The organism is Oryzicola mucosus (assembly GCF_014534685.1).
Taxonomy (GTDB): Bacteria; Pseudomonadota; Alphaproteobacteria; order Rhizobiales; family Rhizobiaceae; genus Oryzicola; species Oryzicola mucosus.
Genome location: NZ_JACVVX010000004.1, coordinates 451912 through 506794 on the forward strand (window position 1 = coordinate 451912; position 54883 = coordinate 506794).

A 54883-nucleotide genomic window follows, 5' to 3' on the forward strand; every position below is an offset into this window, starting at 1 on the left:
GCTCGGCTTCCTCGCCTTCGGAGACATGCGCCAGGTCGATCGCATAGGCGCAGGAATAGGCGATGGCGCGCGCAGCCTGGGTCAAGGCCTTCATGGTCAGGAGGTTGCGCTGCACGTCGGGGTGCAGGACGATGGGCGCCATGCCGTCGCCGGTCCAGGCGGAAGCCTTGCCCTGGCGGCGGTCCCTGGCATAGCCGAGCGCCTTCTGATAGGCGGCTTCCGCGACGGCGACACCCTGCATGCCGACGGCCAAGCGTGCATTGTTCATCATGGTGAACATGCAGGCGAGGCCCTTGTTCTCCTCGCCGATGAGATAGCCCACCGCACCCGGCTCGCGGCCCCCGGCAAAACCATCGCCGAAGATCATGGTGCAGGTTGGCGAGGCATGAATGCCCAGCTTGTGCTCCATCGACGCGCAGAACACATCGTTGCGCTCGCCTGGCGCGCCATCCGCATCGAGCAGGAATTTCGGCACCAGGAACAGCGAGATGCCACGCGTCCCGGCGGGTGCATCAGGCAGGCGGGCAAGTACCAGATGGATGATGTTGTCCGTCAGGTCGTGTTCGCCATAGGTGATGAATATCTTCTGGCCGAAGATGCGGTAGGAGCCGTCCGGCGCACGCTCGGCTCGGGCGCGCAGCGCGGCAAGGTCTGAACCCGCCTGTGGCTCCGTCAGGTTCATGGTGCCCATCCACTCGCCGGAGACGAGCTTTTCGAGATAGGCGTCCTTCAGGTCCTGGGAGGCGTGCTTGTCGAGCGCCTCGACCGCGCCCATGGTCAGCGTCGGCCCGAGGCCGAACGCCATGGCCGCACCGTTCCACATGTCGAGCGCAGCGACATTCAGCATGGTCGGCAATCCCTGCCCGCCATATTCGGCAGGTCCCGACAGGCCGTTCCAACCCCCTTCTGTCCATCGCTTGTAGAGGTCCTTCCAGCCGGCTGGCATGGTCACGGCGGCATCCTTGAGTTGCGCACCGACCTCGTCGCCGATCTTCTGCAACGGCGCCACCTGGTCACTCGCAAACTTGCCGGCCTCTTCCAGAATGGCGTCGACCAGGTCTTCGCCGAGATCCCCGAAGACGCCCGCCTCCATCGCCTGGCTGAGCCCCGCCACATGCTTGAGGGCGAAAGCAATCTCTTCGACGGGGGCGCGATACATGATGGTCTCCTCCAAACGGTCGGCGGCCTGCGGAAGACTCCGCACTTAAAAGATGCAACCTTTTACGTTTACGTCAAACTCCCGGCAAGCCTTTGCAGGTCGCCGTTTTGGGTTTACATCCATGAAAAAGGAGAGTGCGATGCTGGCGAGACCCGATCCCTATGCCTGCGTGGAATGCGGCACGCCGTTTCGTTCGGACGGTTTTCACTATCATGAAGGCATCGTCGAGAACGGTCCGGCTTATTGGTCCGACCGTGGCATTCTGTGCTCGCCGCAGTGCTCGCTGGCTCACCACCAGAAACGCAAGGCCGAGGGAACCCTGCGCCAGACGCCTGCACCCGATCCGTTCGACCTGTCTTCGATGACGCAGGATTTCTGGAAGCGTTAGACGACGCCTAGCCTTCCCGCTCCACGGCGCGCCAGCCGATGTCGCGGCGGCAGAAACCCTCCGGCCAATCGATACGATCAAGCGCGGCATAGACCTTCGACCGCGCATCGGAAACCTTGGCCGCCATGCCCGTCACGTTCAGCACGCGGCCGCCATTGGCGACGAGGTTGCCATCCTTAAAGGCCGTTCCGGCGTGGAAAATCTGGATGTCGCCGGCGCCGGCTTCCTCCACGCCCTTGATGACGGATCCTTTTTTCGGCGCGTCCGGATAGCCCTCGGCCGCCAAAACCACCGTCAGCGCCGTATCGTCGCGCCACCGCGTTGAGACGTGGCCAAGCTGGCCGTCCACGGCGGCATTCAACAGCACCAGCAGATCGTCCTTCAGGCGCATCATCAGCACCTGGCATTCAGGGTCGCCGAAACGCACATTGTATTCGATCAGCTTGGGGCCGTTTTCGGTCAGCATCAAGCCGACGAAGAGAATGCCGGTAAACGGCGCGCCCATCTCGGCCATGCCGCGCATGGTCGGCGCGACGATTTCGTCCATCGTGCGGTCGATCATCTCCTGCGTCATCACGGGCGCGGGCGAATAGGCGCCCATGCCACCGGTGTTGGGGCCGGTATCGCCCTCGCCGACGCGCTTATGGTCCTGGGCTGTGCCGAAAGGCAGTGCGGTCGTTCCGTCACAGAGGCAGAAGAAGCTTGCTTCCTCGCCGGTCAGGAATTCCTCGACCACCACCGACGCGCCGGCGCTGCCGAACGCGCCGTCAAAGCAGGCCTCGACCGCATCGAGCGCTTCCTGCAGTTCCATGGCGACCGTCACACCCTTTCCGGCAGCCAGACCGTCGGCCTTGATCACGATCGGCGCGCCCACCTTCTCGACATAGGCGCGGGCGTCCGCAGCATTGTCGAACCGGCCGTAAGCGGCTGTGGGGATGTCATAGCGGGCGCAGAGGTCCTTGGTGAAGCCCTTCGAACCTTCGAGCTGCGCGGCATGGCCGGAAGGTCCGAAAACGCGAATGCCTGCGGCGCGCAGCGCGTCGGCGATTCCGTCGACCAGCGGCCCTTCCGGCCCGACCACGACGAGATCAACTGCCTTTTCCCTGCAGAAGGCGACGACAGCGCCATGGTTCGACACATCGAGCGCCACCAGTTCCGCCTCCCGCGCGATGCCGGGATTGCCCGGTGCGGCATAGAGCTTCGTCAGCAGCGGCGAAGCGGCAAGCTTCCAGGCCAGCGCGTGCTCACGTCCGCCGGAACCGATGAGAAGAACGTTCATGCCTGCAACTCCTTGCTAGAGTATTCCGTCGCCGCCTCCGGTATGGCGCATGACACAAGCGGTCAAGCGCGGAGGTGACGGAATCCGTGGCAAATCATCTTCTTGACGCCTGCCTGCCGCCCTGCCACTCACGAAGTATGGATACGATACAGAGCAAGGGCGCCCAGGGCCGCGTCGCCGACGCACCCAGCGGGCATTGGGTTTATCGCACGCTGCCGCGCTGGGCGTGGCCCTACGCACAGTTGGCCCGTTGGGACCGACCGATCGGCTGGGTGCTGCTGCTCTGGCCGTGCTGGTGGTCGGCAGCACTTGCCGCGAGCGCCTATGCGCGTCCCACCGACAGCCTGGTCTCGCTGTTGCCCTCGCCCTGGTATCTCTTTCTGTTTCTCGTCGGCGCCATAGCCATGCGCGGGGCGGGCTGCACCTACAACGACATCGTCGACGAAGACATCGACGCCAAGGTCGAGCGCACGCGGTCGCGGCCGCTGCCATCCGGACAGGTCAGCAGGAAGCAGGCCTGGGCCTTTCTCGTGGCACAGGCGCTGATCGGCCTGCTGGTGCTGATCCAGTTCAACAGCTTCGCCATTCTGCTCGGCATCTCGTCGCTCGCCGTGGTGGCCGCTTACCCTTTCATGAAGCGAATCACCAACTGGCCGCAACTGGTTCTCGGGCTGGCATTTTCATGGGGCGCGCTGATGGGCTGGGCCGCTGAATTCGGCGACATCGACGGTCCCGCCATCGTGCTCTATATCGGCTCGATCCTCTGGGTGATCGGCTACGATACGATCTACGCCCACCAGGACCGGGAAGACGATGCACTCGTCGGCGTCCATTCCACAGCGCGCCTGTTCGGCGACAACACCAAAAGCTGGCTGCTCGGTCTGTACGGCGGCGCTCTGATGTGTTTCGCCATTGCCTTTGCCGCGGCCGAAGCACCGATGCCGGCCCTTGCCGGCCTGATCGCAGCCGGCGCGCATATGATGCGCCAGATCGCCGTTCTCGATATCGACGATCCCGACCAGTGCCTGAAGCTGTTCAAGTCGAACGGCCAGGTCGGCTGGATGATTTTCCTCGGCCTTCTCGGCGGCGCGGTCTGGGTCGCGGTCAAGCCAATGCTTTGAATCAACGTCCCCAGAGACTGGATCAAAAGGCCGGGCTAAGCGCCCGGCCCTTAACGATTTTCTTAACGAAACGTTAACCTCGGGCAATGATTTCCTCGCCATTGACCACCAGCCGCAGGCCGAGATTGCCGGTCTTGCGGCGGGCGAGGAAACGCGGGCGACGGGTGCGAGAAACCTGCCCTTTGCGGCGTTCGCGCACCGGCGCTGTCTTGATGGCGGCCCCAAGGGACTCTTCCAGGGTCCGCGCGATACCGTCGGCCTCGATCAGCAGCATCGGCAGCCCGTAGGCTTCGGCCCAGGCGCGCCAGTCGGCGGCGATGTCGTCGAGGTCTTCGGCCACCAGCAGCGGCACAGACAGCATGGGATCGTTGTGAAGCAGTTCCAGCGTCACCGTCACCGCACCCGTCTCGTCCTCGAGCGCACGGGCGGCGACGCCACGGAATGCCTTGGCGGGAAGTGCGACCACTGCGGGCAGGCCGCTGAGGGCCAGGATGCGCCGTACGGTTGCGCCGCGCCCGTCGATGGTGAAGGTTACCTCGCCGTGGTCGTCGCGTCCCGAATAGCTGACCACCTGCGGCAAGCGGAGTGGGTCCAGGCGCATGGCGCGGCCTGCCCAGACTGGCTTCAGTCCAGTGTTCATGTTTTGCCTTCCTGTTGCTCCTGAGAGCCGGTTTCCGGTCTCTCCGGGTCGGGTTTTCCCGGCCTCGTTGAGGAAGACATTAGCGAGGGACCTTCGCCGCCCGCTTAAGAAGTTCAGTTAAATTTTCCTGATCTCGCAGATGGTTATCGAAATGCGACCGGCTTGGGCGTTCGCGCAATCTTGCCGCTCGACCGTGCTAAAAGCACATTTGCGCTATTATACCTTATATGCTATATGACTGTCATGCGATGGACTGTCGAGACTCTCGATGTCGTGGATGCGGAAATCGAGGCTTTGCCGCCATCTCTGCAGGCACGTCTGATCCGCTTGATGGAAATGGTGGAGACCGTCGGCCTCGACCAGATGCGTGAGCCGCATGTAAAACACATCGAGAATAAGCTCTGGGAGCTTCGCGCGAAGGCCTCCGAGGGAATCGCACGCGGTCTGTATGTGACGCTCACCGGACGGCGTGTCGTCGTCCTGCATGTGTTCGTTAAGAAATCGCAGAAGACGCCCCGAAGTGCTTTGAACATTGCCCGAGAGCGAATGAAACAGGTGACATCATGACGAAGATTGCCGACCTTAAAAAGCGGCTGATGAACAATCCCGATTTCCAAAAGGAATACGCGAAAGCCGACGCTGAGTTCTCCATCGTCGAGGCGCTGGTGAAAGCCAGAACCGATGCCAAACTCTCCCAAGCAGAGGTGGCACGCCGGATCGGAACGACGCAATCCGCTATTGCGCGCCTGGAGGGCGGCGGTGTCTCGCCGTCCCTTTCGACACTGCGCCGCTATGCCGAAGCCACCGGCACCAAGCTTCATGTCGAGTTGCTTGCGCGATAAGTCCGAATTCAGCGCGCCACTGCGCTCACAACACCTTGCCAGGGTTCATAATGCCGGCCGGGTCGAAGGCGGCCTTGATGCGCCGCATCAGGTCGATGCTCACCGGCGAGGTGGTTTCGACGAGCTCCTTACGCTTCATCGAACCGATGCCGTGCTCGGCCGAGAACGAGCCGTGAAGCTGCCGGACGATGGCGAAGACGGCCTTGTTCATCGCCGAGTACAAAGCGAGGTAGTCCTGTGGCGCCATGCCGACCGGCTGGGAGACATTGTAGTGCAGGTTGCCGTCGCCGAGATGGCCGAAGCAGCAGACGCGAGCGCCGGGGCAGACACGTTCCACCTCCACCGCCGCGAGTCTCAGAAACTCGGGGATCGAGGCGACCGGCACCGAGATGTCGTGCTTGATCGAGGCGCCTTCGGGCTTCTGTGCATCTGAAAAACCCTCGCGCAGCCGCCAGAATTCCTTCGCCTGGGCGATGTTGGCAGAGATTGCCGCGTCCTGGACCAGGCCGGCCTCGAATGCCTCGGTGAGGATCGCCTCAATGGTCTGCCGCGCATCGTCGTCGGAATGGCCCGACGAAATCTCGAGCAGGACATACCACGGCCAGCGTCCCTCCAGCGGATTGCGCGCATCGGGAATATGGCGAAGGCCGAACTCCAACGGCGTGTCGCCGATCAGCTCGAAGCTTGTCAGGCTGCTGCCTGCCGCCTCGCCGGCCCTGTGCAGCAGGTCGAGCGCGACATCCGGCGTCTCGATGGCGATCCAGGCCGATTCCCGGCCCTTGGGCTTGGGGTAGAGCTTCAGCACGGCGGCGGTTATAACACCCAATGTGCCTTCGGCGCCGACGAACAGGTTCTTGAGATCGTAGCCGGTGTTGTCCTTCTTCAGCTTGCGCAGATCGTCGAACACCTCACCCGTCGGCAGCACGACCTCGACGCCAAGGCACAGATCGCGCGCGCTGCCATAGACCAGCGCGCCGACGCCGCCGGCATTGGACGACAGATTGCCGCCGATCTGGCAGGAGCCTTGCGACGCCAGGGACAGCGGGAACAGCCGGTCGATACCGTCGGCGGCGGCGTGCAGGTTTTCGAGGATGACGCCGGCTTCGACGGTGACCGTATTCGACAGCGGGTCGAGCTCGCGGATGCGGTTGAGCCGCGACAGCGACAGGATCACCTGCCGGCCCGATGTGTCCGGCACCTGCCCGCCGACGAGGCCGGTGTTGCCGCTCTGCGGCACGATCGCCGTACCGGTCTCGGTGGCCAGCTTCATGATGCGGCTGACCTCTTCGACGTTGCCCGGACGCAGCACCAGCGCGGCCTTGCCCCCGAACAGGCCGCGCCGTTCAGCTTCGTATGGCGCGATATCGTCTTGATCTTGCAGCGCATAAGCATCGCCGACGATCTCGGCGAACCGGTCGATGAGGACGGGAGGCAGATGGTCTGGGAGGTCCGTCATGTCTGTCATACCTTATGCAATGCTCCTTGTTCAGCGAGGCGCGGCGGCGCGGGCGAGCCTGTCGTTGATCGCTTCGCCCAGACCGTGGAACGGCACCGGTTCGACCGCGATGGTGGCAGCTCCAACCGCATCGAGCTGCCTGAGGTGTGAAAACAGATTGGCAGCGGCCTCGCGCAGATCGCCTGTCGGCGACAGGTTGAGCACAGCACGCGCCCCGCCGCGCGCCCGGCTCGGTCCGAAGGCCAGCAGCGCCTCGCCGGGCTCGACGGCATCGACGTTGAGCCGCATGGCGGCAGCGGGCGCGTAATGCGACGTCATCATGCCGGGCGCCTCGATCCTGCCGCCGCTGCCGCGCTCGACCGGCGCCCCGGCCACGGCCTCGATATCTTCAGCCGCCACGCCGCCGGGACGCAGGAGACGAACGCGGCCGTTCTCGACCTTGACGATGGTCGACTCCACGCCGACCGGGGTCTGGCCGCCATCGACCACCAGCGGGATTTTCGCGCCGAGATCGCGGTTCACCGCGTCCGCGCTGGTGCCGCTGATTTTGCCGGAGGAATTTGCGCTGGGAGCTGCAATGGGATGGCCAAGCGCTGCGATCAGCGTCGAGGCGAAACCCTTCGGCATTCGCAGTGCGATGGTGTCGAGCCCCGCCGTCACCAGCGGATGGATGCCGGAGCCAACGCGCAGCGGCACGACGATGGTTAGCGGGCCGGGCCAGAATGCCTCGGCCAGTTTTCGCGAAAGCAGGTCGAAATCGCCGATCCGCTCGGCCATCGCCCAATCCGAGACATGGGCGATGAGTGGATTGAAACGCGGCCGGCCCTTGGCCTCAAAAATGCGCGCCACGCCGGTGCCCGAAGTGGCGTCGCCCGCCAGCCCGTAGACCGTCTCGGTGGGCAGCGCGATCACCTCGCCGCCGCGCAAAAGCTCCAGCGCGCGCTCCAGGGCGCTGTCGATAGGGATCAGTTCGGCCACTGCGAATTCCTCTCGCGCAAACGCGTATCGCGCGTTGGTGGGAACTGCAAGAGTGCGCTGCCTACGGCCCCTCATATCCGGCGCTTGACGCTGAAGCCGGCACCGCGCAGGATTGCCGACATGGAGATTTTAGGGTGGGGAAATCATGAGAACGACCTGTGCAGTCGCAGTTCTGACGCTGTTGCTCGGAGTGAATGGAGCACGCGCCGACGAATTTCTGGGCAGCTATGTCGCCCGGATCTCGGCCAAGGATCACGTCGCCAGCGACGGCTATCCGCTGGACAGCGCGGCCCAGATGGTGCGGCAGGATCGCGCCAACTGGCACCGCTTCGGACGCGGCGACCGCGAGGACCAGGACGATCCGTGGTTCGGCTCGGCCAATGCGCGGACGCGGTTCGAACGGCTGCTGCAGCAGCCCGGCGCGATGAGCGCGGCGACGAAGCGCGCGATCACGCGCGGACAGCCGGTGGTCGAGGTTCGTGTCTATCGCCAGAGCGTCGAGGTCGATGTGATCGGCAATTGAGGGCAGAGGGGGTTGGCTGAAAGAGGTGCCACTATCGGCGAACGGTCTGGCGGTGTGACGTTGCCTTTGTCACATTGATGTCTGATGCTTTGTCTGCATCGTCAGGGCCATCCTCCAAGTCACGGAATGGATTCCCGGGTTTCCGCCTTCGCTGCGCTCGGCTTCACCCGTGAATGACGAAGGCGTAGGAGCGCTATGTCAATCACCAACGTTGGAGTTTTGCGGGGACCTCCTTACCTTCGTCATTCACGGGCAAGCGAGGCGAAGCCGAGTGCGACCCGAGAATCCATTCCGCGAGTTATGAGATACGCAACGAATGCAGAACGAAGTGCGGATCATCTCGACCGGTCCTCACCCAGCAATCTTGGAGAAGTCGGCGACCTTGCCGGTGGCGGAGCGGATGCGGGCAAGCAGCGCCAACCGGTTGGCGCGGACGGCCTGATCTTCATCGTTCACGAGAACGTCCTCGAAGAATGAATCAACGGGTTCACGCAGTGCGCTAAGCGCGCGCATGGCGCCGGAAAAGTCTTCCTTTCGAATCGCTTGCACGACGTCGTTCTCGGCCCGATTCATCGCTTCATACAAGGTCTTTTCGGCTTCCGCCTTGAACAGCGCGGGATCGACGGCGTCGGAAACGACCGTGCCCTTCTTTTCCTCGGCGGCCAGGATGTTGGCAGCGCGCTTGGCGCCGGCCAGCAGATTCTTGCCCTCGTCGGTGTTGATGAAGACGATCAGCGCCTCGACCCGGCGCGCGACCAGAAGCAGGTTGTCGGCGTCAGGCGTCAGCACCGCATCGATGGCATCGTGGCGCGCACCCTCGTCGCGGAGATAGACTTTCAGGCGGTCGTGGAAGAAGGAAAGGAGACTAGAAGCTATTTGACTTAGTTCGGTCGTAGCCCGAGAATTTTCCTCATCAGTTTCATTGTTCCGATGACTCTGTAGCTCGACAGTCAGTTGTCGTGCCTGCGATTTCAAACCTGACTGTTCTAGACCGAAGATTGCTGCATCTTGTCGCTCTTCAACAACAAAGTCGTCTCGAAGCTCGAATTCTACCAAAGCGAGAAAAACTGCATCTGTTAGGGCAATCCGTACATCATTTTCCAACAACAGCCGGATCACACCCAGCGCGGCGCGGCGCAGCGCATAAGGGTCCTTGCTGCCGGTGGGCTTTTCGTCGATGGCCCAGAAGCCGACCAGCGTGTCGAGCTTGTCGGCCAGCGCAACCGCTATCGAGACCGGATCGCGCGGCACGCGGTCGGAAGGCCCCTGCGGCTTGTAGTGATTTTCGATCGCCGCCGCGACCTGTTCGTCCTCGCCCTGCAGCAGGGCGTATTTTCGGCCCATGGCGCCTTGCAGTTCGGGGAACTCGCCGACCACCTCGGTCTGCAAATCCGCCTTGGCAAGGACTGCCGCGCGGTCGGCCAGGTCGGGATCGGCGCCGACGATGGGCGCCAGTTCGCGCGCCAGCCGACGGATGCGCTCGACGCGCTCGCCCTGCGTGCCCAGCTTGGCATGGAAGGTGACGTTGAGATGATCGAGCCGGGCCATGCGCTGGTCGAGCGGCTTGGCCATGTCGAGCCCGAATTTCTCAGCCGATGCCGTCAGCGTGGCAAGGTCCGGCAGGTCGCTTTGGTCGGTCTTCCAGAAATACAGCGCGTCGGACAGCCGCGCGCGTACCACCTTGCCATTGCCATAGGCGATTTCCTTGCCGTCGTCCTTGGCCTGGATATTCGCGGTCAGGATGAAGCGGTTGGCGAGTCTTGTTACCCCCTCACCCGGCTCGGCTTTCGCCTCGCCACCCTCTCCCCGTAGGGTAGAGGGGGACGCCGCCATTGATGCCGATCCCTTCTCCCCAGCGGGGAGAAGGTGGCCCGAAGGGCCGGATAAGGGGGCAATGCCGACAGGGCGTGTGACAAAACACTTCTGGTTGGCGCGGATGGTCAGCCGAATGACCTCGGCGGGTATCTGCAGAAAGTCTTCCTCGAATTCGCCTATCAAGACGACCGGCCACTCGACCAGTCCCGATACCTCTTCAAGCAAGCCCTCGTCCTCGACCAGTTCGAGGCCGTTGGCGAAGGCGAGGTTCTTGGCGTCGTCGAGGATCATGCGCTTGCGGCGCTCGGCATCGACCACCACCTTGGCTGCCTCAAGCTTCGCGGCGTAGTCGTCGAAGCGGCGCACGGTGATCGCGTCCGGCGAATGGAAACGGTGGCCGTAGGTGGTGTTGCCCGAGCGGATGCCGTCGACCTCGAAGTCGATGACAACGGGTTCGGAGGTTTCCGGCCCGAAGGTGCAGACGATGGACTGCAGCGGCCGCACCCAGCGCAGGCTGCCCGGCTTTGCCGAAGCCTTGCCCCAGCGCATGGATTTCGGCCATGGGAAGGTGCGGATGATCTCCGGCATCAGCGTGGCGACGATCTCTTCCGCAGCGCGGCCCGGCTTGGAGATATGCGCGACGTAGAAATCGCCCTTCTTCGGATCGGAGTGGATATGGGCCTGTTCGACCGACTCCAGCCCAGCCTTGCGCAGAAAACCCTGGATGGCTTGGTCGGGCGCCTTGGTTGACGGGCCTTTGATGTCCTCGTGGGTATCTTTGGACCGCGCGGTCAGCCCGCGGATATCGAGCGCGAGCCGGCGCGGCGTCCAATACTCCTGGCAACCCTCATAGGTCAGGCCGGCTTCGACAAGGCCGTCAGTCAGCATCTTGCGCAGGTCGCCCGCGGCCTTGCGCTGCATGCGCGCGGGGATTTCCTCGGAGCGGAGTTCGAGAAGAAGATCGGGCATGGGTGGCTCCTTACGCGACCGTCAGAGGGAGGGAAGAGGGCGTGAAGCCGCCGGCTTCCGTCTGCAGGAACGCCTCGCCGCAGGCCTTGGCCAGATTGCGCACGCGCAGAATATAGCTTTGCCGTTCGGTCACCGAGATAACGCCGCGCGCATCAAGCAGGTTGAAGACGTGGGACGCCTTGATGCACTGGTCGTAGGCGGGGAACACCATGCGGTGCGGCTGGCCTTCGGGGCGGTCGGCGCCCGCCTTCAGAAGCGCCTGGCATTCTGCCTCGGCGTCGATGAAGTGCTGGTGCAGGATGGCGGTGTTGGCGTACTCGAAATTGTGCCGGGAATATTCCTGCTCGGCCTGCAGGAAAACCTCGCCATAGCTGACCTTCTCGTCGCCTTCGAGCCCGTTGAAGTTGAGGTCGTAGACATTGTCGACGCCCTGCACATACATGGCGAGCCGTTCGAGGCCATAGGTGAGTTCGCCGGCGACAGGCGCGCATTCGATGCCGCAGACCTGCTGGAAATAGGTGAACTGGGAGACTTCCATGCCGTCGCACCAGCATTCCCAGCCCAGCCCCCAGGCGCCAAGCGTGGGGCTTTCCCAATCGTCCTCGACGAATCGGATGTCGTGCAGCAGCGGGTCGATGCCAATCGCCGCCAGCGAGCCGAGATAGAGCTCCTGCAGATTGGACGGGTTCGGCTTCAAGATCACCTGATACTGGTAGTAGTGCTGCAGCCGGTTCGGGTTCTCGCCATAGCGGCCGTCCTTGGGGCGGCGCGAGGGCTGCACATAGGCGGCGTTCCAGCGGCGCGGACCGAGCGCGCGCAGCGTGGTGGCGGGGTGGAAGGTGCCGGCGCCGACCTCCATGTCGTAGGGCTGCAGGATGACACAACCGCGTTCGGCCCAGTAATTGTGCAGGGTCAGGATCAGCCCCTGGAACGAGCGGCTGGGGTGCATGTGGGCGGGCAGAGGTTCGGTCACGGGCGGGCTCAACGGTTTGCGCCCCGAGGGGGCCAAAGGAGCGCCCGTCCTAGTACCGCGAACCGTGCAGCGTCAAGCGTTCGCCTTTGAAGGCAGCGCGCCGCTTACCTATTTGCCGCCGCCGCGCCGGAGATGCTCGTCGAGCCGGGGCATGATCTCGACGAAGTTGCACGGCATATGGCGGTAATCGAGTTGCGGCTCGAGAATGCCGTCCCAGGCATCGCGGCAGGCGCCGGGCGAGCCTGGCAGCACGAAGACGAAGGTGGCGTTGACGACGCCGCCGGTGGCGCGGGACTGCACGGTGGAGGTGCCGATCTTGTCGTAGGAGATGCGGTGGAACACCTCCGAGAAGCCGTCCATGCGCTTTTCGAAGATCGGCTCCAGCGCCTCGGGCGTGACATCGCGGCCGGTAAAACCGGTGCCGCCGGTGGTGATGACGACGTCGATGTCGTCCTGCCGGCTCCAGGACAGCACGCGATCGCGGATCAGGTCCTTGTCGTCGGTGACGATGTCGCGCGCCGCCAGCACATGGCCAGCCTCGGCGATGCGGTCAGCAAGCGTCTGGCCGGACTTGTCGTCGGCAAGCGTCCGGGTATCGGACACGGTGAGCACCGCGATGCGAACGGGGATGAAGGAGCGGTCGGTGCCGGCCATGTCAGTCGCGGTCCTTGTGAAGGGTTTGGGTCGCGGCGACGAACCAGTAAGGCCAGGCTTCGGCAATGCCGGCGGCGGCGGCCTCGGCTGCGGCAGCGTCGGTAAAAAGACCGAAACAGGTGGCGCCGGAGCCGGACATACGAGCGAAACCCGCGCCATGGTCCTTCAGCGCGTCGAGCGTTTCGCCGATCTCGGCGGCGACGGAACGCGCGGGCTGTTCGAGGTCGTTGCGGGTCCGGTGCAGCCAGTCCTGCAACGCATCGGCAGTGTCGAATGGCGGCAGCGGCGGGTTGTCCCGCTGCGTCAAGGCGCGGAACACGTCGGGCGTACCGACGGCGACGCCGGGATTGACCAGCACGATATGAAGCGGGGGAAATGCATCGAGCATCTGCGTATGCTCGCCGATGCCGGCGGCGATGAGCGGGCGGGCGGCGACGCACATCGGAAGGTCGGCACCCAATGGCAGGCCGAGCGCCTGCAGCCGCGCTTCGCCGGCACCGAGATTCCAGAAACGGTCGAGTGCGCGCAAAGTGGCAGCGGCGTCGCTGGAGCCGCCGCCGATGCCGGAGGCGGCTGGCAAATGCTTCTCCAGTTCGATGGCGACGGGGCCGGCGGATTGCTCGGGGAAAGCCGCGCGCAGGGCATCGCGAGCGCGCAGCACGAGATTGCCGTCGTCGAGCGGGACATGGGCGGCGAAATGGCCGCGCACGACAAAACTGTCTTCCTCGGCGGGAGAGACGACGATGCGGTCGCCGAAGGCGGTGAAGACGACCAGGCTCTCGAGCAAATGGTAGCCGTCGTCGCGACGGCCGACGACATGAAGGGCGAGATTGATCTTCGCCGGCGCGTGCTCGGCGACCGAAAAACGCTGCAGGGTCACGCCGGTTACGCGATCAGTCCTTGGACAGGCGGTATTCGCCGGTCTTGGGATCCTTGATCAGCGTGCCGCTGGCACCCGTGGCGCGCTGCTGCTCGGTACGACGAACCTTCGCCGTCACGCGCTCCGCTTCTTTGACGAAGGAGCGGTAGCCCATATAGGCAACAGCGCCCACAACAGCGAAGAAAATAAGCTGCGGCATCGTCATTCCCTCTTCATCTCCGTTTCAGCACCATCCACACCGAAACAGGCAGACCGATCTGGCTGCGCAATGCTCACGAGCAGGGCTGGATGCCGCACGACACGCGGCACCGATATGATAATAAGCATGGCCTTGCAAAATTTCAAAGCCCGCCGGCATCACGCCCGATCACAAGCCGTAGCGCGCCCAGAGCGATCGGTCTTCGGCGGCATCGATGAAGCCCGTCGACGCCGCGGCGGCGATGTCGGGCGCCAACGAACCCAACAGGCCCCTGCCTCGCCCGAACAGGCCGCGCGGCGGGGCAATGAGCTTCATCTTGGTCTTGGGGCCGAAGCGGTCGCGCAACACGCTGCGCATGTCTCCGAGGCCATCGACCAGCCCCAGTTCGACACCCTTGATGCCGGTCCAGAACAGGCCGGTGAACAGGTCCGGATCGTCCTTCAGCTTGGTCCCACGGCGGCTCTTGACCAGATCGATGAAGGTCTGGTGCACTTCGAGCTGCAGCGCCTTGAGACGTTCGATGTCTTCCTGTTTCTCCGGCTTGAACGGATCGAGCACGGATTTGTTCTGCCCGGCCGTATGCACGCGGCGCTCAACGCCGATCTTCTTCATCAGATCGGTGAAGCCGAAGGAGGCGGAGACCACGCCGATCGATCCGACGATGGAAGACGGGTCAGCGATGATCTCGTCGCCCGCGACCGCGATCATATAGCCGCCCGACGCCGCGACATCCTCGACGAAGACCAGAACGCGCTTGTTCTTTTCCTGGGCGAGATCGCGGATACGCTTGTAGATCAGCCGCGACTGCACCGGCGAGCCGCCCGGCGAGTTGATCGAGATCGCCACAGCCGGCGCCTCCTTGATGGCAAAGGCCTTTTCGATCAGCCCCGCCGTCGAGGCAAGCGACAGGTTCTGCCGGAACTGGCCACCGCCGGACATGATCGTTCCATGCAGCCGGATCACAGGGATCGTGACATCGTTGGAACGCATGGATTTCGGAAGCAGACGGCGGAGAAGGCCCAAGCAGATCATCCTTTCAAGACTACGGTCCAAAGCCATGTAGGTTTTGACGTCGAAAGCGCAATGGCGCTACTTCTGGCGAGATCTTGCCGTGAATTAGCAAACAGCGCATCGATCGACCCCCCTCACCGGTTTGCTTCGCAAACCACCTCTCCCCCGTCCCGGGGGCGAGGAATGCTGCCTCACGAGACGCATCCTATGCAGAACCTGGGTTCCTCGCCCCCATGAATGGGGGAGAGGTGGCGAGCGCAGCGAGCCGGTGAGGGGGAAGCACGGCTGTGGCTCAATCTCCGAAAAGCGAGGCGCGGCCGTTGACGATGTCTTCGGCGCGGGCGGAAAAGGCCTCGCCAGCATCGTGCAGCACCAATGGCGGACAGAGCGAGAGCGGCCCCCGCGCCGCGCGAGTGCCGCGCAGGACGATGCGGATTGCGGGTAGCTCTGCGCGCGGATGGATGGGTACGATCTGCACGGAACCGAACCTGCCTTTCACGGCATCGAGTAGCGGCGCGAGCGCATCGGGACGCGCGATCACCGCCACCCCGCCACGCGGCCGCACCACGGCCGCGGCACTTTTCATCCAGCGTTCGAACAGGCCGTCATCCATCACATGCGCCTTTTGTCTCAGCGGATCGGGCGTGGCGCGGTCATGCGCGGCATTGAAGGGCGGATTCATGATGACGAAATCGAAACTGTTGTCGGCAAGGCCAGCCTCGGCGCGTGCCCTCCCCGTCAGCTCGACATCCGCGCGGATCACTTTTGCGCGAGATTTCAGCGCTGCATTGGCCGGATGGGCCAGCGTGGCTTCGGCATAAAGCGCCATTTCCGGCGTGATTTCGGCGAGAGTGACACTGGCAGATGGGCAGCGCGACGCAACCGCAAGGCCCGCTGCACCCGCACCCGCACCGAAATCCGCGAGATGGCCGGCAAAGGCAGAGGGGACGCTAGCCGCCAACGTCATCGCATCCATGCCGGCGCGATGCCCGCCCCTGGCAGGCTGCACCAGCCAGAAACCGCCGCGATGGAACGCGTCCAGCGTGGTGGTCGCCGGCTCGACGGCGTCCGCGATCTCAGGTTCAGCCGTCATTTCTGGCGGATTTCATTGGCGATGCCTGCCGCCGTCATCAGTTCGCGCGCTTCCTTCAGATCGTCCTCGGCGATCATGATGCGTCGCGGCAGCACGCCGATCGATCCGTCGAGCACACTCATATTCTCATCGGCGACGAAGCAGTCGATGCCGGAGTCGCGCAGCAGCGACTGCACGAAGGATATGGTCACCGCATCATTGGTGCGCACGAGTTCGATCATGGTACGGTCCTAACGTCTGGTTGCGGCTTCCTGTGTATATGGTAGGGCGAGCCGCGCCAATTCGCCACTTGCGACGATAGGGCTTGCCGACCTAGAGTCCGCCCGCGCGACGGAGCCTTGGCTTCGTCACACGGGTTTGACGGGAGTGGTAGATTTGGGTGTGGTTCTGAACCTCGAACAGGGCAAACGCGAGCCGGCGACGATCCAGGCCCTTCTCGACATGACGGCGGCCGATATGGGCCGAGTCAACAAGCTCATCCTGTCCAAGGCCGGCTCCGACGTCGAGATGATCCCCGAAGTCGCGAACCATCTGATCTCCTCCGGCGGCAAGCGGTTGCGTCCGATGCTGACGCTGGCCGCGGCACAGATGTTCGGCTATTCCGGCGAAAACCACGTCAAGCTCGCCACCAGCGTCGAGTTCATGCACACCGCAACGCTGCTGCATGACGATGTGGTTGATGAGAGCGACCTGCGGCGCGGCAAGAAGACAGCGCGCACCATCTGGGGCAACCAGGCGAGCGTGCTCGTCGGAGACTTTCTGCTCGGCCAGGCCTTCCGCATGATGGTCGAAGTCGGCTCGCTGGAAGCGCTCGACATTCTCTCGGCCGCCGCATCGATCATCGCAGAGGGCGAGGTGATGCAGCTTGCCGCGGCAAAGAATCTCGACACCACCGAGGACGAGCATTTCGCCGTCATCAAGGCAAAGACGGCAGCCCTGTTCTCGGCCGCGGCCGAAGTCGGGCCGGTCATCGCCAACGCATCGAAGAACGACCGCGCCGCGCTGCGCTCCTACGGCACCAATCTGGGCCTCGCCTTCCAGCTCATCGACGATGCGCTCGACTATGGCGGTTCGAGCAAGGACCTCGGCAAGAACACCGGCGACGATTTCCGCGAGGGCAAGGTGACGCTTCCCGTCATCCTCGCCTATCGGCGCGGCACCAGCGACGAACGCGCTTTCTGGAAGAGCGCTATCGAAGACGGCAATACGGACGAAGCGGCGTTGGAACGCGCAACGGGGCTGATGACACGCCACGGCGCTATTGCCGATACGATCGGCCGGGCCAGCCATTTCGGCGAGATCGCGCGCGATGCACTGGCGCCGCTGGCAGCCACGCCGCAGAAGTCAGCGCTGATCGAAGTGATCGATTTCTGCATCCGGCGCGTGGTCTAGGCCGCCACCGACGACCTCGGCACCTCTTACGCAGCCACGTTGCCACCTGTCCCGCCGATGCCACAGTTAGGCCCTTTCTTAGTAAGGTCACCTAATAGTGTGCCAAATCGATTGAAGGCTGTCCGTAAAAAGGCCATGCTTCTGCGATTACGGTTTCAAGGGGCCTCCGATGGCTCTAACGCGGGTTGGCGCTTGGCTGAGGACCCGGCAGGAAGGACGTGATATGCGGCTAGGACGCGCGAGCTGGATCCTGAGCATGGCGGCGGTGGCGAGCATAGCCATTTCAGCCCCTTTCGCCTATGCAAAAGACACCCCGGAAACCGTACAGGTCGGCTCTTTCTCAGGCGCGTTCCTCGCTGCCAGAGTGGCCGAAGTCGACAACGATCTCGACACCGCAATCGCCTATTACAAGCGCGCGCTGGCCTTCAACCCCAATGACGTGCAGCTCAAGCAGAGCGTGTTGCTGGCACTGATCGCCCAAGGGCGGTTCGACGAATCGCTGCCTTACGCCGAGATGCTGAAGACCGTGCCGGATGTCGAGCGCTTCTCGCGTGTCGCGCTCGGCGTCGATGCCATCCGCAAGAAGGACTATCCCGCCGCCGAGACGTGGCTGAAGCTGGCGCTGCAGTCCGACCTCGACCGGTTGATTACCGGCGTGATGAGCGGGTGGGTGAAGCTGGGCGCCGACCAGAAGACGCAGGCAATCGAAGCCGTCGAAAAGCTCGAGGGACCGGAATGGTTCGGTCTGTTCCGCTCCTATCACGCCGCGCTGATTGCCGACGCTGCCGGGCTGAACGACAAGGCCGACCAATCCTATCGCACCTTCATGGACAATATCGCCGCCGGCGGCAGCGCGCCCGAGACCTGGATGCGCGGCGCGGAGGCCTATGCCCGCTTCCTGGCGCGCCAGGGCAAGAAAGACGAGGCGCTGGCGATACTCGACCGCGCGGACGAGTTTTCCACCGGACGCCCTCCAATCGCTGCCCTTCGCGAGCAAATCCGGAAGGGCGAGACCATCGCTCCGCTGGTCGCCACACCGGCCGATGGTTCGGCCGAAATCCTGCTGAATTTGGCGACCGCGCTGAACCGGGGCGGCGGCGAACCTTTCGTCCGCCTCTACCTGCAATATGCCCTGGCATTGAAGCCGGACAGCGACGAGACGCTGATGCAACTGGCCGGCGTGGCCGAGCAGTTCAAGGACGGACAGGCGGCAATCGACCTTTATCGCCGCGTGCCCGAGGCCTCGCCGCTCAAGCGCATGGCCGACCTGCAGCTCGGCCTGAACCTTGCCGATCTCGACCAATATCCTGAAGCGGTCGAGCATCTGAAGAAGCTGGTCGCGCAAACACCGGACGACATGCGCGGCTACCTGGCGCTTGGCGGGGTGTATTCCTCCAAGGAGGACTATCGCGATGCAGCCGATCTCTACGACAAGGCCGTCGCCACGCTGACGACGCCCAGCCGCGCGACCTGGAACATCTTCTACCAGCGCGGCATCGCCTATGAACGGCTGAAGGAATGGGACAAAGCGGAGCCGAACTTCCGCAAGGCGCTGGAGCTCTTCCCCGACCAGCCGCAGGTAATGAACTATCTCGGCTATTCCTGGGTCGACATGCACATGAACCTTGAGGAAGGCCTCGACCTGATCAAGCGCGCCGTCGAGCTGCGCCCCAGCGACGGTTACATCGTCGATTCGCTGGGCTGGGCGTATTACCGCATGGGGCGCTATGAGGAGGCCGTGAAGGAACTGGAGCGCGCGGTATCGCTGATGCCGAACGATCCGGTGCTGAACGACCATCTGGGCGACGCCTATTGGCGCACCGATCGCAAGCTGGAAGCAACCTTCCAGTGGAGCCACGCACGCGACCTGAAGCCGGAGCCCGACATTCTGGCCCAGGTGCAGAAGAAGCTGTCGGAAGGCCTGCCCCCTGCCGACAAAGCCGAGGCGGAAAAGCCTGCCGAGCCAGCCAAGGTCGAAGCACAGCCTGTCCCGGCAACACCCGCGGAGCAGACCGAAAAGAGAACCGAGGCGCCCCCCGCGCCAGTGGCCATCGAAAAGACAGAGGCCGCAGTCCCCGCCGAGGCGGAGGTGGTGCCGGCGGTCTATACCGTGCAGCCCGGCCAGTCGCTTTGGTCCATCGCCGACCGCATACTGGGCAATGGCGAGCGCTATCGCGAAATCCTCAGGCTGAACCCGCAATTGCGCGGCGACCCCGCGCGCCTGCATCCCGGCCAGGAACTGACACTGCCCGCGGCGCAGTAAGCACTTTCAACAAAGCAAAATGTCAGAAGGCCGGGATTTTTCCTGGCCTTTGTTTTTGGCGCTACCGCTTGAGCGGTGCGACCCAGATTTCAGCATCCAGCCTTTTCGTGGCGACGCCCTTGGCGAGCGCCTCGGCGTCTGACGCCTTGGCGGCTAGCGAAACCGCCTGACGCTTGCTGATCACGAGCCCTTCGGTGAGCGGACGCCGTCTGCCGAAGAGGCGGGACAGAAACGGCGGCCGACCCGCCTTGGCTTGCGAGAAGCGCGCGGCGATGGTGTGGCGGCCAGTGTGCGACGACACCTCGTCCGTCCAGCCGTCGACCAGACGCGCGCCCGGTTCCAACAGCAATATCCACTCGCTCCGAGCCTGGCGGATGCCGGCGGCGATACCGCCCTGCCCGACATAGTGGCAGCCGGCATGGTCGGCGACGCGCTGGGTCTGGTCGGTCGACCCGATGTCGCAAACGATCACCTCGCGCACGACGCCCTCCACCGCCCCGCCGACCAGCGACGCCAGCGTGCGGGCCAGAGCTTCCTCGTCATTTTTGGTTTCGATCACGACACTGAGCATTCATGACCCTTAACAGGCTGGGGCCAAATTTCGCAACCGCGCCGAAAGCTGCAGTTCGCGAGCCAGTCCAAACAAAGTTCTTGCTTTGTTCTTATTTTAATGATAGGAATAATTTCATCAATCGGCATGAAGCCGATCCCCGAAGCTCTCCCCGGAGGCGTGAAACATGGAACCGATAGCCCGCGCAGATGTTGCAGCCTTCAGAAGCGGAGGGTCTGCAATGGCCAATGCTATGATCGATGACAGCGGCTTGCGCGTGCATGAGGACCGCAGGCGCGGTCGCGGGGCTGGCGTCAATCCGTCGGGACGGTTCGAACCGGTCAGCCGCCACGTCTTCGACGACGGTTGGAGCGGTCTTGAGGACTTGCCGCCGTTCAAGACCGAGGTTCAGGTCGAAAAGCCGCGCACCATCATCACCCGCAACGAATCGCCAGACATCTCCTTTGATCGTTCGATCAATCCTTATCGTGGCTGCGAACATGGCTGCGTCTATTGCTTCGCACGGCCGACGCATAGCTACATGGGGCTGTCCGCCGGGCTGGATTTCGAAGCCAAGCTCTTCGCCAAACCTGATGCCGCCAAGCTGCTCGACAAGGAGCTGTCCAAGGAAGGCTATCAGCCGCGCACCATTGCCATCGGCACCAACACAGACCCCTACCAGCCGATCGAGAAGAAGTGGCGCATCATGCGCGAAATTCTCGAGGTGCTTGAAGCGCGCAACCATCCCGTCGGCATTGTCACCAAATCGGCGCTGGTGACGCGCGACATCGACATCCTGTCGCGCATGGCCGAGAAGGGGCTGGCGAAAGTGGCCGTGTCGGTGACGACGATGGATCGGCTTCTGGCCCGCACGATGGAGCCGAGGGCCGCGACGCCGACGCGCCGGCTCGAAGCGATCCGCGAATTATCGTCGGCCGGAATACCGACATCGGTCATGGTCGCGCCCATCATTCCCGGCCTGACGGATGCGGAGATCGAGCGCATCCTCGATTCGGCCAAGGCGGCGGGTGCGACGGAAGCGGGTTATGTCGTGCTGAGGTTGCCGTTGGAAGTCAGCCCGATCTTCAAGGACTGGCTGCTCAGGCATTACCCCGACAGCTACCGGCACGTCATGTCGCTCGTACGGTCGATGCGCGACGGCAAGGATTATGACAGCGAATGGGGCAAGCGCATGCGCGGGGCGGGCCCCTATGCCTGGCAGATCGGCCGCCGCTTCGAGATCGCCGCGCGTCGGCTCGGGCTGAATGCCAAGCGGGAATCGCTGACCACGGAGCTGTTCAAGCCCGCACCGCGCAAGAACGAACAGCTGATGCTGCTTTAACCTCTCAATACTGCGCAAGCCGCTTAACGTCTCCCGTCTGGCCCGTCCCCGGCCCAAGACGGAGCCCTCCCTGCCATTGCCCCACAAAGGCAGGAAGGACTTGCGGAGAATCGGATGGGGTGCGAGTCTTGGCCCATTATGGCTCGCACGCGTACCGATTCTCCGCTTCTCTTCGACCTGCCCGAAGGCCCTGATTTTTCCTTCGAGACCAGGGGCATGGCGCGCGGTCTCTGGCCGGTCGCGGGCCTGGACGAGGCGGGCCGCGGCCCGCTCGCGGGTCCAGTCGTCGCGGCTGCCGTAGTGCTCGATCCGCAGCGCATCCCCGATGGATTGAACGACTCCAAGAAGCTGAGCGCCCTGCAACGCGAAGAACTGTTCCTGCAGATCCTGGGCTCGGCGCTGGGTGTGGCGGTCGCTTCGGTTTCGGCCGAGGGCATCGACCGCAGCAACATCCTCAAGGCAAGCCTGGAGGCGATGCGGAGGGCGCTGGCGGCGTTGCCAATCCTTGCGAAGTCCGCGCTTGCCGACGGCCGCGACGTGCCTCCTGGGCTCGCCTGCCCGTGCGAAGCCCTGATCAAGGGCGATCAGCGCTCGCAGTCGGTTGCCGCCGCCTCCATCGTCGCCAAAGTTACCCGCGACCGGATGATGGCGGCGTTCGGCGCCCAAGACCCGCGCTACGGTTTTGAAATCCACATGGGCTATGCCACCGAACGCCACCGCAAGGCCATCGGCCAGCATGGCGCCTGCGGACGCCTGCATCGTGTGTCCTTCGCGCCGTTCAGGGTGGATGCGGCAGAAGACTGCTGAGGCGTTTTGCGTCCTTCGAGGCGCGCCCGGTGATGATCAAATCCTTGTATTCACAGCCTTTGCGGACTTGCACCTCAAGGATGAGGTCCTGGGGGTGTCGATGCGTTTTCCGCGTTCGGTTCCGTCTGCGAGCCCGCAAGACGCTGCAAATCGAGCGATATCCTCCAAGGCGAGCCTCAAAGGATGCACAAACAAGAAAGCCGCCGGTTGCCCGGCGGCTTCCTGAATTTTTTGGAGGCTCAGACGCTCAGTTGAGCTTGGACTTCACTTCGCTGACGGACGCCTGGAACATGTCGGCATCGGCCCTGGCGTCGACGCGTGCAGCAAGAATGCGGCGCGCGGCTTCGACACCGAGATCGACCGCGCTGGCGCGAACCTCGTTGATTGCGTCGCGTTCGGCCTGACCGATCTTCTGTTCGGCAAGCGCGGCGCGGCGCGCAACATATTCCTCGGTCTTCTTATGAGCGTCCTCGGCCAGCATCGCGGCCTCGCGCTTGGCAGCCTCGACGATCTCGGAAGCCTCTTTTTCGGCCTCCTTGCGCTTGCGCTGGAATTCGGCCAGCAGCTGCTGGGATTCCTCACGCAGGCGACGCGCTTCCTCAAGCTCATTGCTGATCTTGGCGGCACGCTCGTCGAGCGCCTTCGAAATCATTCCCGGAACCTTCAGGTAGAAGATGATCCCGAGGAAAAGAAAGAGGGCTACGGTTGCCCAAAATGTAGCGTCCATCGCCTCTCTCCTTATTCTGCCGCGGCCTTGACGGCGGCAGCGGCTTCGGACCTTTCGACCGTGCCGCCAACCAGCGACTCGACGATGGCCGAAGCGGTTTCTTCCGCAATAGCACCGACGCCGCTCATGGCCGAAGCCTTGATCCCGGCGATGCGTTCTTCCGCGGCTGCGAGTTTCTGGTCGAGACCAGCCTCGACTTCCTTGCGCTTGGCTTCCGCCTCGGCCTTGGCGACATTGCTCGCCTCATTGCCGATCGCGTTGGCCTTTGCCTTGGCCTCGGCAAGCTCCTGCTCGTAAGCGGCCACGGCGGCGTCCGCCTCGGCCTTCATGCGGGCTGCCTGATCGAGATCCTGAGCAATGCGGTCGCGCCGCACTTCCAGGATACCGCCGATGCGCGGCAGGGCCACATTCTTGAGGAACAGGTAGAACAGGCCGAAGCTGATGGCCAGCCACAGGAGCTGCGAGGCATAGGTGGACGTGTCGAAGGGCGGGAAAACGCCCTGCGTCGCGCCGTGTTCGGCAGCCACCTCGGTGTGAGCAGCACCCTCAGCCGGAGCTGGAGTTGCCTCTTGGGCATAAGCCGTTGTCACAAACATCACAGTCCCCTGTCCAACATAACCGGCCGCCAGATGCGGCCGGCTTCAACGCCTGCTTATCTTAGACTGCGAAGAGCAGCAGCAGAGCGATGAGGAGCGAGAAGATGCCCAGAGCTTCCGTCACCGCGAAGCCGAACACCAGGCGGCCGAACTGGCCGTCAGCTGCCGACGGGTTGCGGAGGGCGCCCGACAGATAGCTGCCGAAGATGTTGCCCAGGCCGAGTGCCGTACCAGCCATGCCAAAGCATGCGAGACCGGCGCCGATGTACTTTGCTGCTTCTGCTTCCATTTCCAAAACTCCTTCGTGGAACTGTTGCGATATCGTTGGAGCGCGGCGAACCATTCGCCGGCCCCGGGTGGTGATCAGTGTCCGGGGTGGACCGCGTCGTTGAGGTACATGCAGGTCAGAACGGCGAAGACATAAGCCTGCAGGAACGCGACCAGGAACTCCAGGCCGGTGATGGCAACCGTCATCAACAGCGGGAGGATGGCGCCAACCACGCCGATCGCCCCAAAGGCGCTCAGCGACGTGACGAAGCCAGCAAAGACTTTCAGCGTGATGTGACCCGCCAACATGTTGGCGAACAGACGGACCGAAAGGCTGACCGGACGGGAGAGGAAGGAGATGACCTCGATGATCACAACCAACGGCACCAACATAGCGGGAATACCGCTAGGCACGAACAATTTGAGGAAGCCAAAGCCGTGCTTGAGGAAGCCGTAGACGATTACAGTTCCGATCACCAGCAGCGCCAACGCGAAGGTGACGATGATCTGGCTGGTGACGGTGTAGAAGTAAGGGAACAGGCCAAGCAGGTTGGCCACGAGCACAAACATGAACAGGGAGAACACCAGCGGGAAGAACTTCATTCCCTTGGAGCCGGCGGAGTCGCGCAGCATGGAGGCGACGAACTCATAAGACATTTCGGAGATCGACTGCAGCCGTCCCGGCACGAGGCCGCGGCTGGAGGTCGTCATATAGAGGAACGCGCCCGTCGCAACCGCCGTCGCGACCATGAAGGCCGAAGCGTTGGTGAAGGAGAGATCGAGACCTCCGACCTCAATCGGAATCCATTTCGCGATGTGGAACTGATGGATCGGATCGTTGGCCACGATGGCGCCCCTTCACAACAATTTACGTCTTGCGACGCAGTTCACTTCCTGTCCGGCAGATCAGGAGGCCTGACGCCGGACTCTGAAACCATACCCGCGGACCGCAGGACATTGAGGACGCCAGCGCAAAAGCCCAGCAGAAGGAAAACGATCAGCCCCCAGGGCGACGTGCCCGCGAAACGATCAATGAACCAGCCCAGCCCAGCCCCGATGACGATGCCGGCAATGAATTCGCTCGAAAGCTTCATCGCCTGGCCGTAACCGGAGGAGCGCGACGGCTGGCCGTCTCTTTCCCCCTCGGCTGCCGCTGGACGGCTCTTGGCAAGTTTTGCCTCGAGTTCGAGCCTGCGGCGTTCGAGATCCTCGTCACGAAACGCACTGTCGACTGGCCTGCCGGGCTCGGTCTTGCCGGTTTCGTCTGGCCGTCTAGACTTGGCCATCCCAACCTCCCTGCCCGGTGGGAACGTCGTGTTCCTTCCGCTTCAAAGTCGCCGGCAACATAGTTAGAGGGCCTGCCCCCGTCAAGCCGGGCAGACCCTGTTAACTCCAAGTATTTTCTTGTTTTATTTCATATATTTAGCGTGGTGCGACATCCTGCCCGCCATTCGCCGGGCCTCGTCATGGCCGAATCCGTCACCGCGCGGCTTCATACAAACGCTGTCAAGGTGAGAATCCCCTGGCCGATCAGCTCCAGCCGCCGCCATAGGTGCGGTAGAAGATGTGAAGGCCGATCTGGTTCATCTTTTTCATGGTGCGCGACCAACGCGGATTGACATAGGTGGCGTGGTAGTGGGTCGCCGAGGCCACTTCCGGGATGAATATCTTGCCCGCGGTGACCGCGAGAGCAATGTCCTTGGCGACCTTGAACCGCGATGGCTCGGTGATGATGTCGCGGATGCCATCGCAGGCGAAGGAGAACTGGCACCGGTTGCGCCAGCCGTCATTCTGATAGACGACGCCGCAGATCGTGTCCGGATAAGTCGGGTTGCGGACGCGGTTGAGCACGACCTGGGCGACCGCCGCCTGCCCTTTCAGCAGTTCCCCGCGCGCCTCGAAGTAAATGGCCGTGGCGAGACATTGTTGCTCAGGATCCGTGAACACCGCCGCCGGCAGCGGCTTGCTCATCCAGGCATGGTCGCCGGGCGACAGAGGCGGTATGAAACGGCCCTCATTCGGGTTTTCTTCCTTCAGCAGCGCCTCGAAAGGCGAGGCCCTGGCATAGTCAGGGCTGGACGGCCCATAGGCCGTCGCCAGAATATCGGGCGTGGTGTTGGTGACGAGATCGGCCAGCATGGTCGGCACGCCGCTGGCAGCGCTCGGCGCCTCGTTGATGTAGAAGGTGGAAGCGACCTCCACCTCCTTGCCGCGGATTTCGGGTTCGGCAAACGTCATCTTCAGCTCGCCGTCCAGCGTCGGCCGCAGCATGCTGGTGCGCTGGAAGATCGAGCCGGCGGTGAAATTCTTGGGCGGAGCCACCCGGGTTATGTGGACGATGCGGCCCTTCTTGTCGGAACGGGCGATGCGGGCCTCGTCGGGAATGGCGCTGGCCTCACCCTTCTTGCCGGTGAAGGCGACCGTGCCGAGGCCGGGGAGTTCGACGCCGGCGCCGGAGATCGAGCCGGTGGGAAGGTCGCCGTCGCGGAATTGCATCTGCGCCTGATGAACCGATCCGGCCGCGGAGCGCTCGACATAGGCGTGCCAGCGGTCGCCCTTGCCTTCCAGGCCCGAGATCAGGCTCGTCATGTCCTGATAGGCTGCGACGGTGGGAAAGCCGATCCAGATACCCAGGCCGATCACCAAGGGCGCGACAAACGAACGCTTCACATCAGCGGCGACGGCAAAACGCCGCTTTACAAATCGTCGATGCACTGGACTCTCCGGACGCTTACTGAATCTCACCGAAGAAAAAATGAAGCATTAACCTTGATGGATGGTTAATGACGAACATGCTTAATAATTGATTTCATTAAGCCTTTCTTTACCATCAGCTGCCTGACGGCTGTCGTTGACGACCATGCTGAAAACTATGATTGTTTATTGAAGAGAATGGAGGCCCTGTGGAATTTTACCTGACGATCTTCATGCCCATGGCAATCTCAATCGCATTGGGAGTTGGCGTTCAGCGTGGCTTTCCATTTTGGCCGGCCGTATTCGCAATCGGGATAACGTTTTCGACCTTCGCCGCTTTCTTGATTGTTGGAGTTCACCAATCCTGCTCCATCAATGAAAGTGAATGTATAGGAGCCACAGCCTTCGCCTGGCTCCTCGGCGTCTGGTGGTTCATGGCATTGATGATCTTCGTCGCCTATCAGAATGTCTGACGCGGCATAGTAATTGACGATAAATCGAGCCGCTCAAAAATCCCATGGGGAAATGAGATCGAGACCTGTCGTCTGAAAGTCCTTCAGGTTGCGAGTTGCAAGACGCCCACCGTTGACCTTTGCGATGGCGGCGATCATGCCGTCTGGCGCGGACATCGCAACACCCTGCCGCATTGCCCCACCCATCATCTCGCCATAGGTAATGGCTGCTGCTTCCGTGAAAGGAAAGATCCTTTCGGCGAAGCGATGACGCCAATCGGCAAGCCCTTGCTCCAATCGCAACGCGCGATTGTCGGGCTTGATCTTCTGAATACCAAAGGCAATTTCGCCAATGGTGATCGTCGGCAGCGCAACCTCGGCATCGTGCTTAACTAGCCATGCAACGACCGCGGGGTTCGGGCTTTTCCGCAGCGTTTCCGAAATGACGTTGGTATCCAGAAAGATCAAATATCAGGACCCGAATGTGGGCGCCGTGACTGACGAATAACTGCCTCTAGATCGGCATCATCGGCAACGTCAGCCGAGAGACGCGCGTAAAAAGTCTCTGCCTGCTCGCGGTCACTGTTGCGAAGTTCATAAGCCTCGAGCGCGCGCTCGATGACATCTGCGATCGAGCGCTGTTCACGTCGAGCTAGACGATGCGCAAGTTCGCGCGCCTTTGCGCTACGGACCGATAGCTGATGTTCTGCCACTGCAACGCCTCCATTTCATTTCAATGATAGGTGGGCAAAGACCCTGCGGCAAGACGGCTGAATTGGCTAGACGTCAGAGAGCCTACTCAGTGCTTCTTCTTTGCCCGGCCGGCAAAGGGGTTGTCGGAGGTGCGCAGCGCCACACGGATCGGCACGCCGGGCATATCGAACGACTCGCGCAGCGAGTTCACGAGATAGCGCACATAGGATTCCGGCACAGCCTCGGGACGCGAGCAGTTGACGACGAAGCCCGGAGGACGCGTCTTGGCCTGGGTTACGTATTTGATCTTGAGCCGGCGCCCTGCCACGGCGGGCGGCGGGTGGTGGGCCAGAATGCCCTCCAGCCAACGGTTGAGCTTACCCGTGGAGACGCGGCTGTTCCAGACGCGATGGGTCTTGATGATCGCATCCATCAGTTTGTCGAGCCCACGCCCGGTTTCGGCCGAGAGCGGCACCGCCTGGATGCCGCGCACCTGCGGCAAGAGGCGCTGGGTCTTTTCACGCAGTTCGGCGAGCGCTTCCTGCGGATTGTCGATCATGTCCCATTTGTTGAAGGCGATAACCGGCGCCCTGCCCTCGCGGATGATCAGATCGGCGATCTGCAAATCCTGTTTTTCGAACGGGATCGTGGCGTCGAGCACAATGACGACGATCTCGGCGAAGCGAATGGCGCGCAGGCCGTCGGCGACCGACAGCTTCTCGAGCTTCTCCTGAATGCGAGACTTGCGGCGCATGCCGGCAGTGTCGTGCAGCCGGATCAGCCGGCCTTTCCAGTCCCAGTCGACGGAGATGGAATCGCGGGTGATGCCGGCCTCGGGGCCGGTGAGCAGCCGCTCCTCGCCGATCAGCGCGTTGATGAGGGTCGACTTACCGGCATTCGGACGGCCGACGACGGCGATGCGCAGCGGCTTGGTCTCGTCGTAAGCGGAGACGAGTTCGACGTCGGGGTCTTCGATGTCCTCGCCGATCAGCACGTCGCTTTCGGCGATGTCCTCGTCTTCGTCCTCGTCGGCACCCAGGGTCCGTTCATGGCCCAGCGCCTCGATGACGGCGTCGCGCAGGTCGGGCAAGCCCTGGCCGTGCTCGGCCGAGATCGGCACCGGCTCGCCGAGGCCGAGTTCCCACGCTTCCAGCATGCCGCCCTGAGCGCCGCGCGCCTCGGACTTGTTGGCGACCACCACGACAGGTTTGCCGGAACGGCGAACGATTTCACCGAAGGTCTTGTCGTCGGGCATGATGCCGCTCTTGGCATCGACCACGAAGAAGATCAGGTCTGCCTCTTCGATGGCGATCTCGGTCTGGGCGCGCATGCGGCCCTGCAAGGTGGCCGCGGCCGCATCCTCGAAGCCGGCGGTGTCGATGACGTCGAAATAGATGTCGTAAAGCTTGGCGGCATGAACGCGGCGGTCGCGCGTCACGCCCGGCGTGTCGTCGACCAGCGCGAGCTTCTTGCCGACGAGCCGGTTGAAGAGCGTGGACTTGCCGACATTGGGGCGACCGATGATTGCGACTTTGAAGGTCATCTGGGTCAGGACGCCACGCCGGAGCCGCGGATCAGTTCGGCCATCAGCGTTGCCCGCTCGCGCGCCGCACGCGGGGCAGCATCGTCGGACGATATCTGGTCGAAAAGCTTCAGCGCATCCTCGTTCTTGCCGTCCTTCCAGGCGGCGAGCCCCAACGCCTCGCGTGCGGAATGGCGCAGCGGATTGGTGTCGGCGGCAAGCGCCTCGACGCGGCTGGCGACATCGGCATAGCTGCCGTGATCGACCAGGAGATAGCCGGCGCGCAGCCGGGCCATGTCGCGGATACTGTCGGGAATGGAGGTGTCGGTGGCGACCGCGTCGAAATCGGCGACAGCGCCGGTGAAGTCGCCCTTTTGGACGAGCACGGTGGCGGCGCGCAGGCGGGCGAGCAGCGGATAAGCACCGTAACCGTCCTTCTGCAACGCATCGAAAGCAGCGAGCGCCTCGTCGTTCTTGCCGGAATTCGCAAGCGTCAGCGCCTGGGAGAAATCGTCGCCGGAGGCGTTGGCCCTGGACTCCGTCCAGTATTCCCATGCCACGAAAGCACCGGTCCCGATGACCACGACAACCGCGATGACGATCGCGGCAGGGCCGAAACGGCTCCACAGCATCTTCGCCCGATCCTGGCGAATCTCGTCATTGACCTCGCGGAAAAAACCTTCGTCCGACATAAAAACCAACCATTGCCGCCCAAACGGGCCTTTCAGTTGCTCGCGTTTTACCGGAAAATCGCAGCCATGGAAGGGGGCGCGGGGAAAATCGGACGTTTACGGCGGCAAGCCGACAATAGCGACTAAGACACGACAAACCCAAACCATGCCATATTTGCCGGATAAGCGCGTCGTCCCTTCGCCTATCAATACCCCAGTAGAGAGTGTTAATGCAGCTTAAATCACCGTTTGTCCGCCTCGCTGCATTCGCCTCGGCATTCGCATTTGCTGAGCCCGCAATCGCCACCCCGGTCGCCGATCCCACCCATGCAAAGCCGAAGCAGGTGATCCTGATCTCATTCGACGGCGCACACGATCTGGCGCAATGGCAGCGCAGCCGGGCACTCGCACTGCGGACTGGCGCTGATTTCACCTATTTCCTATCCTGCGTCTTTCTTCTCTCGCGCGACACCAAGGAGGCGTACCAGGCTCCCGGCAGAAGCGCAGGGCGCTCCAATGTCGGCTTCGCCATGACCCGACAGGAGGTAGCCGAGCGGTTGCAGCAAATCCGCCTTGCCGCGTCGGAGGGACACGACATCGCCAGCCACGCTTGCGGCCATTTCGACGGCGGAAAATGGACCAAGGCGCAATGGAAGGCTGAGTTCTCAGCCTTTTCCAGGATTGTGCGCGATGCCTACACCATCAACGGAATCGCGCCTGAACCTTCGGACTGGAAGGATATCGCGGCGCATGCTTCGAAGGGTTTTCGCGTTCCGTACCTCTCTTCCAGCACGGCACTGGACGAAGCCCTGCGCGAGAATGGCACGGTCTACAATGCCAGCGGCGTATCGCGCGGGCCGGTAAAACCGGATCTCGAAAAAGGCCTTTACCAGTTCGCGCTGCCGATGATCCCGGAAGGGCCGTCCGAACGGCGCATCATCGCCATGGACTACAATCTCTACGTCCGCCATTCCGGCGGGATGGAGCGGCCGAGCGAGGCCGCTTTGTTTGAAAACCGGACCTATGCCGCGTTCAACCGGGCGTTCAAGGAGCAATATGACGGCCCACGCGTGCCGCTGCAGCTCGGCTTTCACTTCACGCTGATGAACGACGGCGCCTATTGGCGCGCACTGGAGCGCTTTGCCGAAGAGGTATGCGTCAAAGCCGATGTCGAATGCATCAGCTATGCCGATTATGTCGCACGGCTGGAAGGCGATTAGGCGATGGTGGAGAAATCTGACTGACTAGCTCTCGCCAATCGCCTGCCCATACGATTCAGGCTTGAAGCCGAGGGTCAGCGCGCCGGCGCGGTCGAGCACCGGGCGTTTGATCATGGAGGGCTGTTCGAGCATCAGGGCGATGGCCTTTTCCTGGTCGAGATCGGCCTTTGCATCGTCGGGGAGTTTCTTGAAGGTGGTGCCGGCGCGGTTCAGCACCTTTTCCCAGCCAAACTCGGCGCACCACCGCTCCAGTGATGCGCGGTCGATGCCGGATGCCTTATAGTCATGGAAGGCGTAATCGACGCAATGCGCTTCCAGCCAGTTCCGGGCCTTCTTCATCGTGTCGCAGTTCTTGATGCCGTAGATCGTGGTCGTCATGATCGAATCCCGATGCGTGTCGGGAACCGTCTTGGGCGAGGATTATCGCCGGATCAAGATCAATCGATCCACGCCACCGAAGGATCGACGGTGGCGCAGAAGCCGGCGGCGCTGCGGCGGGCATGTTCCACCACCATCTGGATGAGATGCTGGTGGGTGGTCGACTGGTAGGTCGCGATGATGGGCATGGGCGGAAAGCGCTTCGACACCCTGATCGGATGCAGCAGGCCCATCTTGAGCTCCCGCTGGATGGTGACGGTCGGGATAGCGCCGATGCCGAAACCGGCAATCAGCAGATTGATGATGGCGAACAGCGAGTTGGTGCTCGTGAGCTTGGAGGCCAGCACCCGCTCATCCTGGAAATAGGGCGCTATCTGTCGGTAGGGCGGCGTATCCTTCGGGAACGAAATGATAGGCATGCTGCCGAGCTCATCGACGCTGTACACCCGGTCGGGATTGATGATCTTGGCGGAGCCTGCCCAGGTCATCTGAAGGATGCAGCTGACGAAGCTGCGGAAGCCTTCGCCAACCGCTGGGTCGACGGCGAACATCATGTCGAGTTCGCCCTTGTTCATGCCCTGGGTGAGCAGCTTGGTGCCTTCCACCGTCAGCTCGATCTTCAGATTGGGCACCGTCTGATGCAGCGTTTCGATGAGATGCGGCATCCAGGTGGCAGCGACGGAATCGATGGCGCCGATGCGCACGAGTTGCGGCGTCGAAGCGTCGGGGCTTTCCAGAACGTCGCGCAGCTTGCCGATATCGCCCAGAATGGCCTGGAAGGCGTTCAGCGCCTTCTCGCCTTCGGGGGTCAGCTTGAACTCGCGATCGCCGCGCTCGACCAGACGACAGCCCAACTCCTGCTCGAGCGCTGTCAGCCGGGTGGATATGGCCGGCTGCGTTGCATTGAGCTCCTGGGCGGTGCGCCCGAAATGGCGGTTGCGCGCGAGCACCACAAAGGTTGTCATATCGAGGATACGCATGGCGTATCCATTAGCAATCTTTGGACGATCGCGCCGCATCGAACTGACCTTTTCAGCGCGGAATGATGCGGATGCGGGCGGGATCGATGGAAAGCGAGACGGTGTCGCCGAAAGTGAAAGTCTGGTCGTTGCCGGTGAGGATCTGGACGCGTTCGCCGGCCAGATCGAGGATATAGCGGCATCGCGCACCGAGAAACACGCGCGTGCGGACGGTGGCCTTAAGGCCTGCTGCACCCTCGGGCGCGATAGAAATATCTTCCTGTCGCAGCACGAGAGAGACTTTGCCGGCCGGTCGATCCTGGCCGACGGCTAGACGCTGGCCATCGGCCAGAGTGGCGCTTCCGTCGGTGCCGATCTCGGCAGCGACGAGATTGGCCGAGCCGAGGAAGTTGGAGGCGAATTCCGTTGCCGGCTGGGCGTAGATGTCGGCGGGCGTGCCCTGCTGCTCGACCTTGCCTGCGTTGAACAGCACGATGCGGTCGGACAGGCTGAGCGCTTCTTCCTGGTCGTGCGTGACGAAAATGGTGGTCAGCTTCAGCCGCTTGTGGATCTCGATCAGCTCGACCTGCATGTCCTCACGCAAGCGGGCGTCGAGATTGGACAAGGGCTCGTCGAGCAGCAGCACCTGCGGATCGGAGACGATGGCGCGGGCAAGGGCGACACGCTGCTGCTGGCCGCCGGAAAGCTGGCGCGGCTTGCGGTCAGCGAGATGACCGAGCTGGACGGTTTCGAGAGCGGCGCGAACCTTGTCCTGCTGCTGCTCGCGGCTGCCGATGCCGCGCATGCGCAAGGGAAAGCGGATATTCTCGGCGACCGACAGATGCGGCAGCAGCGCGTAGGACTGGAACATCATGGAGATGTCGCGCTTTTCGGGCGCAAGCGCCGTGACATCGCGACCGCCGATCTCGACCTTGCCAGAGGTGACCGCTTCCAGCCCGGCAACGATGCGCAGAAGCGTTGTCTTGCCGCAACCCGAGGCTCCGAGAAGGCTGACGAATTCGCCCGAGGCGATGTCGAGCGAAATCCCGTGCAATACCTGGACGGGGCCAAAGGCCTTCTTCACGTTTTCAAGTCGGACATTGGCCATGGATCAGGTACTCGCAAAACGTTGCAGGCCGAGCATGCGGTCGATGACCAGGATCAGCACGACGGTGAGCGCGATCATGATGGTCGACACGGCGGCGACCGAGGGATCGGGGCTGAATTCGAGCTGGCCATAAATCTGCACGGGCAAGGTGGTGAGGCCGGGCTTGCGCAAAAACAGCGACAGAACCGCCTCGTCGAAGGAAATGTTGAAGGCAAAGAAGGCGCCGGCGCCTAAGCCTGGAAGGCCTTGCGGAATGACGACATAGAGCAGGCGCTGGATGCGACCCGCGCCCATGGTGCGCGCGGCTTCCTCGAGAAACGGATCGGATTCCGATAGAACCGCGAGCGTGGTACGCACGACATAGGGAATGGCGATAACGGTGTGGCCGATCCACAGCGTGACGAAAGACACGGGGCCGAAGACCGCGCTCCAGAACATCAGCATGCCGATGGCGTAGATGATGGTGGGCAGGACCAGGGGCGACAGGAAGAAGGTTGCCAGGAAGGCCGAGCCGGGCAGCATGCGCCGATGCAGCGCGATGGCCGCGGCCCCGCCGAGCACGGTCGCCGAAACCGTGACCAGAAGCGCGATGCGGATGCTGGTCCAGAAGGCGGAGGTATAGACGGTGTCGGACAGGACAGTCTGGTACCAGCGCAGGCTCAGACCATCCGGTGGGAAGGCGATGAACTGGCTTTCGGAGAACGACACGCCGACCACCACGACCAGCGGCGCGAGCAGGAAGATCACCGTCACGACAATGAAGATACGCGCGGCGAGACGCACCCAGGATGGAATGAGGAAACTAGCCATTGTCGCTTGCCGTCAACCGAACATAGGGGATGAGCACCAGAAGGATGCCGGCGAAAAGGACAACCGCCTGGGCCGCGGCGAACGGCCAGTCGAGCGTCTGCGTCACCGATTTGTAGATCGAGGCCGCAAGCACCTGCAGGCGCGGGCCGCCGAGCAGGTTGGGCGTGACGAAGGAACTGGCCGACAGGGTAAAGACCAGAAGCGAACCGGCGACGACGCCGGGCAGCGAGAGGGGCAACACGATGGTGCGGATGGTTTGCAGGAAGCTGCAGCCCATGGTGCGCCCAGCCTCTTCCAGACGGGTGTCGATGCGGCTGATGACGCCGAGAATGGACAGCGCCATGAAGGGCAACAGCACATGCACCATGCCGATGACGATGGCTGTTTCGGTCTGCATCAGCGCGAAGGTGCGGCCCGCAAGCCCCATGTCGCGCAGCAGTTCAGGAATCAGACCGTTGCGGCTGAGCAGCACAACCCAGCCGAAGGTGCGGACAACCACGCTGGTCATCAGCGGCAAGATGACGAGAATGATCAGCCAGAGCCGCGCGCGCGGCCCGACCCGCGCCATGATGTAGGCGAGCGGGAAGCCGATCAAGGCGCAGATGACGGTGATGATCAGCGACAAGCGCACGGTGCGCCAGAGCACGCCGAGGTAGAAACCGTCACCGAGGAAGCGGGAGAAATGGGCGAGCGTGGCGCCCTCGGGGCCATCCACGCTCAGCACCAGCATCTGGCCTATCGGCAGGAAGAAGGCCAGCGCGAGAAGAAGAAGCCCCGGAGCAGCGAGCAGCAGATTTTCGGTACGATCACTCATCAGTCCGGGACTTTCGGATGTTCTGCTTACTGGGCGATGGTCTTGTTCCAGGCTTCCACCCAGGCCTTGCGGTTGGCTTCGATCTTGGCCGGATCGAACCGGATCAGACCTTTCACGCCTTCCTCGCCATAAGCGACGTCGGCGGCGACCTCACCGGACAGTTCGGCCTTTGAGTTGGTCGGCGAATAGCGGAGCGCTTCTGCGAAACATTCCTGGGCGGCCTTTGAAATGCTGATGTCGATGAATTTGAGCGCCAATTCCTGGTTCGGCCGGTTGGCGACGAGGTTCGAGGTGATGAAGCTCGCCGGCGTGCCTTCGGAGCCCTGCACAAACTTGGCCGTCAGGCCTGCCTTGCGCAACGTGTAGGCGTAGTCGGAAGCGTAGGGTGCAATCCAGGCGTCGTTCTGGGCGAATTCCTGCTGGATTTCGGGCGAAGTCGACACGACGATGGCGCCAGCTTCGAGCAGCTTGGACACGGCATCGAGGCCCGGCTGGATGTTTTCGAGCGTGCCGCCCTCGGACTGGTTCAGCATCAGGAAGCCGAGCATGCCATAACCGTTGGAAATGTCGGTCAGCACGAGATGCTCGCTGAGCGCGGGATCGAGCAGGTCTTTCCAGCTGGTCGGCGCCTTGGGCGATTTCACGCTGTCATAGACCAGGCCGATGGCAGCGATGGAATAGGCCGGACCCTCGCCCTTGGCGAAATTTGCCTTGGCAAAATCATAGAGATCGCCGGCGTTGCTCAACTTGGAGGCGTCGATGGGCGACAGCAGCCCCTCGGCTGCGCCGACGATCTCCTGGCCGCCGGAAAAATTGATGACGTCGAACTGCGGCGCATCCTTCTGCGCCCGGAGCTGGGCGAAGGCATCGGCCGAATAGGCGGTGACGATCTGAACCTTGGCGCCGGTCTCCTTTTCGAACGGATCGATGACGCAAGTGCGATGAGCCTGTTCATAGGCGCCGCCGAAGGAATTGATGGTGAGCGTCTTATCCTGGGCGAACGCCGTGCCGGACAAGACAGCGGAAACAGCCACAGCTGCCGAAGCGATGCGATACTTCATATTTGGCTTCCCTTTTCTCTGTGAGATTTATGACCCTTCGGCGCCGCCCGTCCAATCGGAAAGGCAGCGCCGTCGTAGCAAATCCGGATTGTGGCCGCTGATGTGTCTTCGCGGCTCGTTATTGCTTAGGCCAGACGGCCAATTTCGACGGTTTTGATACCCTCGATCCTGATCTTACGGCACTGCTCGGCCACGGCGTCCAGCCCCTCGGTCATCCGGCCGAAATAGGTGCAGGAGATCCAGCCGGTGGGGCCGAAGGTGCGGCCGCCCTGGCCGTAAAACATGCCGACTTCCCAGAATTCGGTCGGGTCGATCTTGAAGAAGTTCTTGGGCTGGTAGAACCAAAGAAGCTCGCCGACTTCCGGCAAGACGGTCTGGTTTTCCGGCGGCAGGCTGAGCGGATCGAAATTGCGGGCTTCCTCAGGCAGGCCCATCATGATCTCGGGACCGGAAAACATAGCATGCGAGGCCGGCACCCGGATCGGCTTCTCGAGGGCGCCCCACAGCGCCTCACAGGTTTTAGGCGCGGTCTCCCAATAAAGGGTTATAATGCCCTGCACGTCAGCGTCGACGAATTTCAGATATAGTTTTTTCTCGGTCATTCCATGCTATGCCCTATTGGAGTTACCGCATTCGAAGACAAACGAGCACCTCTGTCCAATTTTGTTTCAGAATTTTCTCGATAAAATTTATTTATCGATGTGTCAGCGGCGTTGCCGTTCGACACTTGGCTTAAGTCGAATGCGCGCTATTTTTACGTGTTTAGGAGAAGCATCATGGCCGACGATAAATCCAAGACCAAAGAAGACCGAAAGCTCGTTGCGAGCGGCGAGACCTACGAGGTCGCCGATTTCGCCAAGAAATACGGAGTACCGCCCAGCGAGGCGAAAACCATTATCAAACGCTATGGCCCCTCGCGGGCAAAGCTCGATACCTACATGCAGGGCCGCAACGCCTGACGATCAGCCGTTAAGCGGCCATCGGCCAAGGATGTTGTATCGTCCTTGGCCGAGCATGCTGTGCACCAGCGCAAACTCCTTGGCTATGAAACGCATCGGTTCGATCGCTTGCAAGGGTACGGTCGCCTCGCCGTAGGAGAGCGTGAGATGCGGGGTGAACCGCGTTGCCACACGCAGGCCCTTTTCGCGAAGCGCTTCCGTCAGAGTAGCATGAAGTTTGGGCAGACCATCGCCATCGCCCAGAAGCACCAAAGGCCTGCTCCGAGGCTTATTTGCCACCGGTGGCCTTCCATCGAAACTCCTGATGGCATGAAGCCGAACCTCGAACGCCGGGGCAGAGACCTCGCTTGCGGCAAGACCCACCGCATAGACGCGGGAGCTCTTGAGGCGGGTGTAATCGCCGATATGGCTGAGCGAGAGATGCAGGCGGCTTCGCTCGAGGCACCTGCCATCGAGCGCATTGGCGCGGATGAAGCTGGAGCCGAAAGCATACAACTCGCTTGCCGCAGCTACTTCAGGAAAGATGCAGAGAAACAGCCGCTCGCCACGCTTCCGGTGCGGCGCTCCGAACCCATAAAATCAAACGCATACTGACTGGACATAACGACGCCTCCTTCCCAAAAAGGAAGAAGGCGTTTTAGAACAAATCAGGAACTAATGGAAGCGCAAGCCGTGGTCATCAGAATGGCAGGTATGAGCCGATCGTCTGCCCGGCGGCAACAGCCAGCAGCGCCAGCACGGCGAAATAGATGACTGTCAGAACCATCATGACATAGCCGCCGAGCACGAATACGCCGTCGCGCTGCGACAAGCCCAGAGCCATGGACAGGATGGCCAGCGCCGGCAAGGTGTTGGAAAACGGGATGAGCCCAAGCGGCAGCATCAGCAGAAGACCGCTGAACACGATGGCCGCACCGTTGAGGCGGTTGATGAAAACGCCGTCGACCAGCACGTCGAGGCGGCGGTGGATATAACGGTCGGCGCGCTGGACGATGCTTAGACCCTTGCGCAGAACCGGCAGCAGGCGCTCGGTTTCAAGGTTTCTGTCGAGCAGGAAGCGCGGAAGCCACGGCAGGCGATTCAACGTGATGCCGATGCTGATCAGGATGATGGCGGCGCCGAAGACCGTGCTCACGCCTGGGATGGAGACCGGCAACAGGAACGGCACCGTCAGCAGGGCGCAGAGCACGAGAAGCCCCTGCTCGCCGATGATGAGGAAGAGCCGACGCAAGGTGACGGTGTCGCCGTCGATGGAGTTGATGGCCCGCAGCAAGGTTTCCGCGAGGCTCTGGTCGTTGTCCTGAAACGCGATCGTTTCGCTTGGCGAAGACATGTCGGGTGGTTACCTCGGATTGCCTGAGTGGATTTCCTCGGACGTACTGCCAAACAGCCGCCGCATGAATTCCGGCGGCACACAGTGTCGCCCGCCGGATGTGTTCGCAACTGCGAACGGCGACACACTACGTTTTCATACGATTGTTGTGAAGAGGCAGGAGTGCCACGCCGGCGAGGTTTTCGAGGTTGCCATTCCCGGCGCCAAGCCATCTCAGCCCTTGAGCACCCCGCGTGCGGCAAGATTGCGCATCAAGGCCGACACCCCAAACGTCCATGGTTCAGCCTTGTCGGTCGCCTGCACCCGATTGACAAGCGCGCCCAGCTTTGGCGTGGCGATGGTAACGATGTCGCCCGATTTGTGGGTGAAGCCGCGACCCGTTTCGCCCCTGTCCTTGACCGGCGCGAACATGGTGCCAAGAAAAAGGATCAGCCCATCGGGATAAGGGTGGTGGGCGTTGATCGCCTGAGCGGCGAGATCAACCGGATCGCGGCTGATCTGCGTCATGGATGAATGCCCCTCCAGCGTGAAACCCTCCGGTCCATCGACGCGCAGCGAAAGTTCCAGCCCACGGATGTCGTCGAGGCCGAAGCCTTCGTCGAGCAGGCGAATGAATGGGCCGATGGCGCAGGCGGCGTTGTTGTCCTTGGCTTTCCCAAGCAATAGCGCCGAGCGCCCCTCGACGTCGCGCAGGTTGACGTCGTTGCCGAGCGTGGCGCCAACGATACGGCCGGACGACGAGATGACGAGCACGACTTCAGGCTCCGGGTTGTTCCAGGTCGAGGCCGGGTGAACCCCGATATCCGCCTGCGGCCCGACCGCCGACATGGGCTGGCCCTTGGTGAAGATTTCCGCATCGGGTCCGATGCCGACTTCGAGATACTGGCTCCAGGCACCGGCCTCGATAAGGGCGGCCTTGAGCTTCGCCGCCTCGGGCGATCCGGGCTTGAGCTTGCGAATATCGTCCCCCACCGCCTCGACGATACGCTTACGGACACTTTCAGCGGCGGAGGCATCGCCGCGAATGCGTTCTTCGATGACGCGTTCGAGCATGGAAACGACGAAGGTGACGCCTGCCGCCTTCAGGGCTTGAAGGTCGACGGGCGCAAGAAACCAGGGCCTACCGGCTTCGCGGTGTTGGGGAGCGGCGTTGCCCAGCAGATCGGCCACGGCGCCGATGTCCTCGCCATGGGCTGCGCGCAACGCTCTGGCCGGGTCGTCCACCTCGCAAAGGTCGCGCATGGTGGGAAAGGTCGCGGTAATGTCGATGACGCGGTCGCCGGCAATGCGCACGACGGACGGGCCTTCCAATTCCGGCCGCCAGACGCGTCCTACGAGCGAAGCGGCGCTGTCGGCCGCAAGAGAAAGGGTTGCCTGATCGACCGTCATCGTTCCTCCCGGCGGTTCGTTACCGCCACTACGATGCACATCGTCATCTGCCTGCGCAAGCCACAGGTTCAGATGGATCGACCATCAGCCATATCTTTGCAGCGACAGATCGCTGGTGTCGATATCGGCTTTGCGCCCGCTCACCAGATCGGCGACGATCCGCGCCGAGCCGGAACTCATGGTCCAACCGAGGGTGCCGTGTCCGGTGTTGAGGAACAGCCCGCCTATCCTGGTTGCGCCGATCACCGGCGTGCCATCAGGCGTCATCGGCCGAAGCCCCGACCAGAAGCTCGCCTGCGCCGGGTCGCCGCCGGGAAACAGATCGGTGACGGAATGCTCGAGCGTCCGGCGGCGCGGGAGCCCGAGATCGTTGGTGTAACCGGAAATCTCCGCCATGCCGCCGACACGGATGCGGTCGCCAAGCCGCGTAATCGCGATCTTGTACGTCTCGTCCATCACGGTGGATTCGGGCGCGCGGGTGGCGTCGACGATGGGAATGGTCAGCGAGTAGCCTTTTACCGGATAGACCGGCAGGCTGATGCCCGCCGGCTTGAGCAGAAGCGGCGAATAGCTGCCGAGCGCCACGACCACCGCATCGGATTTCAGCGGACCCTGATCGGTCAACACCCCCCTCACCGTCCCGGCTTCGATGTCGAGCGCCTTGACGGTGCGGCCATAGAGGAACTGGACGCCGAGTTCGGCGGCCCTGGCTGCCAGGGCGTTGGTGAATTTGAAACAGTCGCCGGTCTCGTCTTTGGGCGTCAGCAAGCCGCCGACGATCTTGTCGCGGACATGGCGAAGCGCTGGTTCCACCCGGATGCAGCCATCGCGATCAAGCACCTCATAGGGGATGCCGTCGGCGGCGAGCGCCTTGACGTCCTTGGCCGAGGCGTCGAGCTGCTGCTGGGTCCGGAAAAGCTGCAGCGTTCCCTGCATGCGCTCGTCATAGGCGATGCCGGTCTCGGCCCTGATCTCGGCGAGCGACGTGCGGCTGTAGTCGGACAAACGCAGCATGCGGCTCTTGTTGATCGCATAGCGTTCCGAGGTGCAGTTTCTCAGCATCCGGATCATCCAGGAAATCATCGCCCAATCGACCTTGGGACGCAGGATCAGCGGGGCATGTTCCATGAACAGCCATTTGATGGCCTTCTGCGGAATTCCGGGCGCCGCCCATGGAGAGCAATAGCCGAACGAGACCTCCCCGGCGTTTGCAAAGCTGGTTTCGAGCGCGGGCCCGGACTGCCGGTCAACAACCGTGACCTCATGTCCCGACTTGGCAAGCTGGTAGGCTGTCGTGACGCCGATGATCCCGGCGCCGAGAACTGTGACTTTCATGGTGATCCTCAACGGTAGCGACGGGGTTAGAGATATTGGCGGCGGTAGCGATGACCGAGGCTGGTCAGGATTTCATAGGAGATGGTTCCGGCAGCTTCCGCAACGGCTTCCAAAGTCTGATTCGGCCCGATCACCTCGACGAGACTGCCAAGTCGCAGGGTCCCCTCAGGGAGAGCCGTGGCATCGACTGTGATGCTGTCCATCGATACGCGTCCGACAATGGGCAGGCGGACGCCCTGGTAGAAAACCGCGCCGCGGTTCGACAGGCTGCGCGGCAAGCCATCGGCATAGCCGGCGGCGATGGTAGCCAGCCGCATCTCGCCAGCGGTGACGTGGCTGCCGCCATAGCCGACAAGGGTTCCCGCCGGGATCGTCCGGGTCTGGATGACCGCCACATCGAGCCGGACTACCGGCTGCATGGGATTGGCCCGGCCCGCCGTCGGCGCACCGCCGTAAAGCGCTATACCCGTGCGGGCGAGATCGCCGTGATAATCGGGGCCGAGGAAGACGCCGCCGGAATTGGCGAAGCTGATGCCGAACTGCGGAAACTCGCTGGAAATTTTGCGCATTTCGAGAAGCTGGTTGGCATTCTGCGTGCTGTCGACATCATCCGCCGACGCCAGATGGCTCATGACGAACAGCACGTCGAGTGAATCGGTAGCGGCCAGCTCCTCGGCAATCGCCCGCCTGTCCTGCGGGGGGATTCCCAGCCGCGCCATGCCCGTATCGAATTGCAGGATCGCTGGAAGCTTTCGCTGGAGCGTGATCGCAAGGAAGGACCACCGCCTCAGTTGCTCCAGAGAATTGATGACGGGGATGATGCCGCTATCGGCGCAGGCCCTTTCATTGCCGGGCTGCAGTCCGTTCAGAACGAACAGTTTGGCATCCGCTGCAAGCGCCGGTCTGAGCGTCTCGGCCTCTTTGAAATGCGCAACGAAGAAATTGCGGCATCCAGACCCGTAGAGAGCCTGAGCGACGCGTTCCGCGCCCAGGCCATAGGCATCCGCCTTGACGACCGCGGCAGCCGGCGTCGATGCCAGAGCGGTGGACAGGATTTCGTAGTTCCGGCCGATGGCACTGAGATCGATCGTCAGATAGCCGGACTCGCCCGCTTTCTCCGCATCGTTCCCAGCCAGACTTTCCTGCCGTTCGCACGTCATCAGCAGCCCTTTTCGCCAACGAGTGGATCATATTGAAACGATGAGAGAATTTCTCATCGATCTTGGCTTGATCATTTCATTATTGCGTATTTTTTCGTATGTTCGACGAACAAACGAAAGATCGTGCACATACCCATGGACGCCATAGACCGCAAACTCATCCAGTTGCTTCGGCTCAATGCGCGGATGAGCAACGCCAAACTCGCGGCTGAAGTCGGGCTATCCGCCTCCGCCTGCCTGCGGCGGATCAACATTCTGGAAAGCAGCGGGATCATTCGCGGTTACACGGCGCTGGTCGACAATACCCTCGGCGAGAATGCCATTGCCGTGATCATCAACATCACGCTGGAGCGGCAGACCGAGGACTATCTGAACAGGTTCGAAGCGGCTGCGCGAAAGCACCCGGATATTCAGGAGTGTTTCCTGATGACCGGCGGCGCCGACTACCTGCTGAAAGTGGAAGTCGCAAGCCCGGGCGAATTCGAGCGTATCCATAAGGAGATCCTCTCGACACTGCCGGGTGTTCTGAGAATCCATTCGAGCTTTTCAATCCGCAATGTGCTTGCCACCCGTGCCAAGGGCCGCCACTGAGCCATTGCGCACTCACTCTTCCGGTCTGCCCCGGATTGCCGGGCGAAGCCGACTCGCGGCGATTATCGTCGGACAATAAAGTGCGATAAACTCGACCGTTACCTGCTTTTCCGCATCGGCGAACGCATGAGAGCGGTTGACATCAAACTTTTGTCCCACAATAATTGTGGGACAGGAAGCTCTGATGACCCCGTCCTCAATATCTCCCGCCTTAGCAGAAATCATGCCCGCAGGCTTGAATTTGCTGCCTGTGGAGCGTGGCACGCCCTTGGACAGTGGGCGTGTCGCTGTCGAACTGGCTGGTCACGGCATCGATATCGACGGCGACTTCAAACCGCGGCAATTCGCGGGCGGGCTCGCCAATCTCAATTATCTGCTCAAGCTCGAGTCGGGCTGGGCCGTGCTCCGCCGGCCGCCGGGCGGTCCGCTGCCGCCCGGCGCGAACGACATGGCGCGAGAACATCGCATTCTGTCGAAGCTCTGGCGGGCGCTGCCGCTTGCGCCACGCAGCCTGCATCTGTGCGCCGACACCGGCGTCATCGGCGTGCCGTTCCAAATCCTCGAATTTCGCACCGGCCAGGCCATTCGCGGCGATGAATTGCATCCCCTGCCTGAAACAGCCGAGACCGGGGGGGCGCTGTCGGCGATGCTGATCGAGACGCTTGCCCAGGTTCACGAGGTCAAGCCGGAAGCCGTTGGTTTGGAGACGCTGGGACGGCCGGAAGGGTTCTTCGCGCGGCAGGCCGAAGGCTGGATAAAGCGCGCCGTTCATGTCTATGGCGGGACACTTCCGGCAGCGGCCGCAGAGGTTGCCGGATGGCTTAAAAACACCCCGCAACCGCCGGAAGACGCGACGGTGTTGCTGCATTCCGATTTCAAGCTCGACAACATCCTGCTCGACCCTGCCACACTGCAACCCGGCACCATCGTCGATTGGGACATGGGCACGCGCGGCCCGGCACTTTTCGACCTCGCCACGATGCTGTCCTACTGGACCGAACCCGGCGACCCCGACTGCATGCACCGCCTGGCGCAGATGCCCACCGCCAAAGCGGGCTTTCTGTCACGCGCGGAGGCTGCACAAGCCTACGCCCAACACACCGGCCGTTCGATCGAGGCCATCCGGCCCTATCGTGTTCTGACGATCTTCAAGCTCGCGGTCGTCTTTCTGCAGCTTCACCATCGCCATCTCACCGGCGAAACCACAGACCCTCGCTATGTCGGCTTCGGCTCGATCGGCGAGGAGCTTTTTGCCCTTGCGCTCGACGTTGCACGCGGCCGCCTGTTCTGAAGGAACCACCTCATGGACTTCGCCCTATCGCCCGAACTCGAGGCGCTTGAAGCCAAAACGCGCAGCTTCATACGCGAGCAGATCATTCCTTTCGAGAAGGATGCACGCCGTGCCGCACACGGTCCGGAAGACTCGCTGCGGATCGAACTGGTAGCCCTTGCCCGCAACGAAGGGCTTCTGACCCCCCAGGCCTCGCACGACTTCGGCGGCCTTGGCCTCAGCCATCTCGGCAAGGCTGTGGTGCTGGAGGCATCGGGCTATTCCATGCTTGGCCCTATCGCCATGAATTGCGCCGCACCCGACGAGGGCAACATGCATCTCATGGAGGCGGTTGCGACCGAAGCGCAGAAGGAGCGTTGGCTGCGCCCGATGACGGAAGGCCGAAGCCGGTCCTGCTTCTGCATGACGGAACCAAGCCCCGGCACCGGCTCCGATCCCTCGGCGCTCCGCACCACGGCGGTGAAGCAGGGCGACCGCTTCGTCATCAACGGCCGCAAATGGCTGATCACCGGCGCTGAAGGCGCCGCCTATGCCATCATCATGGCACGCACCATCGTCGACGGCGAGGATGTCGGCGCGACGATGTTCCTGACCGACCTTCCGGCCAAGGGTTTTACCATCGCGCGCACGCTCGACACGATGGATTCGAGCTTTTCCGGCGGTCATGCAGTGATCGACTTCGAGAACCTGGAAGTTCCGGAAAGCGACGTGCTGGGCGCGGTCGGCAAGGGATTTCACTATGCCCAGGTTCGGCTGGTGCCGGCGCGGCTGACCCACTGCATGCGCTGGCTGGGCGCAGCGCAAAGGGCGCATGACATCGCCGTCGACTATGCCGCGCGGCGCGAGGCTTTTGGCGTGCCGCTCGCCCAGCACGAAGGCGTGGGCTTCATGCTGGCCGACAACGCCATCGACCTGCACATGACGCGCCTCGGCGTCCGTCATTGCGCCTGGCTGCTCGACCAGGGCGCGCGGGGCGCAGCCGAAAGCAGCATGATCAAGGTACAGGCTTCGGAAGCGGTGTTCCGCGTCGCCGACCGCGCAGTCCAAATTCTGGGCGGCATGGGCGTCACCCGCGAAACCGAGGTCGAGCGCATTTTTCGCGATGTCCGCGCCTTCCGGATCTATGACGGCCCCTCGGAGGTTCACCGCTGGAGCATTGCGCGCAGGCTTTTCAGGAAGGCGTCATGACGCAATTGCCGAGTGCGGCACCGACGATAGCCACCGAGCCCGGCCAGACCGAGCCAGCCTTCCGGCTCGTCGCTGTCGCGATCGAAGCGCGCATCCTCAGCGGCGACATTCAGCCTGGCGACACACTGCCCTCCGAGACCAATCTTGCCGAAACGCTCGGCGTCAACCGCTCGACCGTGCGCGAGGCGATCCGGGCGCTCGAACAGAACGGGTTTGTCCGGCGCGAGACCGGCCGCAAGAAGCTCTTTGCCGCCGTGCCTCAGTCGCGCGACATCTCCCGCCGCCTCAAGACGGCGATGGTCTTGGACCATGTAACGTTCGAGGAATTGTGGGAGGCGATGTTTGCGCTGGAACCGGCCGCTGCGCGTTCAGCCGCGCAGCGGCGCACCGATGACGACCTTGCGGCGCTGGACGCCAATTTGGCGCAGATGCGGCTCGCACTGCACGATTCCGATGTGCTGACCGACCTCGATATTGCGTTCCACCATCTCGTGGCGCTGGCCACGGGAAACCGTGCGATCCAGGCGGCGCGCCTGCCGATCAGCGAACTGTTCTACCCGCCGTTCCTGGCCGTGATCTCGCGCCTCAACGCCGCCGAGCGGCTGCTTTTCGCGCATGAAAAGATCGTGGAGGCGATTCGCGACCAGGACAGCCGCCAAGCACAGGACTGGATGGAGAAGCATATCCAGGATTTTCAGCGCGGCTACGAACTGGCAAATCTCGATATGGGCACACCTGCGGCTCTGCCGAGGGCTGGGCACGACAAGCAGTGAAGGAGCCTGCCCGCAGCTCGTCCGATAGCTCAGTGGGACATGCGCGGGAATGGACCCCGCGAGATCATGTGCCGCAGAATGTTCGCAGCACACGCTCTTCCGGTTCCGGCGGCGTCATATAATCGGCAAAGTCAGGCAATTCCTCGAACGGTCGCTTCAGTGCATCGAGCAACCGTTCAAAAACGATTAAATCCCCCGAGCGCGCCGATGCAATCGCCTGCTCGATGCGGTGGTTACGGGGGATAATCGCCGGATTGTTGCGGCGCAGTACGGTTCCCAGTTCGCCTTTCCCCAGCGCTTCGCTCCCAAGTCGACTGCGCCACATACTGAGCCATTCCGCCGCTTTAGACGGGTCGCTAAAGCAGCGCAAGAATGCTTCATCGTTCCCTTCCGCCGCATCGGCCAGACGCCGAAAAGTCAACGTGAAGTCAGCCCTGCCCTCGTGCATGGCAGCCAGCAACCCTTGGATCAGTTCGCCGTCGCCCCCCGATGCCGACTCCAACCCAATTTTGTTGCGGAAAACGGTGAGCCAGGAACTCTGGAACCGTGCTGCGAATTTTTCCAATACGCCATTGGCGATTTCAACGGCTGTCGCCTCTTCTCGATGCAGCAGCGGGACAAGGCACTCCGCCAACCTTGCAATGTTCCACTGACCGATTCCCGGTTGATTGCGGTAGGCGTAGCGACCGGCTCGGTCGATCGATGAAAAGACCTTCAGAGGATCGAATTCGTCAAGGAAGGCGCAGGGGCCGAAGTCGATCGTCTCCCCAGAGATCGACATATTGTCGGTATTCATCACGCCGTGGATGAAACCGATCCCAAGCCAGCGGGCGATGAGGTCTGCTTGCCGCATGGCGACAGCTTCCAGCAAACCGACATAGGGATTTTCATTGGCCGACAGTTCGGGATAGTGGCGTTCAATGACGTAATCGGCAAGAAGTTTCACGCCCTCGTCATCGCCGCGGGCGGCAAAGAATTGAAACGTACCGATCCGCACGTGACTTGCCGCCACGCGGACCAAGATTGCGCCCTGTTCCACCTCTTCGCGGTAGACCTCTTCGCCGGTGGCGACTGCTGCCAATGCCCGGGTTGCCGGTACACCAAGAGCATGCATGGCTTCGCTGACGATGTACTCGCGCAGCACGGGCCCCAACGCTGCGCGCCCATCGCCGCCCCGGGAAAATGGCGTGCGCCCGGGGCCCTTCAGTTGGATGTCGCGCCTTGTTCCCTTGGTATCGACGATCTCCCCGAGCAAAATCGCCCGCCCATCGCCAAGCTGCGGCACGAAGTTTCCGAACTGGTGGCCGGCATAGGCCATGGAAATCGGCTCCGCTCCCACAGGCATGATGTTGCCAGACAGGATGCCAGCCAACCGAGCGCGGTCTGACAGCACGGCGACACCCAGTTCAGCGGCAAGATCGCTATTGAACTTCAGGACCTTCGGATTCTTCACCGGCCCAGGGTAAACGGACGCGTAGAACCGTTCGGGCAGGCGTGCGTAGGAATTGTCGAAATCGAACATAACATTCTCCGGGCGACGGCTAGGACCTCGCCGGTCTTCTCTACCTTGGTGCAAGAGACGAACGATAGCCACGCGCGTTTGTTGCGTAGAAGTTCATCATCGCAGGGCAAAATAGCGCAAAGGTCCTAAGCCTGCGACGTGAATGCGCTCTGCCGCACCAGCTCGGGGGGCGTCCGCAAGTTTTCAAAGCTGGTGCGAACACCTGACTTGGATCGCTTGCAACGGCCAGACCGAAGCCTCTTAGCCCCGATGAATGGCAGCTTTGCACCCTCCAGCGGGACGTACAGGCGAACTCATCCTTCGCTTCAGAGCGGACATCATTCGAGCCAGAGGACCACGCTGCCGGCGCGGGGCTCTGACGCGATCTGCATCATCGGCGGCGAAATCTATGCCATGCGCGGGGCGTCTCGCTCCGCTCCCAGAACTGGCGACTGTGAGGCGCGGTTGCTCGCGGTGTGGGTCTAGCCAGATCCCTGCCTCGATTGGGCGCTGCATGACCTCCTGGGCAAGGGCATGCGTGGGGTCATCGGACGATCTTCAAGGCCGCTCGGACTCAGCAAGAGCCATCTTACGCTCCGATCACTTTGGCCTGCCCGTCGCGGTGTGCCAACGTGGCCGACGCCAGAAAAGGCTCCGTGATCCGATTGAATTTAGAGAAGTGGCGATGCGGAGGCTGCACCGCATCGCCAGCATAGGCATGTTCTTTACTGACCGGCGACTGCAGCCATAGCCGCTCGTGCCTGCTCGACGACATCCGCGCCAATCTTCTCGCTGTATTCCTTCACGACAGGTGCAACGCGCTCGCTCATGGCTGCGAGGGCTTCGGGCGTGGGTTGGGTAATCTTGAAACCCTTCGCTACGAGCTCCTGCTCCAGATCCTCCGCCGACTTGCGAGAAACTTCCCGCTGAAAGGTTGCCGACTCCTTTGCCGCTTCCATGACGAGCGCCTTGTCTTCCTCCGAGAGGCTTCCAAACCACTTCTGGCTGGCAAGGAGGACGAACGGCGTATAGACATGGCCCGTCTTGGCCAGATGGCTCTGAACCTCATAGAACCTTGCGGTGTAGATGAGCGCGTACGGGGTCTCCTGGGCATCGACGGCGCCATTTTCGAGGGCACTGTAAAGCTCAGGCCAAGGAAGCGGTGTCGGATTGGTTCCCAAAGCCGTCCAGGTCGCAATGAACAACGGATTGGGAATGACCCGGATGTTGATCCCTGCCATATCCTCGACCGTGTTGATCGGACGGATCTTGTTGGTCATGTGGCGGAAGCCGTTATCCCACCACGCCAGTCCGACAATGCCGGTCTTTTCATTCAGCTGTGAAAACAGCTTCGCGCCAACCTCGCCGTCCATTACGGCATCGACCGCCGCGAAGTCCTTATAGAAGAACGGAAGGTCGTATATCATGAATTGCGGAACGACACCGACCAGGTTCGGCGTAGGGCCAACCATGATGTCGATGAAACCGGCCTGAACAGACGCCTGCATTTCGGGCTCGCTTCCGAGCACGCCGCTGCCGAAGGTCTCGATCTTGATGCGACCACCGGTCTTCTCTTCCACCAGCTTTGCGAAGTAGCGCGAAGCCTGCCCCACCGGATGATCTTCCGTGGGTACATAGCCCAGGCGGGCATTCTGGGCCATGGCCGGAGCGGCGGCCAGAAGGCCTCCGACAAATGCCGCAGTCAAAAGCAAGAGTTTCATTGAGTTCTCCTCCCGAGAATGATTCACCGAAACAGGATGTGCGGATTGTCCCCAAACGCGGACAAGTCCGGAATTGCGAGTATTGCACCCCTAAACTTTGAATTGGAATAGAGCGTCCATAATATGGACACAATGTCCAACACGACATGATGGGCAGACTACTCGCAGATTGTCAACTTCTTAGCCGAGCTCCAATGCACGGTAACGAGATGGCTGGCATCGGATTGACACCTTGACCGCTGTGCCGGTTGAAGGCGCGCCGATCCTGGGCCGCCGCTTGAGCTAGGACACGGGTGTAATCGCCGCTCCACTTTGGAACCAGGCGATCAAGTTCCGCGCGAGGAGATCGGCCATCGCGGTGCGCGTCGCGACCGACGCGGATCCGATGTGGGGAAGGATCGTAAGGTTCTCGAGCGCCAGCATGTTCTCCGAGACCTTGGGCTCATCCGCGACGACGTCGAGACCGGCCGCCGCAATGGTTCCTGTGCGCAGGGCGCCGATCAATGCCTCCTCGTCCACCACGGTTCCGCGTCCGACATTTATGAACACTCCTTCCGGTCCGAGAGCAGACAGCACGTCGGCATTCACGGTCTTTACGGTGGAAGCGTCCCCGGGGACGATGGCAATGAGTACGTCGACGGCATGTGCAAGTTCGAGCAGCGACGGAAAGTAGTCGTATGCTACTCCATCAGCCGGGCGCCGGCTATGATAGGCAACAGGAAGCCCGAAAGCTTCAATTCTTCGCGCGATGCAGCGCCCGATCCGGCCCATTCCGTAGATGCCGACTCTGCGGTTTCGCAGCGTGAGCCGGCTGAGCGGATACTCCGACGTTTGCCAGCGCCTCTCGCGGACGAAGGCGTGTGCCTTGGGTATCTCGCGGACGACGCTGACAAGGAGCCCCACTGTGAGATCGGCGACCTCCTCGTTCAGAACGTCAGGGGTGTTGGTCACGATGATCTTCTTGCTGCGTGCATAGGCAGCATCCACTGCGTCGTAGCCGACGCCATAGCTGGCGACGATCTCCAGGTTGGGAAGGGCATCGATGAACTGACTGTCGATTCTGGTACGGCAGGCTACGCCACGAATTGAAGCCCGCAGGTCCTGGGACAGACGGGCCTGAATGTTACAGTCAGGGATTTCGACCAGGTTGAACTGCGTGCCAAGCATGCGTCGCGCATGCTCATGCATCCAGCCTGGTATCAGCACGGTGGCCGCGGCGTTCGACAAGGCTTTCCTCCCGTCGGGATGTCGCCGCGGTGCGAATTTCCGCGAGCGGATCAGCGCAACCCCAACGCTACCGATAAATTGTCCATAATGCAGGCAATATGCCCACACTAGTGTTGAGGCTGTGACGCCGCTTGTCAATGGCCGGAGCAGCGGGCATCCGAAACGCTACGCTTGACATTTGCAGACTTCCGATTGATGCTTGGACAATATGCCCACAATATGGACCAAAGCGGCGAGGACGTCACGCTGCACGGTTCCTGAAAACGTGCCGAGTGTCACCCGGTGGCTGCGGCGGTGCATTGGGGCGAGTACATGGAGGAGAGCGGCAGGGTGAATACGCGCAGCGTGAATACTATAACTTATCTCACGAATATCAGTTTCGGGATTGGGGCGGCCGGGTCGTTAGCGGAAACTTTGCGCGAACTCGGAGTGTCGAACCCCCTTGTAATCAGCGATCACGGGGTCCAAGCCGCTGGCTTGCTTCAGCGCCGTGCTTTCGCGTTTCTGAATACCGCGCCGACCTTCCTGGACGTCCCCTCCAACCCCACAGAGAGCGCAGTTGCGGCCGGTCTGGAGCTATACAGACAAAGCGGTTGCGACGGGGTGGTGGCGATAGGCGGGGGCTCCCCCATTGACCTCGCCAAGGGTGTTGCGCTGCTCGCCACGCACGACGGCGAACTTGAGCGTTATGCCGCGATCCTGGGCGGCGTGGCGCGCATCACAGGCGCGGTCGCGCCGCTCGTGGCTGTCCCGACAACCGCGGGTACGGGATCCGAGGTGGGTCGCGCCGCATTGATCACGCTGAATGATGGCCGGAAGCTGGGGTTCATCAGCCCCTACCTGATCCCGCGCAGGGCAGTCTGTGACCCGGAGTTGACGATGGGGCTTCCTCCGGCATTGACGGCCTCGACAGGACTCGACGCGCTGTCCCATTGCATCGAGACCTACCTTTCTCCCCGCTACAATCCGCCTGCCGAGGCAATTGCCGTCGACGGCTTCAAACGCATCTGGAAGGCTTTGCCCGTCGCTTACGCGGATGGCTCGAACGCGCAGGCGCGGAGCGACCTCATGATGGGTGCCCTCGAAGGGGGCATGACGTTCCAGAAGGGGCTTGGAGCCGTCCATGCGCTCAGCCACGCCCTGGGTGGTCTGAAGGAGGCGAAACTCCATCATGGGACGCTCAACGCCATCCTGATGCCGACCGTCCTTCGGTGGAACGTAGAGGTCGAGGCCGTGGCCGAAAAGGTCAGCTACCTCGAGAACCTGGCAGGACTTGAACAGACAACGCTCGCGGATGCGCTGGACGAGTTGAACCGCCGTCTGGGCGTCACACCAAGATTGTCCCAACTGGGGGTCCCCAGGCACGTCATTGATTGGGTGTGTGAACGAGCTCTTGCAGACCACAGTCATCCCACAAATCCACGCCCGCTGACCAAGGAAGACTACGCCGCGATCCTTGAGACCGTTTTCTGAGATGCGGACGCCCTGGAGAAAGCGCGGGGAGATTATTCCATGAGACCGATTGTGATCGTAACAGGCGCGAGTCACGGCATCGGTGCCGCAACGGCTCGGCTGTTCGCCGCCGAAGGCTACGATGTCTGCATAAACTACCTCTCGGACACCACCGCTGCATCCGAAGTCGTTGAGCACTGCAAGGCCGCAGGCGTCCGCGCCATCGCGGTACAGGGAGACGTGGGCAAGAGGGAGGACATCCAGGCTCTGTTCAACGCCTGCGACGATGAACTGGGGCGAGTGACCTGCCTGATCAACAATGCCGGGATCATCGGGAAAGCTGGAAAGATAGAAGAGTTGCAGCCTGCGGTGCTGGAAACCGCCTTCAGAATCAACGTTTTCGGCGTCATGTACTGTATCCAAGAGGCCGCAAAACGCATGTCCACCCGCAAGGGTGGCCAGGGCGGGACGATCGTGAACATGTCATCACTGGCGGCCTTCCTCGGTAGCCCTAACGAATATGTCCACTATGCCGCGACCAAGGGGGCAGTGGAATCCATCACATTCGGCGCGGGCAAGGAACTGGCGCCGGAGGGCATCCGCGTGAATGCCATACGTGTCGGGACCACCAACACGCGGATACACACCCAAGGCGGAAACCCCGAGCGGCCAGCCAGGATTGCGGCGGCAACCCCGATGGGGCGCATCGCAGAGCCCGAAGACATCGCGCGCGCGGCCTTGTGGCTTGCGTCTCCTGGCTCCGGGTTCACAACAGGCACCCTGATCACGGTGTCCGGGGGGCTCTGACGCCCCATGCATATCTCACAGAAAGTGTCAGGTTCTGATACACTTGCCGAGATAGGTTGCCTCCCTCATTCCCGGACCTGCCACGGAACTTTCCTCCAGAGGCGACTGACGCCGATTTCGAGCCGATTGAATCGCGGATTCTGAGGTTAGGCACCTGTTCACGCAGGCGCCCGTGATGGAACGCCGCGCCGGCCTAAGCGAGTTCTGAAGGCTGAACGAATGCCAACCAGTCGGCGCACTCCCAACCGGAAGCCTCTTTGTCTGGCTATCGAATGCCGGCGAAGAGGCGGCCGCGCCGAGCGCCCTCGCCTACCAGTGCGCACAATTTGACCTGCTCCAGCAGTTGCAATTCCTTTCGCGTCAGGCGCTCCGCCGTCGGCCTAGTCGAGGCCCTGTGTCGCATGGGTGGAGAAGCCTTCGTCGAATGTTCAGTGCTCCTCGACGGTTTGAGCTCAATGCAACCAAGATGCTGGCACGGTCACCAATGCCGGAAACAGAACCAGCAGCATAATGAGGATCATCTGGGCCAAAAGGTAAGGCATGGCACCCTTCGCGGCCGCCTCCATTGAAACTCCGCTGATTCCACACACTGTGTTGAGGACCGTTCCGACAGGCGGCGTGATCAGGCCGACCGCGTTGACCATCATGAAGATGACCCCGAAATAAACCGGGTCAATCCCCGCCGCCTTGACGATCGGAATGAGGATAGGCACCAGAATTAGGATGCAGGGTGCGAAATCGAGCGCCGTGCCGACGATTAAGACGGCCACAACGATCATACCCATCAGCAGGATCGGCGAGTCGATGAATGGATCGAGGATACTGACGAGCTGGGCGGGCATATTGGAAATCGTCAGCATGAAGCCGGAGATCATGGAGGCTGCCACCAAAAGCATGATCACTGCCGTCAGGCGCCCGGCGGCGAGCAGCGCATCGTAGAGCCGCCGCGGCGTCAGCTCCCGATAGACGAACAGCCCCACGAACAGTGCGTAGGCGGCGGCAACGACGCCGGCCTCCGTGGGGGTGAAGAGACCGAACCGCAGTCCGGCCAGGATAATCACCGGCATCATCAACGCCCAACCGGCGGTCATGATGGTTTTCGGGAGGTCCCTACGCGGCATTCTGGGCCGAACGGACGCCGTTTCCTTCTTGGAGAGAAACCACCAGGCGATCATGAGGCTCAGTCCCATCATCAGCCCAGGCACGATTCCGGCGAAGAATAGTCCGACAATGGAAATGTTTGCGGTGACGCCCAGAATGATGAACCCGACAGAGGGCGGGATGATAGGAGCGATAATGCCTGTCGCCGCCATCAAGCCCGAGGCTCGACCCATGTGATAGCCCGCATCCCGCATCAGGGGAACCAGCATGACGGCCAGCGTCGCCGTATCCGCGATTGCCGACCCGGAAACGCTGGCAAGCACAAGGCCCGTGCCGATGACCACGTAACCGAGGCCGCCACGTATGTGACCGACGAGCGCCAAGGCTACGTTCACGATCCGGCGGGAGAGACCGCCGGCGTTCATGAGCTCGCCCGCAATCAGAAAGAACGGGATCGCCATCAGCGGATAGCTGTCCGCGCCATTGACCAGCCGTTGTGCGAGGATCTGCGCATCCAGATTTCCCATTAGCAGCATCATCGCAACCCCCGACAGCATCAGGGCGAAGGCGATGGGAATCCCGATACCCATCGCACCGAGGAGGGAGCCGATAAATACCAATCCGCTCACGGTGCTTTCTCCGAATTCAGCGCTGGGGAAACGACCGGTAGCGGCTCAACGTGCTCTACTCCCGACCAAGGGGCTGGCAGGATGCCACGCAGCGAGCGCCACAGATCGACAAGGAGGACG

General features: G+C 62.2%; 59 protein-coding genes (2 of these 59 running past the window's edge). 18 read left to right on the forward strand and 41 right to left on the reverse strand.

The genetic code is table 11. The annotated features are described in order from the left end of the window. Positions 1–1159, reverse strand: partial view of an acyl-CoA dehydrogenase gene (locus ICI42_RS15460; protein WP_188165463.1) — the 5' portion only. It extends 614 nt beyond the left edge of the window; 1159 of the gene's 1773 nt are visible here — the first part of the coding sequence; the start codon lies at positions 1157–1159; its stop codon lies off the left edge, out of view. Between the two features lie 139 nt (positions 1160–1298). On the opposite strand from ICI42_RS15460, the gene ICI42_RS15465 reads away from it, so the two are divergent. Then, positions 1299–1547, forward strand: a complete 249-nt coding sequence (locus ICI42_RS15465) for a hypothetical protein (protein ID WP_188165464.1) — start codon at positions 1299–1301, stop codon at positions 1545–1547. 7 nt (positions 1548–1554) lie between these two features. Here the strand turns inward: ICI42_RS15465 and purD are convergent, their stop codons facing one another. Further along, positions 1555–2826, reverse strand: a complete 1272-nt coding sequence (purD, locus tag ICI42_RS15470) for a phosphoribosylamine--glycine ligase (protein WP_188165465.1) — start codon at positions 2824–2826, stop codon at positions 1555–1557. 137 nt (positions 2827–2963) lie between these two features. Here purD and ubiA point away from each other — a divergent pair, with 137 nt between their 5' ends. Further along, the gene (gene ubiA, locus ICI42_RS15475; RefSeq protein ID WP_188165466.1) at positions 2964–3947 is read left to right on the forward strand and encodes a 4-hydroxybenzoate octaprenyltransferase; all 984 of its coding nucleotides are present in this window, start codon (positions 2964–2966) and stop codon (positions 3945–3947) included. A gap of 73 nt (positions 3948–4020) precedes the next feature. Here the strand turns inward: ubiA and ICI42_RS15480 are convergent, their stop codons facing one another. Further along, on the reverse strand, positions 4021–4587 hold the full coding sequence (locus tag ICI42_RS15480; RefSeq protein WP_188165467.1) for a DUF6101 family protein: 567 nt from the start codon (positions 4585–4587) through the stop codon (positions 4021–4023). Between the two features lie 273 nt (positions 4588–4860). Here ICI42_RS15480 and ICI42_RS15485 point away from each other — a divergent pair, with 273 nt between their 5' ends. Next, on the forward strand, positions 4861–5154 hold the full coding sequence (locus ICI42_RS15485; RefSeq protein WP_330999183.1) for a type II toxin-antitoxin system RelE/ParE family toxin: 294 nt from the start codon (positions 4861–4863) through the stop codon (positions 5152–5154). After that, a complete protein-coding gene (locus tag ICI42_RS15490; RefSeq protein ID WP_188165468.1) occupies positions 5151–5429 on the forward strand; it encodes a helix-turn-helix domain-containing protein in 279 nt (92 codons plus the stop codon). Before ICI42_RS15485 ends, ICI42_RS15490 begins: the two co-directional genes overlap by 4 nt. 25 nt (positions 5430–5454) lie before the next feature. Here ICI42_RS15490 and ICI42_RS15495 read toward each other — a convergent pair whose 3' ends face one another. Both ICI42_RS15495 and ICI42_RS15500 read right to left on the reverse strand, forming a co-directional pair. Further along, positions 5455–6885 (reverse strand): FAD-binding oxidoreductase, encoded by a 1431-nt coding sequence (locus ICI42_RS15495; protein ID WP_188165469.1) that lies wholly within the window; start codon positions 6883–6885, stop codon positions 5455–5457. Positions 6886–6915: 30 nt separating this feature from the next. Further along, positions 6916–7863, reverse strand: coding sequence for an L-threonylcarbamoyladenylate synthase (locus ICI42_RS15500; protein WP_188165470.1), 948 nt, complete (start codon positions 7861–7863; stop codon positions 6916–6918). Positions 7864–8008: 145 nt separating this feature from the next. On the opposite strand from ICI42_RS15500, the gene ICI42_RS15505 reads away from it, so the two are divergent. After that, entirely contained in the window at positions 8009–8386 is a 378-nt protein-coding gene (locus ICI42_RS15505; RefSeq protein ID WP_188165471.1) for a hypothetical protein, read from the forward strand. A 351-nt stretch (positions 8387–8737) separates the two neighbouring features. Here the strand turns inward: ICI42_RS15505 and ICI42_RS15510 are convergent, their stop codons facing one another. From ICI42_RS15510 to ICI42_RS15545, 8 genes are all read right to left on the reverse strand, one after another. After that, positions 8738–11170, reverse strand: a complete 2433-nt coding sequence (locus tag ICI42_RS15510) for a glycine--tRNA ligase subunit beta (protein WP_188165472.1) — start codon at positions 11168–11170, stop codon at positions 8738–8740. A gap of 10 nt (positions 11171–11180) precedes the next feature. Further along, a complete protein-coding gene (locus ICI42_RS15515) occupies positions 11181–12119 on the reverse strand; it encodes a glycine--tRNA ligase subunit alpha (protein ID WP_188165569.1) in 939 nt (312 codons plus the stop codon). 132 nt (positions 12120–12251) lie between these two features. Then, positions 12252–12797, reverse strand: a complete 546-nt coding sequence (gene moaB, locus ICI42_RS15520) for a molybdenum cofactor biosynthesis protein B (protein ID WP_188165473.1) — start codon at positions 12795–12797, stop codon at positions 12252–12254. A gap of 1 nt (position 12798) precedes the next feature. Beyond that, entirely contained in the window at positions 12799–13677 is an 879-nt protein-coding gene (locus tag ICI42_RS15525) for a 4-(cytidine 5'-diphospho)-2-C-methyl-D-erythritol kinase (RefSeq protein ID WP_407945168.1), read from the reverse strand. A gap of 13 nt (positions 13678–13690) precedes the next feature. Next, positions 13691–13876, reverse strand: a complete 186-nt coding sequence (locus ICI42_RS15530; RefSeq protein ID WP_188165474.1) for an NfeD family protein — start codon at positions 13874–13876, stop codon at positions 13691–13693. Between the two features lie 168 nt (positions 13877–14044). Then, positions 14045–14866 carry a S49 family peptidase gene (locus ICI42_RS15535; protein ID WP_230980402.1) on the reverse strand — a complete coding sequence of 274 codons (822 nt, stop codon included), beginning with the start codon at positions 14864–14866 and terminating at the stop codon, positions 14045–14047. Between the two features lie 313 nt (positions 14867–15179). Next, the gene (locus tag ICI42_RS15540) at positions 15180–15980 is read right to left on the reverse strand and encodes a tRNA1(Val) (adenine(37)-N6)-methyltransferase (RefSeq protein ID WP_188165475.1); all 801 of its coding nucleotides are present in this window, start codon (positions 15978–15980) and stop codon (positions 15180–15182) included. Beyond that, positions 15977–16201 carry a putative signal transducing protein gene (locus tag ICI42_RS15545; RefSeq protein ID WP_188165476.1) on the reverse strand — a complete coding sequence of 75 codons (225 nt, stop codon included), beginning with the start codon at positions 16199–16201 and terminating at the stop codon, positions 15977–15979. Before ICI42_RS15545 ends, ICI42_RS15540 begins: the two co-directional genes overlap by 4 nt. 154 nt (positions 16202–16355) lie before the next feature. Between ICI42_RS15545 and ICI42_RS15550 the strand changes: the two genes are divergently transcribed. Continuing rightward, a complete protein-coding gene (locus tag ICI42_RS15550; protein WP_188165477.1) occupies positions 16356–17372 on the forward strand; it encodes a polyprenyl synthetase family protein in 1017 nt (338 codons plus the stop codon). A gap of 223 nt (positions 17373–17595) precedes the next feature. Beyond that, positions 17596–19635 carry a tetratricopeptide repeat protein gene (locus tag ICI42_RS15555; protein WP_188165478.1) on the forward strand — a complete coding sequence of 680 codons (2040 nt, stop codon included), beginning with the start codon at positions 17596–17598 and terminating at the stop codon, positions 19633–19635. A 61-nt stretch (positions 19636–19696) separates the two neighbouring features. Here the strand turns inward: ICI42_RS15555 and ICI42_RS15560 are convergent, their stop codons facing one another. Beyond that, positions 19697–20206: a glycosyltransferase gene (locus ICI42_RS15560; protein ID WP_188165479.1), complete on the reverse strand. Its 510-nt coding sequence runs from the start codon at positions 20204–20206 to the stop codon at positions 19697–19699. Positions 20207–20372: 166 nt separating this feature from the next. Between ICI42_RS15560 and ICI42_RS15565 the strand changes: the two genes are divergently transcribed. Next, positions 20373–21527: a PA0069 family radical SAM protein gene (locus tag ICI42_RS15565; protein ID WP_188165480.1), complete on the forward strand. Its 1155-nt coding sequence runs from the start codon at positions 20373–20375 to the stop codon at positions 21525–21527. A gap of 138 nt (positions 21528–21665) precedes the next feature. Then, positions 21666–22334, forward strand: a complete 669-nt coding sequence (locus ICI42_RS15570; protein WP_188165481.1) for a ribonuclease HII — start codon at positions 21666–21668, stop codon at positions 22332–22334. 247 nt (positions 22335–22581) lie between these two features. Here ICI42_RS15570 and ICI42_RS15575 read toward each other — a convergent pair whose 3' ends face one another. From ICI42_RS15575 to ICI42_RS15600, 6 genes are all read right to left on the reverse strand, one after another. After that, on the reverse strand, positions 22582–23061 hold the full coding sequence (locus ICI42_RS15575) for a F0F1 ATP synthase subunit B (RefSeq protein ID WP_188165482.1): 480 nt from the start codon (positions 23059–23061) through the stop codon (positions 22582–22584). Between the two features lie 11 nt (positions 23062–23072). Further along, entirely contained in the window at positions 23073–23657 is a 585-nt protein-coding gene (locus ICI42_RS15580) for a F0F1 ATP synthase subunit B (protein ID WP_188165483.1), read from the reverse strand. Positions 23658–23718: 61 nt separating this feature from the next. After that, on the reverse strand, positions 23719–23946 hold the full coding sequence (locus ICI42_RS15585) for a F0F1 ATP synthase subunit C (protein WP_188165484.1): 228 nt from the start codon (positions 23944–23946) through the stop codon (positions 23719–23721). 74 nt (positions 23947–24020) lie between these two features. Then, on the reverse strand, positions 24021–24770 hold the full coding sequence (locus tag ICI42_RS15590) for a F0F1 ATP synthase subunit A (RefSeq protein ID WP_188165485.1): 750 nt from the start codon (positions 24768–24770) through the stop codon (positions 24021–24023). Positions 24771–24811: 41 nt separating this feature from the next. Next, positions 24812–25210 carry an AtpZ/AtpI family protein gene (locus tag ICI42_RS15595; RefSeq protein WP_188165486.1) on the reverse strand — a complete coding sequence of 133 codons (399 nt, stop codon included), beginning with the start codon at positions 25208–25210 and terminating at the stop codon, positions 24812–24814. 244 nt (positions 25211–25454) lie between these two features. Next, positions 25455–26639: a cell wall hydrolase gene (locus ICI42_RS15600; protein ID WP_188165487.1), complete on the reverse strand. Its 1185-nt coding sequence runs from the start codon at positions 26637–26639 to the stop codon at positions 25455–25457. A 188-nt stretch (positions 26640–26827) separates the two neighbouring features. On the opposite strand from ICI42_RS15600, the gene ICI42_RS15605 reads away from it, so the two are divergent. Beyond that, a complete protein-coding gene (locus ICI42_RS15605) occupies positions 26828–27091 on the forward strand; it encodes a hypothetical protein (RefSeq protein ID WP_188165488.1) in 264 nt (87 codons plus the stop codon). A gap of 33 nt (positions 27092–27124) precedes the next feature. Here the strand turns inward: ICI42_RS15605 and ICI42_RS15610 are convergent, their stop codons facing one another. The 4 genes from ICI42_RS15610 to ICI42_RS15625 form a co-directional block, all read right to left on the reverse strand. Further along, the gene (locus tag ICI42_RS15610; protein WP_188165489.1) at positions 27125–27538 is read right to left on the reverse strand and encodes a type II toxin-antitoxin system VapC family toxin; all 414 of its coding nucleotides are present in this window, start codon (positions 27536–27538) and stop codon (positions 27125–27127) included. Continuing rightward, the gene (locus ICI42_RS15615; protein ID WP_188165490.1) at positions 27535–27783 is read right to left on the reverse strand and encodes a type II toxin-antitoxin system VapB family antitoxin; all 249 of its coding nucleotides are present in this window, start codon (positions 27781–27783) and stop codon (positions 27535–27537) included. The genes ICI42_RS15610 and ICI42_RS15615 overlap by 4 nt, the downstream gene beginning before the upstream one ends. Positions 27784–27869: 86 nt before the next feature. Next, positions 27870–29306: a ribosome biogenesis GTPase Der gene (der, locus tag ICI42_RS15620; protein ID WP_188165491.1), complete on the reverse strand. Its 1437-nt coding sequence runs from the start codon at positions 29304–29306 to the stop codon at positions 27870–27872. Between the two features lie 5 nt (positions 29307–29311). Next, on the reverse strand, positions 29312–29977 hold the full coding sequence (locus ICI42_RS15625) for a tetratricopeptide repeat protein (protein WP_188165492.1): 666 nt from the start codon (positions 29975–29977) through the stop codon (positions 29312–29314). 209 nt (positions 29978–30186) lie between these two features. On the opposite strand from ICI42_RS15625, the gene ICI42_RS15630 reads away from it, so the two are divergent. Continuing rightward, entirely contained in the window at positions 30187–31176 is a 990-nt protein-coding gene (locus ICI42_RS15630; protein WP_188165493.1) for a polysaccharide deacetylase family protein, read from the forward strand. 24 nt (positions 31177–31200) lie between these two features. On the opposite strand, the gene ICI42_RS15635 is transcribed toward ICI42_RS15630, so the two are convergent. The 7 genes from ICI42_RS15635 to ICI42_RS15665 all read right to left on the reverse strand — a co-directional run bounded on the left by ICI42_RS15635 (position 31201) and on the right by ICI42_RS15665 (position 36908). Continuing rightward, entirely contained in the window at positions 31201–31554 is a 354-nt protein-coding gene (locus ICI42_RS15635; protein WP_188165494.1) for an ArsC family reductase, read from the reverse strand. A gap of 59 nt (positions 31555–31613) precedes the next feature. After that, positions 31614–32534, reverse strand: coding sequence for a LysR family transcriptional regulator (locus ICI42_RS15640; protein ID WP_188165495.1), 921 nt, complete (start codon positions 32532–32534; stop codon positions 31614–31616). A gap of 52 nt (positions 32535–32586) precedes the next feature. After that, the gene (locus ICI42_RS15645; RefSeq protein WP_188165496.1) at positions 32587–33621 is read right to left on the reverse strand and encodes an ABC transporter ATP-binding protein; all 1035 of its coding nucleotides are present in this window, start codon (positions 33619–33621) and stop codon (positions 32587–32589) included. A gap of 3 nt (positions 33622–33624) precedes the next feature. Continuing rightward, a complete protein-coding gene (locus tag ICI42_RS15650) occupies positions 33625–34431 on the reverse strand; it encodes an ABC transporter permease (protein ID WP_188165497.1) in 807 nt (268 codons plus the stop codon). Then, positions 34424–35245, reverse strand: a complete 822-nt coding sequence (locus tag ICI42_RS15655) for an ABC transporter permease (protein ID WP_188165498.1) — start codon at positions 35243–35245, stop codon at positions 34424–34426. The genes ICI42_RS15650 and ICI42_RS15655 overlap by 8 nt, the downstream gene beginning before the upstream one ends. A 26-nt stretch (positions 35246–35271) precedes the next feature. Next, on the reverse strand, positions 35272–36306 hold the full coding sequence (locus tag ICI42_RS15660) for an ABC transporter substrate-binding protein (protein ID WP_188165499.1): 1035 nt from the start codon (positions 36304–36306) through the stop codon (positions 35272–35274). A gap of 125 nt (positions 36307–36431) precedes the next feature. Beyond that, complete coding sequence (locus ICI42_RS15665; protein WP_188165500.1) at positions 36432–36908, reverse strand: DUF3830 family protein; 477 nt, start codon at positions 36906–36908, stop codon at positions 36432–36434. 174 nt (positions 36909–37082) lie between these two features. Between ICI42_RS15665 and ICI42_RS15670 the strand changes: the two genes are divergently transcribed. Beyond that, the gene (locus ICI42_RS15670) at positions 37083–37265 is read left to right on the forward strand and encodes a DUF3606 domain-containing protein (protein ID WP_188165501.1); all 183 of its coding nucleotides are present in this window, start codon (positions 37083–37085) and stop codon (positions 37263–37265) included. A gap of 3 nt (positions 37266–37268) precedes the next feature. Here ICI42_RS15670 and ICI42_RS15675 read toward each other — a convergent pair whose 3' ends face one another. From ICI42_RS15675 to alr, 5 genes are all read right to left on the reverse strand, one after another. Continuing rightward, entirely contained in the window at positions 37269–37760 is a 492-nt protein-coding gene (locus tag ICI42_RS15675; protein WP_188165502.1) for a 2'-5' RNA ligase family protein, read from the reverse strand. A gap of 184 nt (positions 37761–37944) precedes the next feature. Continuing rightward, positions 37945–38598, reverse strand: a complete 654-nt coding sequence (locus ICI42_RS15680; RefSeq protein ID WP_188165503.1) for an exopolysaccharide biosynthesis protein — start codon at positions 38596–38598, stop codon at positions 37945–37947. 213 nt (positions 38599–38811) lie between these two features. After that, entirely contained in the window at positions 38812–39987 is a 1176-nt protein-coding gene (locus ICI42_RS15685) for a fumarylacetoacetate hydrolase family protein (RefSeq protein ID WP_188165504.1), read from the reverse strand. A gap of 84 nt (positions 39988–40071) precedes the next feature. After that, complete coding sequence (locus ICI42_RS15690) at positions 40072–41322, reverse strand: D-amino acid dehydrogenase (RefSeq protein WP_188165505.1); 1251 nt, start codon at positions 41320–41322, stop codon at positions 40072–40074. Between the two features lie 26 nt (positions 41323–41348). Further along, positions 41349–42482 carry an alanine racemase gene (alr, locus tag ICI42_RS15695; RefSeq protein ID WP_188165506.1) on the reverse strand — a complete coding sequence of 378 codons (1134 nt, stop codon included), beginning with the start codon at positions 42480–42482 and terminating at the stop codon, positions 41349–41351. A 135-nt stretch (positions 42483–42617) separates the two neighbouring features. On the opposite strand from alr, the gene ICI42_RS15700 reads away from it, so the two are divergent. The 4 genes from ICI42_RS15700 (at position 42618) to ICI42_RS15715 (ending at position 46325) form a co-directional block, all read left to right on the forward strand. Further along, positions 42618–43073, forward strand: coding sequence for an Lrp/AsnC family transcriptional regulator (locus tag ICI42_RS15700; protein ID WP_188165572.1), 456 nt, complete (start codon positions 42618–42620; stop codon positions 43071–43073). Positions 43074–43296: 223 nt separating this feature from the next. Then, entirely contained in the window at positions 43297–44364 is a 1068-nt protein-coding gene (locus ICI42_RS15705) for a phosphotransferase family protein (RefSeq protein WP_210317263.1), read from the forward strand. Between the two features lie 12 nt (positions 44365–44376). After that, entirely contained in the window at positions 44377–45552 is a 1176-nt protein-coding gene (locus ICI42_RS15710) for an acyl-CoA dehydrogenase family protein (protein ID WP_188165508.1), read from the forward strand. Next, a complete protein-coding gene (locus ICI42_RS15715) occupies positions 45549–46325 on the forward strand; it encodes a FadR/GntR family transcriptional regulator (protein ID WP_188165509.1) in 777 nt (258 codons plus the stop codon). The genes ICI42_RS15710 and ICI42_RS15715 overlap by 4 nt, the downstream gene beginning before the upstream one ends. 64 nt (positions 46326–46389) lie before the next feature. Here the strand turns inward: ICI42_RS15715 and ICI42_RS15720 are convergent, their stop codons facing one another. From ICI42_RS15720 to ICI42_RS15730, 3 genes are all read right to left on the reverse strand, one after another. Next, the gene (locus ICI42_RS15720) at positions 46390–47847 is read right to left on the reverse strand and encodes a protein adenylyltransferase SelO (RefSeq protein ID WP_188165510.1); all 1458 of its coding nucleotides are present in this window, start codon (positions 47845–47847) and stop codon (positions 46390–46392) included. Between the two features lie 704 nt (positions 47848–48551). After that, positions 48552–49547 carry a TRAP transporter substrate-binding protein gene (locus ICI42_RS15725; protein WP_188165511.1) on the reverse strand — a complete coding sequence of 332 codons (996 nt, stop codon included), beginning with the start codon at positions 49545–49547 and terminating at the stop codon, positions 48552–48554. Between the two features lie 282 nt (positions 49548–49829). Further along, a complete protein-coding gene (locus ICI42_RS15730) occupies positions 49830–50774 on the reverse strand; it encodes a 2-hydroxyacid dehydrogenase (protein ID WP_407945169.1) in 945 nt (314 codons plus the stop codon). A gap of 345 nt (positions 50775–51119) precedes the next feature. Between ICI42_RS15730 and ICI42_RS15735 the strand changes: the two genes are divergently transcribed. After that, the gene (locus ICI42_RS15735) at positions 51120–52247 is read left to right on the forward strand and encodes an iron-containing alcohol dehydrogenase (RefSeq protein WP_188165574.1); all 1128 of its coding nucleotides are present in this window, start codon (positions 51120–51122) and stop codon (positions 52245–52247) included. 39 nt (positions 52248–52286) lie between these two features. Continuing rightward, positions 52287–53033 carry an SDR family oxidoreductase gene (locus ICI42_RS15740; protein WP_188165512.1) on the forward strand — a complete coding sequence of 249 codons (747 nt, stop codon included), beginning with the start codon at positions 52287–52289 and terminating at the stop codon, positions 53031–53033. A 452-nt stretch (positions 53034–53485) separates the two neighbouring features. Here ICI42_RS15740 and ICI42_RS15745 read toward each other — a convergent pair whose 3' ends face one another. Together ICI42_RS15745 and ICI42_RS15750 are read right to left on the reverse strand one after the other, a co-directional pair. Next, the gene (locus ICI42_RS15745; RefSeq protein ID WP_188165513.1) at positions 53486–54763 is read right to left on the reverse strand and encodes a TRAP transporter large permease; all 1278 of its coding nucleotides are present in this window, start codon (positions 54761–54763) and stop codon (positions 53486–53488) included. Then, positions 54760–54883 carry the end of a TRAP transporter small permease gene (locus ICI42_RS15750; protein WP_188165514.1) on the reverse strand. The gene runs 422 nt beyond the window's last position, so the window shows 124 of its 546 coding nt (coding positions 423–546); its start codon lies off the right edge, out of view — the gene reads right to left on this strand; the stop codon is at positions 54760–54762. Before ICI42_RS15750 ends, ICI42_RS15745 begins: the two co-directional genes overlap by 4 nt.

Excerpts from the sequence above, each read along its gene's own strand:
- ICI42_RS15740 (WP_188165512.1), top strand. The coding sequence starts at position 52,287 with ATGAGACCGATTGTGATCGTAACAGGCGCGAGTCACGGCATCGGTGCC.
- ICI42_RS15490 (WP_188165468.1), top strand. The coding sequence starts at position 5,151 with ATGACGAAGATTGCCGACCTTAAAAAGCGGCTGATGAACAATCCCGAT.
- ICI42_RS15555 (WP_188165478.1), top strand. The coding sequence starts at position 17,596 with ATGCGGCTAGGACGCGCGAGCTGGATCCTGAGCATGGCGGCGGTGGCG.
- moaB (WP_188165473.1), bottom strand. The coding sequence starts at position 12,797 with ATGGCCGGCACCGACCGCTCCTTCATCCCCGTTCGCATCGCGGTGCTC.
- ICI42_RS15650 (WP_188165497.1), bottom strand. The coding sequence starts at position 34,431 with ATGGCTAGTTTCCTCATTCCATCCTGGGTGCGTCTCGCCGCGCGTATC.
- ICI42_RS15515 (WP_188165569.1), bottom strand. The coding sequence starts at position 12,119 with ATGCACCCCAGCCGCTCGTTCCAGGGGCTGATCCTGACCCTGCACAAT.
- ICI42_RS15655 (WP_188165498.1), bottom strand. The coding sequence starts at position 35,245 with ATGAGTGATCGTACCGAAAATCTGCTGCTCGCTGCTCCGGGGCTTCTT.
- ICI42_RS15495 (WP_188165469.1), bottom strand. The coding sequence starts at position 6,885 with ATGACGGACCTCCCAGACCATCTGCCTCCCGTCCTCATCGACCGGTTC.
- ICI42_RS15570 (WP_188165481.1), top strand. The coding sequence starts at position 21,666 with ATGGCTCGCACGCGTACCGATTCTCCGCTTCTCTTCGACCTGCCCGAA.
- ICI42_RS15530 (WP_188165474.1), bottom strand. The coding sequence starts at position 13,876 with ATGCCGCAGCTTATTTTCTTCGCTGTTGTGGGCGCTGTTGCCTATATG.
- ICI42_RS15720 (WP_188165510.1), bottom strand. The coding sequence starts at position 47,847 with ATGTTCGATTTCGACAATTCCTACGCACGCCTGCCCGAACGGTTCTAC.
- ICI42_RS15545 (WP_188165476.1), bottom strand. The coding sequence starts at position 16,201 with ATGATCGAACTCGTGCGCACCAATGATGCGGTGACCATATCCTTCGTG.
- ICI42_RS15540 (WP_188165475.1), bottom strand. The coding sequence starts at position 15,980 with ATGACGGCTGAACCTGAGATCGCGGACGCCGTCGAGCCGGCGACCACC.
- ICI42_RS15645 (WP_188165496.1), bottom strand. The coding sequence starts at position 33,621 with ATGGCCAATGTCCGACTTGAAAACGTGAAGAAGGCCTTTGGCCCCGTC.
- ICI42_RS15725 (WP_188165511.1), bottom strand. The coding sequence starts at position 49,547 with ATGAAACTCTTGCTTTTGACTGCGGCATTTGTCGGAGGCCTTCTGGCC.
- ICI42_RS15505 (WP_188165471.1), top strand. The coding sequence starts at position 8,009 with ATGAGAACGACCTGTGCAGTCGCAGTTCTGACGCTGTTGCTCGGAGTG.
- ICI42_RS15625 (WP_188165492.1), bottom strand. The coding sequence starts at position 29,977 with ATGTCGGACGAAGGTTTTTTCCGCGAGGTCAATGACGAGATTCGCCAG.
- ICI42_RS15700 (WP_188165572.1), top strand. The coding sequence starts at position 42,618 with ATGGACGCCATAGACCGCAAACTCATCCAGTTGCTTCGGCTCAATGCG.
- ICI42_RS15565 (WP_188165480.1), top strand. The coding sequence starts at position 20,373 with ATGGAACCGATAGCCCGCGCAGATGTTGCAGCCTTCAGAAGCGGAGGG.
- der (WP_188165491.1), bottom strand. The coding sequence starts at position 29,306 with ATGACCTTCAAAGTCGCAATCATCGGTCGCCCCAATGTCGGCAAGTCC.
- ICI42_RS15635 (WP_188165494.1), bottom strand. The coding sequence starts at position 31,554 with ATGACGACCACGATCTACGGCATCAAGAACTGCGACACGATGAAGAAG.
- ICI42_RS15670 (WP_188165501.1), top strand. The coding sequence starts at position 37,083 with ATGGCCGACGATAAATCCAAGACCAAAGAAGACCGAAAGCTCGTTGCG.
- ICI42_RS15580 (WP_188165483.1), bottom strand. The coding sequence starts at position 23,657 with ATGTTTGTGACAACGGCTTATGCCCAAGAGGCAACTCCAGCTCCGGCT.
- ICI42_RS15510 (WP_188165472.1), bottom strand. The coding sequence starts at position 11,170 with ATGCCCGATCTTCTTCTCGAACTCCGCTCCGAGGAAATCCCCGCGCGC.
- ICI42_RS15465 (WP_188165464.1), top strand. The coding sequence starts at position 1,299 with ATGCTGGCGAGACCCGATCCCTATGCCTGCGTGGAATGCGGCACGCCG.
- ICI42_RS15685 (WP_188165504.1), bottom strand. The coding sequence starts at position 39,987 with ATGACGGTCGATCAGGCAACCCTTTCTCTTGCGGCCGACAGCGCCGCT.
- ICI42_RS15710 (WP_188165508.1), top strand. The coding sequence starts at position 44,377 with ATGGACTTCGCCCTATCGCCCGAACTCGAGGCGCTTGAAGCCAAAACG.
- ICI42_RS15660 (WP_188165499.1), bottom strand. The coding sequence starts at position 36,306 with ATGAAGTATCGCATCGCTTCGGCAGCTGTGGCTGTTTCCGCTGTCTTG.
- alr (WP_188165506.1), bottom strand. The coding sequence starts at position 42,482 with ATGACGTGCGAACGGCAGGAAAGTCTGGCTGGGAACGATGCGGAGAAA.
- ICI42_RS15665 (WP_188165500.1), bottom strand. The coding sequence starts at position 36,908 with ATGACCGAGAAAAAACTATATCTGAAATTCGTCGACGCTGACGTGCAG.
- ICI42_RS15480 (WP_188165467.1), bottom strand. The coding sequence starts at position 4,587 with ATGAACACTGGACTGAAGCCAGTCTGGGCAGGCCGCGCCATGCGCCTG.
- ubiA (WP_188165466.1), top strand. The coding sequence starts at position 2,964 with ATGGATACGATACAGAGCAAGGGCGCCCAGGGCCGCGTCGCCGACGCA.
- ICI42_RS15560 (WP_188165479.1), bottom strand. The coding sequence starts at position 20,206 with ATGCTCAGTGTCGTGATCGAAACCAAAAATGACGAGGAAGCTCTGGCC.
- ICI42_RS15585 (WP_188165484.1), bottom strand. The coding sequence starts at position 23,946 with ATGGAAGCAGAAGCAGCAAAGTACATCGGCGCCGGTCTCGCATGCTTT.
- ICI42_RS15595 (WP_188165486.1), bottom strand. The coding sequence starts at position 25,210 with ATGGCCAAGTCTAGACGGCCAGACGAAACCGGCAAGACCGAGCCCGGC.
- ICI42_RS15640 (WP_188165495.1), bottom strand. The coding sequence starts at position 32,534 with ATGCGTATCCTCGATATGACAACCTTTGTGGTGCTCGCGCGCAACCGC.
- ICI42_RS15690 (WP_188165505.1), bottom strand. The coding sequence starts at position 41,322 with ATGAAAGTCACAGTTCTCGGCGCCGGGATCATCGGCGTCACGACAGCC.
- ICI42_RS15535 (WP_230980402.1), bottom strand. The coding sequence starts at position 14,866 with ATGCGTTCCAACGATGTCACGATCCCTGTGATCCGGCTGCATGGAACG.
- ICI42_RS15715 (WP_188165509.1), top strand. The coding sequence starts at position 45,549 with ATGACGCAATTGCCGAGTGCGGCACCGACGATAGCCACCGAGCCCGGC.
- ICI42_RS15630 (WP_188165493.1), top strand. The coding sequence starts at position 30,187 with ATGCAGCTTAAATCACCGTTTGTCCGCCTCGCTGCATTCGCCTCGGCA.
- ICI42_RS15575 (WP_188165482.1), bottom strand. The coding sequence starts at position 23,061 with ATGGACGCTACATTTTGGGCAACCGTAGCCCTCTTTCTTTTCCTCGGG.
- purD (WP_188165465.1), bottom strand. The coding sequence starts at position 2,826 with ATGAACGTTCTTCTCATCGGTTCCGGCGGACGTGAGCACGCGCTGGCC.
- ICI42_RS15680 (WP_188165503.1), bottom strand. The coding sequence starts at position 38,598 with ATGTCTTCGCCAAGCGAAACGATCGCGTTTCAGGACAACGACCAGAGC.
- ICI42_RS15705 (WP_210317263.1), top strand. The coding sequence starts at position 43,297 with ATGCCCGCAGGCTTGAATTTGCTGCCTGTGGAGCGTGGCACGCCCTTG.